Here is a 53178-nt window from a genome sequence, read left to right on the forward strand (position 1 = left end):
CAATAACAGAGGGACAGAGGTGGTTAGCTGAACGTTGGGAAAAACTGATAGTTTTATCGACGTAAGAAGCAGAAAAATTAGCTAAATTAACAGGATGTACTCTCAGAAAATTTCAAGAGAGATAGGCTTTTAGTGGCTTGGGAACAGGCTTTATCAATCTATTCATAATAAATATTGGCAGAAGATTAAAGATTAGTTATTGTCACTAACTCTTTTGATTAGAAAAAGATAAACTTGAGAATTTTCATTCAAATTTATTGACTCAAAATCCGCTGTACTTAATTTAAATGAATCAACCCTACCCGTTGGGGGACGGCTGCTGACGCATCTGTAATAATTTAAGAGTCACTCCCCTTGCATGACTGTCTCTCCTGATATGTAGCCTATACTCAACGGATTTAACCCCGTGTGCAACTATATTTTTACTCTTGATTTACAAGGCTTTCAGAAATCAGCAGAGATAAAGTATCCTCTGTAACCCCCGCAAATCCTGCGAGGGTTGTCGTGCCGATTCAGCGTCTTTCTGCCGGGGGTGCAGGAGGAGCCACATCGGTGGGAGGAGTTACCTGTAGGGGAACCGAACGAGTGTCGGGAGCTGCCACAGTGACGGGAACGGTAATCGGTTCAGCTGCTGCGGGGGCCGTATTTTCAGGACGAGGAGCAGCGGCGCTGGTAGGAGCGACGGTAGTACGCCGACGACTAGAACGGCGTTGGCTCGGTTCGCTAGTATTAGAACGAACGATAGTTTGCTCGCGACTTACCCGAACCCGTCGCCGTCTGCGGATGGGTCCTTCGCTGGGGGAACCCTCATCGCTGCTGGCTAAACGATTATTAATAGTTTGGGTAAAGTAGGTACGTCGGGGTTTAATTGGTTCCGCTTTTAATGTCACTGGACGTTTGCCTAAATTCGGTTCTGGGAAACCTTGATAGGGAATATCCTTAATTGCTCCTAACATAAATTGTCGCCACATCCAAGCGGACATGGTACTGGCTCCATTGGTGGGTTTATTATTGTCATTACCGAGCCAAATTCCCGTGACTAATTGGGGAATATAACCGACGAACCAAAGGTCGCGAGCCTTGTCAGAAGTGCCGGTTTTTCCTGCCACCGGACGACCAATTTGTGCGGGGGTTCCCGTTCCCGAATTAACCACATCCTCTAGCATCCAAGTCATCGTCGCTGCCGTGTTTTGATTGAGAGCAGTTTTCGGTTTAAAATTGGCTTGATAAATTACTTTACCATTGCGATCGAGTACCTGATTAATACCGTAAACTGGTTGATGCACACCATTATTAGCAAAGGTTCCGTAGGCGCTGGTCAATTCTAAAAGATTGACTTCCGAAGCACCCAAAGCCAAAGAATAAGTGGGTAAAAGTTTCGACTGGATACCCATATCTTGAGCTAATTTAATCACCGGATTCCAACCCACAGCCACTAACACCTGAACTGCCACCACATTCAGGGAAGAAGTCAAAGCATCGCGCATGGACACCTGGCGGCCGCTATACTTATCGCCGTAGTTTTCCGGTTTATAACCATCCACCACATACTGGGCATCTTTATAACTAGAATAGGGGGATTTCCCCGCCGCAATCGCCGCCGCATAGACAAAAGGTTTAAAAGTAGATCCCGGCTGACGTTTTGCCTGTGTCACCCGATTGAATTGATTCTTCTCGTGGTCAATTCCTCCAACCATAGCCTTAATTTGTCCATTTTTGGGGTCAATTGCCACTAAAGCCGCCTGTTGGAAGTTCTGCCACTGGCCATAACGAGAAACCGCTCTTTCTACCACTTCCTCCGCTTCGCTTTGCCAACGAGGATTAAGGGTAGTTTTTACCACCAATCCCCCCGCTTCTAGGGTTTTAGCGGGAACCAGTTGCGGCAGTTCTTTTTCCACATAATCGGTAAAATAGGCCGCTTGCCGTTGCAGACGTTTTAGGGGACTGGTTTTAAGGCCTAGGGGAGATGCGATCGCCAGTTTTGCCTGAGCAGCAGTAATAAATCCCACCTCGGACATAGTTTTGAGGACGATATTACGCCGTTCTAGGGCAGATTTAGGGTTTTCGAGGGGAGAATAGAGACTAGGAGCGGGAACAATCCCGGCAAGGGTGGCAGCTTCGGCTAGAGTTAATTTATCGACGGGTTTACTGAAATATAACCAAGCGGCATCGGCCAGACCGTAGGCCCCGGAACCGAGATAAACTAGGTGAAAATAACGCTCTAAAATCTGGTCTTTTGTATATTTATCTTCTATTTTCTGAGCGATACGCATTTCGCGTAATTTGCGATCAAAACTCCTTTCTTGGGATAAAAAGACAATCCGGGCCAATTGCTGGGTGATGGTGCTGCCTCCCTCTACCACTCCCCCGGCTCTCAGGTTAGAAAAGAGAGCGCGAGCAATACCCTGGCCATCCACTCCCCCGTGTTCGCGAAAACGGCGGTCTTCACTAGCGATAAAGGCCTCCTGTACCAGTGGGGGAACTTGAGCAATTTTCACGGTTTCGTAGGTACTAGGGCCATTTTGCTTGAGGATTTCCCCATTAGCGGCTTGAATAGTTATGGTGCCTGGACGAGCATAGGTTTGTATATCGGCGATATTTTGCGGTAGAGAGGTTTCAAGGCGATAAATGCCCCAACCTACCCCCAAAATGCCCCCAGTTACGCCTAATCCCAATCCCAAGTACAACCCAAAGCGGGGATGTTGTCGCCATTGCGGTAGGGGGGAATTGTCGATCAGGGTGGTAAATTTGTTTTTTACGGGTTTAAATGTCTCTAGAGCCTTGCTACTGGTTCGGGAGACTAAATTAACCTTTTTTTCTTCAGAAGTGGCTTCTACTGGCTTTTCCTCGGCAACGGGCGCAGATTTGGAGTCGATAGGATCGACTTTAGTGGGTTGCTGGGAATTTTCTAATTTATTAGCAAGATTATGAAAAAATTGACTAAGTTTTTGTTTGTATTTCATGTTAGTTGAGCGGGTGAGGGTGAGTAATCAGTGAACAGTAATCAGTAATCAGTAATCAGTGAACTGAAAACTCAAATCTGGACTCTTCTCGACTTTGTGTGATAATTTTTGCTTATGGAATCGTGAAATGCTTATCGGGCAAGACTTTTAGTGCTATTTTGACGTTCGGCGATGCTCAGTCGAGCGGCGGAAGAAACTATCAGTATAGACCTCGTTTCCACACAGTGAACTGAAAACTCAAATCTGATCACTGATAACTGATAACTGATAACTGATAACTGAAAAGCTGACTCTTTAAAGATCGCTAAATTGTCGCCACCATTGCTGGAGAGGATAATAGACGAGGGGAGTCCAGAGACTACTAAGCAGAGCAGAAGTGAGGGCAATGCGTTGATAATCCATCCAAAGATCAGCGAGATTTTTGCCTCCTTGTAGATAGTATTGAAAAGCGATCGCACCATCGGCGATTAAAGTCATAACAAAGACAATTAAGACCACGGCGATCAATTCTTCTTTAACATAACGTTGTCGGTGTAAACAGGAAGTGAGGAAGCCGATCAGACCAAAAACCATGATATGGGAAGGATAATTAGAGGTAAGACTATCTTGAATAGCACCGAGCGCTAATCCGGCCACCACACTATCGAGACAAGAGCGATTGAGACTCCAACTAACCAACCAAATCAGTAACCAATTGGGAGCGATGCCTAAAATCTCCATACCGGGCAGCCGCATTAAGGAAAGAAAGGTACAGAGAAGCATCGAAGCGATAGTGACTAAAATATTCAGGATAAAACGAGAACGGGCTGATAAACGGCTTAATTTCAGCATAATTCCCCCTCTCACTGCTGGGGTTGCGGGTGAACGAACACCCATTCGAGATTGTCCACGGTGGCGGTAAATTCAATTTTGGCGGTGGGGGCGGGATTTTCCTGTAAATTAAGGGAAATTATGCGACCGATGGGCAAACCCGGCGAAAAAAGACTACTAAAAGCCGAAGTTGTCACCACATCTCCCGGTTTGACATCGGGAGCTTTTTCAAAAAAGCGCAGGGTGGCGACTTGGGAATTCTGACCTTGAATTAAACCCATGGCCCGACTACGATTCACCGTTGCTCCGATGCGACTTTGGGAATTACTGACCAATAAAACTTTGCTGGTGTGGGGGGTAACTTCCGTAATCCGTCCCACTAAACCACCAATTCCCGTCACCGAAGCACCCACTGGCACACCATCGGTGCTACCCCGACCAATAATTACCTGTTGCCACCAATCATCAGCGCTGCGGCCAATAATTGGGGCAGAAATCAGGGGTTTTTTCTGGGTTTGATAATAACCAAGCTGTTTTTTTAATTGTTGATTTTGATATTCGACTTCACTTAAACGATTTTGTAATTCTCGCACCCGTTGATCGGCCAGAAGTTGCTCTTGCAGATTAGTTTCCTCTCCCTGAAAAGGGCGGGTTAATAAACCATACAATTCTAAAATCGCCCCACTTTGATAGGTGCGAATGTACCAAGCTACCCCCAAAGCGGCAGCGAGCAGAAAAAGTCGCCATCCCTGCTGTGTCCATTTTCGTCGTGCTGAATACATGAGCGATTTAAAACCTCTTGGCTGTGTAGAGTGAGAATCCGTCCATTTTTCCGCTAACCGATCCTAGTGACCTTTAGACATTGCGAGTTGTTTCATTAACGATCCGCTCAAAGAGTTTCTGATTTTTTAACACTTCTCCCGTGCCTTTGACAACACAGAGCTTGGGCTCTTCAGCGACATGGGTAACGATACCGGTTTCGTGACTGACTAGGCGATCGAGTCCCCGTAATAAAGCACCTCCTCCCGCTAACATGATCCCGCGATCGATAATATCGGCCGCTAATTCGGGGGGAGTTTTTTCTAGGGTACGTTTGATCGCATCAACGATCACGGAAAGTGGCTCATCCATACTTTCCCGCACTTCTTCCGCTTTGATGGTCACGGTGCGGGGTAAACCGGACATAAGATGCAATCCCCGCACTTCCAGAGGAGGAAATTCATCTTCGGGGGAGGGATAAGCGGAACCAAGGTGAATTTTAATATCTTCGGCTGTACGTTCCCCGATAATCAGGTTATGGACTTTTTTTAGATAAGCGATAATTGCTTCCGTGAGTTCATCCCCGGCCACACGGACGGATTCGCTGATCACGGTCCCATCGAGACTGAGAATCGCCACTTCCGTCGTGCCACCACCGATATCGATGATCATATTTCCCGTCGCTTCCGAGACGGGTAAACCGGCGCCCAAGGCCGCAGCAACCGGTTCATCAATTAACCCCACTTCTCGCGAGCCGGCATTTTTGGCCGCGTCCACCACCGCACGTCTTTCTACGCCGGTAATGCCACTGGGAACACCGATTACCATGCGGGGATTGCCAATCGTGCCATCGAGCGCTCCTTTGATGAATTCCGCTAACATGATCTCGCAACTGTAAAAATCGGCGATTACCCCATCGCGCAGGGGTCGCAGCGCGGTGACATGGCCCGGAGTGCGACCGAGCATTTTTTTGGCCTCCTCCCCGACAGCGACCAGGTTACGATCTTGATCGATCGCCACTACCGATGGCTCCTGTAAAACGATGCCTTTCCCTGACACATAAACGAGGGTGTTTGCTGTACCCAAGTCTATACCTATGTCCCTTGATAAGCCTAGTCTTCTAAAAAAACCCGCCACTTGTTTTCACTCCTGTTCTGATAACAACGTTGCTATAGCTAGACTTTCGATCGAATCGACTTGGATTTTATTACGTTTTGTTTCTCAAGTCTAGTTAATTATCGCTTCTTTCTCTCCAGATTGACGCAAATCCTGCCCCTAATTTTCTCCCTAGCCACCGGTCAAGGCTAAGGTTTCGGGCTAAAATGAACATACTATTGTACTAAATTGAGGATTTAAGACCATGAGTGTAAATCTGGTTCATTTGGTGGGACGAGCGGGGAGAGACCCAGAAACCAAGTATTTCGAGTCGGGTAAGGTTTTATGTACTTTAACTTTAGCGGTTAATCGTCGCTCGAAAAATAGCGATCAGCCGGATTGGTTCGATCTGGAAATTTGGGGTAAAACGGCGGAAGTGGCCGCTAATTATGTAAAAAAAGGCGGTTTAATCGGGATTAAAGGGTCTTTAAAAATGGATACCTGGAATGATAAAAATACGGGATTAGCTCGCTCTAAACCGGTGATTCTCGTCGATCAACTAGATTTACTCGGTTCTAAACGCGATAGTGAGGCTAATTCCGAGCGAGAATTTTAAAGCTTGAGCGGTATTATTTCCAGATTTTAGGTGTGTTAGCCTCTAGTAACACACCCTTATTTAGGGTTTGCGGCAAAAAGTTTTTCGTGGGGGTAGGGTGTGGGGTGTGGGGTGTAGGGTGTAGGGTTTTACCCATTTTCAGGTGGTAAATTACCTAATTTTCAGGGAAAAAGTCCCTGAATTTTCCCCCCAATCACTCCCATGGTCGGCACTTTTTGAGGGAAAAAAAGTCTAAAAACCTTGTTGGATAAGGTTTTTAGATTTATTCAGCAAACCCTATTTATTCTATAATTGACTGGAAAAATATTGCTGTAAATCCGGTAAAACTTGCCGATAAATGGCTGTATTTATCTCTATATCCCAGCCAAGAATAGAATTAAAAGGGATAATTTCCACCAGAGAATTACTATAGGCGATCGCTTGTAAAGTCCTGACAAATTCAGGAGTCCAGAGATTTTCTTGCAGGGAAATATTGTGTTTTTTTAACCAGCCGATCAAAGCCGAGCGCCCGATTCCGGGCAAAATATCAGCAGTCAGCAGGGGACTGTACCAGCAATTATCTTTCCATCCCCATAAATTACCCGTGCTAGTTTCTAACCAATTCCCGACTCGATCAACTAATATCGCTTCTTTTGCTCCTTTTTTTTGAGCAGTTTGTGACGCTAACCAAGGGGTTAAATAATTACCAGTTTTATGTTCTCCTAAAACGCGTTGCCAAGCGGGATTATCTATTACCCATCCAATAATTCCCCGCTCTTGTCTAAGGTTTAAATCTTCGGGGAGAAATCTGCCTTTAATCCACTCCCTGCCATCGGGAAAAATTGTAATTCTCAGGACAGGATACAATAGGGATAATTCTTCGGCTCCTTGGCGAATTCGCTGCCAATCGGGATCGGGCCATTGAAAAACTTGTAAACTAGAGTGCAGACGTTTGAGATGTTCTTGCCAATGGGTCAGGGGATGATCTAAGCTTTGTTGATAGACACGCAGGGTAGTAAATATTGTCGCTCCATAAAGCAGCCCAATATCATTAATATCCAGACTTATTCGCTCATTCTCGATTAATTCGCCATTATACCAATACATAAACAGTTATCAGTTATCAGTGATCAGTTATCAGTGATCAGTTATCAGTGATCAGTTATCAATTATCATATGTGAGTTTTCAGATGTGAGTTTTCAGTTCATTAGACATATCCAAAAATTATAACTCAATCAGAGCTTGCTTTGATGTTTTGTACTAATGAGTAGTTCTAGGCTGATATATATGTGTCATTGCTAATTCAATTTAACTGAAAAATCTGGGGACATTAAAATCAGTTATCAGTTATCAGTTATCAGTTATCAGTTATCAGATGTGAGTTTTCAGTTCATTAGACATATCCAAAAATTATAACTCAATTAGAGCTTGCTTTGCTGCTCTGTACTAATGAGTAGTTCGATGTTGAAATATATAAGTAGGTGGGTGTAATTAAATATAAGATGAACGTAGGTTGGGTTGAAGCATGAAACCCAACGCCCGATTATGTTACGCTACCGCTAACCCATCCTACAAATAATTGTGCCTCCCTACTTATCTGTCGTTGCTAATTCAATTTAACCGAAAAAATATGGGGACATTAAAATCATTTTCATTTGGGTAATTTGCTTGTATAGACAAAATTTTATTCTTGAGATAATATTAGATATAAGTCCAGTGATAACTGTTTACTGATAACTGTTTACTGATAACTGATAACTGACCTAGCTTATGAACCGTCAAAAATTTACTTGGGGATATTCTAGTTATAAATTGCGTCAGAGAGAAAATTTTAAAGAATTTCTGTGTTTACTGGGATTATTAATAGCGGCCTTAATTATTTATCTAGTGGGATTAGGTAATTTACCCTTGCGGGATTGGGATGAAGCGACCATTGCTCAGGTGGCCAAGGAAATTAGCCAAACCCCACTGGAACAATTGCGCTGGTTATTTCCCAGTCTTTGGGGTGATCCCTACCTGAATAAACCGCCATTGATTCATAGTTTAATTGGTCTAACCTACCATTTCTGGGGCATCAATGAGGCCAATACTAGACTAATTCCCGCTTTTTTTACAGCTTTATCGGTGCCGCTTCTTTATCTTCTCGGTCGAGAAATTTTTCCGGCTCGTTTGCCAGCTTTACTATCGGCCTTGATCTATTTAACTTTTTTGCCGGTGGTGCGCCATGGCCGTTTAGCCATGTTGGATGGAGCGGTATTGTGTTTTGAAATGCTGATGTTTGTTTGTTTACTGCGCTCACGGCGCGATTTACGCTGGTCTCTGGGGGCGGGGTTAGGATTTGCCCTCCTTTGTCTGACTAAGGGGATTATGGGGCTATTATTGGCGGGTATCGGCTTGATTTTTCTGCTCTGGGATACTCCTCGGTTATTAACTTCTGCCTATTTTTGGTCGGGTTGGTTATTGGGAGCAACTCCCGCTTTTGCCTGGTATAGCGCCCAATTTTGGCACTACGAGCGGGAGTTTCTCGATTCCCTTTTTGTTCAACAGTTAAAGCGAGTTAGTGACGATCTGGACAATCATCGCGGCCCGTTTTGGTATTATCTGCTGGAAATTCTTAAATATAGTTGGCCCTGGTTAATTTTCTCGGTTTGGGGTTTACGTTTAGCCCGTCAGGAATATCTCTACAGTTGGGCGAAGTTACTGTTAGTTTGGACGGGTGTTTATCTGCTGGTGGTTTCGGTAATGGCGACTAAGTTACCTTGGTATATTCTGCCGATCTATCCGGCCTTGGCTTTAGCGGCCGGTTATGCCTTGGCGCAGCTGGGTAATCTTCCCATCGATCGCCCCTATAATCCGATCTGGTCAATTATTTTGGGTATTATCGGCCTTGGGGCGGGTTTATTAGCTTTAATGGCCTATTTTCCTGGTAATTTTGCCCCGATCGAACCTGTCCATCCTTTGATTCTGTTAACCTTATTGTCACTTTCCCTGACCATGGTGACAACGGCGATTTTGTTAGCCCGGCGCTCGGAACAATTCATCGTGGTTTTACTCTGGGGAATGTTGGTTTCTTTGTTTATTTTTGTCAATTCTCCCCTGTGGATATGGGAATTAAATGAGAATTTTCCCGTCAAACCGGTGGCGAGTTTAGTGCAGAAATATGTGCCAGCCGATCGCCCTGTTTATATTGCTTTTGCCTACGAGCGCCCCTCGTTAAATTTTTATAGTGGTCGTCGGGTTTTTCCCCTTGCTGCCGAAGAATTAATCAATCACTGGCAAAGTCACAAGCAACCTTACCTAATTATCGATCGTCAAACCAAAGAAGCTACTGATTTAGAAGGATTAAAGGCGATCAGATCCACGGATTCCGGTTGGTTTTTGGTGACGAAGTAGTAGTGAGGTTAATTGTTAATTGGGTGCAGATCACATTGGCAAAAATACCGACAATCAGCAATTATCAGTGACTCCCGACTGCTAACCCCAGGAAAAAGTTTTTCAGCAGCTCCTAGTTAATTTTAGAGGCCAAGTTCCGAAAAACCAGAAAAAAGCGGGGTAATTTGCAACTACCCCACTAATATTATCAAGGAATTACGATTACTTATAAGCGTCCATACCCTCACAGGAACAAACCAGATTTCTGTCCCCGTAGGCATTATCAACCCGTCCCACTACCGGCCAGAATTTATAATCTTGTAGCCAAGAAAGCGGGTAAGCTGCCTGTTGACGGGAATAGGGACGATTCCAATCATCAGCAGTTAAAACTGCGGCTGTGTGGGGGGCATTTTTTAAGGGATTATCGTGGATATCCATGCTACCATTAGCGATCGCTTGTACTTCTTGATAGATAGTTAACAAAGCTTCACAAAAACGGTCTAATTCCCCCAAAGATTCGCTTTCCGTGGGTTCCACCATCATTGTACCCGCCACGGGCCAAGAAACCGTCGGTGCGTGGAAACCGAAATCCATCAAGCGTTTTGCCACATCTTCCACCTCGATGCCGGCCTGTTTTTTCAGGGGACGTAAATCAATCACGCACTCGTGGGCAACCGTTCCCGCGCTACCCTTAAATAAAACCGGATAGGCCGACTCCAGACGAAAAGCCATATAATTAGCGTTCAAAATTGCCACTTCTGTCGCTTTTTTCAAGCCTGCTGCCCCCATCATAGCGATATACATCCAAGAAATCACCAAAATGCTGGCACTACCCCAAGGCGCGGCCGAAATTGCGCCAATCGAGTCCTGATGCTTACCGTTAGCGGTTTCTGGGGATAATTTCGCCAAAACCAGGGAAACATCGGGCAGAAAAGGCACTAAATGGGATTTTACTCCGATTGGTCCCATACCCGGTCCGCCACCACCGTGGGGAATACAGAAAGTTTTATGAAGATTCAAGTGACAGACATCAGCACCAAAATCCGCCGGACGACATAAACCCACCTGAGCATTCATATTCGCACCATCCATATAGACTTGACCACCGTATTGATGAATCAAGGCGCAAATTTCGCTAATTCCCTGTTCAAAAACGCCGTGAGTGGAAGGATACGTTACCATCAAAGCCGCTAGATTATCCTGATGCTTCTGGGCCTTAGTTTTCAGGTCATCAATATCAATATTGCCCCGAGAATCGCAATTAACCGCCACTACTTTCATACCACACATAACGGCGCTGGCAGGATTAGTCCCGTGAGCGGACTCAGGAATTAAGCAAATCTGACGATGACCTTGACCGCGACTTTCATGGTAGGCTCGGATCACCTGTAAACCGGCATACTCTCCCTGGGAACCGGCGTTCGGTTGTAGAGAAATGCCATCAAACCCGGTAATTTCCCCTAACCAAGTCTCTAACTGTTGAAAGAGCAGTTGATAGCCTTCTGCTTGGTCAATCGGGGCAAAAGGGTGTAATTTGCCGAATTCTGCCCAAGTTACCGGAATCATCTCCGCTACGGCATTGAGTTTCATCGTACAGGAACCGAGGGGAATCATGGAAGTATTTAAGGCTAAATCCTTTGTTTCCAGACGGTGCAGATATCTGAGTAATTCCGTTTCCGAGTGGTAACGATTGAACACCGGTTCGGTAAGATAGGCACTGGTACGGGTTAAATTAGCGGGTAATTCTAGACTAATTTTCTCGACTAATTCCGCCGCGGTAAAGGGTAATTCCTCGGTGGGGGCAAAAATTTGCCATAAATCCCACACATCCCTGAGACTGGTGGTTTCATCGAGACTAATTCCTAGATTATTCTCATCAAAATAACGCAGATTAATCTTATGGGTTTTTGCCTTGGCGAAGATATCCTTAACTCCCGTGGATACCGTAACTTTGAGCGTATCGAAGTACGGTTCTTTCCCCACTTGATAACCCAACTTTTTTAAACCATTTGCCAATAAAGCGGTTAATTTCTGCACTCTTTGGGCGATTTTCTTGATTCCTTCCGGTCCGTGATAGACCGCGTACATGGAAGCAATCACCGCTAGTAACACCTGTGCGGTACAAATATTACTGGTGGCTTTATCCCGGCGGATATGTTGTTCCCTGGTTTGCAAAGCTAAACGCAGTGCGGGTTTACCCTGACTATCCTTCGATACCCCGACAATGCGCCCCGGAATGCTGCGTTTATAGGCATCTTTGGTGGCAAAATAAGCGGCATGGGGACCCCCATAACCCAAGGGAACCCCAAAGCGTTGACTGCTACCCACGGCAATATCAGCCCCCAATTCGCCGGGGGGAGTCAACAGGGCTAAACTGAGAATATCGGCGGCAACGGTGACTAAAGCCCCATTTTCCTGCGCTTTGGCGATAAATTCCCGATAGTCATAAATTACGCCATCGGTGGCTGGATATTGTAATAATGCGCCAAAAATCGGCGTTTGAAAGTCAAAGAGACGATGATCATCGATAATAATGTCAATACCTAAAGGAATCGCTCTGGTTTTAACAACTTCGATCGTTTGGGGATGGCAACTACTAGAGATAAAGAAAGCATTGGCTTTAGTTTTACACAGTCCATAACTCATACTCATCGCTTCCGCAGCTGCTGTTCCTTCATCGAGGAGGGAAGCGTTAGCAATTTCCAGACCGGTTAAGCTAGTGATGAGAGTTTGGAAGTTTAGGAGAGCTTCTAAGCGTCCTTGGGCGATTTCCGCTTGATAGGGAGTATAGGCGGTGTACCAACCCGGATTTTCTAAGATGTTGCGGAGAATTACCGGCGGGGTGATACAGTCATGGTAGCCCATGCCGATAAAGGAGCGAAATACCTGATTTTTGGAGGCAATAGCTTTTAATTGGGCAAGAGCGGCGTATTCACTCAAGGCAGGTGCTAGATTAAGGCTTTTTTGTAAACGAATTGCTGCGGGGACAGTTTTAGCGATTAATTCCTCAACGGTAGCAACACCCAAAACCGCCAGCATTTTCTCGATTTCCGTCTCCGTCGGCCCAATATGACGGTTAACAAAGCTATCGGTGCAGTCTAGCAGGTCTAGCAGGTCAGCAGGAGCGAATTCCTCGGTTTTCTCGGCCGTAATTGACCTATTTAGCATATTAATCTCGGTTTCAACAATTACAAAAGTGCTGCGTTTCATCGCTAGGGGTGATTTTAACGCAACTTGTAAAATTTTTGTAATATTTCAAGTCATCAGCTAGATAAGCTGCCTGCGCCTTTAAATTGCTTGTTGAAATGAGGCAAGAGGCAAAGCACAAGGCAAATCCGCACCCCGTCAAGAAAAACTACGGGTTTCAACCTAAGTAGGGAGGCACAATTATTTGTAGGATGGGTTAGCGGTAGCGTAAACTATGCGGGCGTTGGGTTTCATGCTTCAACCCAACCTACGTTCTAGACGCGGTTTAGTGATAATTCTTTGACAATAGAGTTGAATTCCCTGTAACTTGGCTAGGGAGAATTTGGGTTTAATTGCAAGGATCAGTAAAGACATAAAACTCATCCGCAGCAAGCGATAAACAAGGATAGTTAAAGTCGTATGTTTTTCGAGACTGAGAAGATAGCTGTAGATATTATGAGTTAGTCTTAGATAACCATAGCGACGGGTGATAGAAGATGGTTCATGAATGATTTTAATCTGATTGGTAACAACGACTAAATAGCCTTGATTTGCGTATCTTCGGGAAAAATCAAAGTCTTCGTAGTAGAGAAAGTAATCGGGATCAAAATGGGGACAAGTGGAAAAATTAGAGAAGTTAATTAATAAACTGCATCCCGTCACCCAGTCGGGAATAAGATAGGGTTTATCTCCATAGTCTAAGGATTCCTCTACTACGTTAATTGTGCCGATTTTGGCATTGAATTTTCCCCAACCAAACCAGATTTTACCATCCGGTTCGTAAATTTCTGTACCAGCGATGGCAACTTCGGGATATTGCTGAAAAAATTTGCTTGCTTTCTCCAGAGAGTCCGGTAATAAGTAAGCATCGGGATTAACTAACCAAACAATAGCTTCTCTATCTTGTTGATAAATCCAATCAAGTCCTAGATTACATCCTTTCCCAAATCCTAAATTTTCCCCCGCTTCAATAATCTTGACTCTTTGCGCTGCTAAAGATTGGATATTTTTATCTTCAGTGGAATTGTTAACAATGATGAGAGTAGCAGATAAGTTATCGTTGAGGGAAGCGATTAAACGCTTAATTAATTCCGCGCAATTGTAGTTAACCGTCAATAGATAAATCATTACAGATAAAATGTAGGAGTCACTGGTAATTAACAATGGTTAGAGAATAGCTTTTCCGTGAGAATTACTTTTTCTGGAGACGACAGAGATTAAAGTTTTCGATTTTGGTGGGAAAGGGTTGACAACTTTGGAAGTCAATAACGAGATTTTCCTTGGCTAAATCCTCCACTATATCAGGGGATTTTTTATTAAAGTCTGTCTGGAGAATGTAGAGAGATTCTGGGGGAGTATTAGCAATAAATGTCTCGGCATTTTTTCGCATTAAAGTTCCCTCACTGACTCCAGTATTGCCTTTGAGTCTTACAAAACGAGTCGAAGCGGGAAAATAAGGAACGATAAAAGATGTTCCTTCATCTCCCCAGATAACAATCGTGGAATTTTCGTAGGGTTTTAATGCTTGACTATCGATACCAAAATAACTATCTGACCATCCCATTCTCCACCAATCCATCGGTTTAACCATAGTGACAATTAAGGAAAATATTAGCAAATTTATGATTAATAATGGTTTTCTGCGAGGATAAAGATAGGCAATAATCAAAATAATTAAAGTGGGAGTGATTAATTCTAATGGCATCAGATAACGATAGATAGAAAATCCCACTAACCAAATAGAGTAAGCAGTCAGAGAAAAAGGCAGTAAAAACCCTAAAACTGCACCATGAGTTAAGTCAGGTTCAGAGGATAGATTGCGCTTAGAAATAGCACGAAAAATAATTACTACTATTAGTAAAATTATCAATAAATAGGTGATGGCTAATCGGCTATCTTGGAAAGGAACCTCAGAGACAAGAGTTTGTCTCTGGATAAAATAAACAGGATAAAACAACCATTGCCAGATATCTTTAGGTAAATATTGTATCCCTTTAAAATTGTAGTCGGTTTCAATATAAGGAGATTGAAAGATTTTATTATAGAAGGGAAAAAGAGGATTAGCAAACTTTGTCCACATTAGGATAATCCAATAACCAGCAGTGAGACTAACCCCCAGGGCCATTGAGAGAATTGATAGAATTAAATTGCGTAACTTTTCTGACCAAGAATTAGGTAAAAAATTAATGGCTACCAACAAGCTAATACTATATAAAGCATTAGTTAATTTTAATCCCGTTGCCAATCCTAATAAGAGTCCAGCTAAAAGAATATTTTTAGAGGGAATTGGCAGATTTTTCCCTAAACTACTAACTATAAAAAATAATCCTACCAGAACGAAAACACTGGTGGTATTATCACCAATACTGGTTCCTAACTCCGAGATATAGGCTGCCCCAAAAATACTGGTAATCGCTGCCGCTATGCTTAGAGTTATCTTGTATCTTTCGGAAACTTTATCGAGGGAATGATAGGTAATTAGGTGAACTAACCATTGATTTAACCCGTGAAATCCTCCCATTAAAAACCCGACGACAATTGGAGGCAGTTTCAGATAATAAATAGCGACAAAGAAGGGAACATCAATCAGGGGGTTAAAAAAAGTTTGTATCTGTGCGGGTAGGACATCATACTTAAACCTTCCTGTCAATAACATATAGGGATTATAGAAATGATAATTGCGTAAATCCCAACTAACATCTTGACCTAAGATAACCGAGATAATTCCTAAAGCAATAAAGTAGATAATTGCCCAAAATAAGGGATGAGAAAGTGGAAAAAGTTTCAGAGTTGTCATAATTAAAAGTTCAAGATTTATTTGTTTAGTTTTACTAGCTTAACTTGGCAATTTATAGTTAAGGATGAGACTAAGATTACCTAGTAACAATCCCCCCAAGACAATAAGCATGATTATTTTAACAAAATTAGTTAAAATTTTCGATTTTTTCTCGGTTAAATCATTCAAGAAAAATCCCCCTAAAATAATTGCCGTTCCGATAATAAAGTAATATCTACCGTAAGGGGAACTCAAAACCCAATCCTTAATATTTAAATTCACCGACCAAACGACAAGAAAACTAAAGATAGTGGCAGCAGTGATAAAATCAGAGTTTTTACGAAAATCGTCTAAGAATATACCAAGCACCAGAAAGAGAAATCCATAGTAAGGAATTACATACCAAGCATAGTAATGACTTTGAGCACCAGAAAAGGTGAGAAGAATTGTATAGATTAATATAGGAAAAATTACTAATCGTATTTTAGATATTTTCAAAGGAAATCTGGACACTAACAGGAGAGTGATCCAACTAAAAATTAACCAACCATCCTCAAAAAAAACTGTGGGTAAAACTAGATTTTTTAACATAGCAAAATCCGTAAAGCGATTTTTATGTTCTTGAACAGTAGTTAAAAACCAACTAAAATCATAAAACCAACCGTAAAGGTAATACAAACCAAAGGATAAAACTGCCGTCAGAGAAGCGATTAAGCTATCTCGCCAATTTTTTTGTAATAACAGTAAAGCGACTAGAGAAGCTAGAATATATAATCCTGTCACCTTAACTAAAGGTGCTAAACCCCCTAAAAATATAGCCAAATATAGATACTTTTTTTGAGACTTTTCACCGTACTGAAAGAATAAAAGTGCTACCGCTAAACTTAGACATAATAATAAATTTTCACTAACTGCTAAACGAGATAAAAAAACCGTATTGGGGTTAGTGGCAAAAATTAAAGAAGTTATAATCGCCACACTGGTATTAGTCAAACGTAAAGCTAATAAATAAAGTAAGAAAATAGAGAGAGTACCAAAAACTAAAGAAGGAATCCTAATTACTGTTAAACTACAGTCAAAAAATTCCTTTGCTCCCGATAAAATAGCCGTCATACCCACAATTAATCCAAACAAGGGAGGATGATCGAACCAAGGGGTAACAAAACGATAACGAACGGCAGTTTTTTCCCAAACTGTCACCAGAAAATCATCCGTGGGACTGAGGAAAGACCAACTGGTAGGAACTCCCTCTTGAATCAAACTCATGCCACTCCAAGCAAAAGCAAATTCATCTTGAGTCCAGTTATAGGGAGGCAAGGAATCGTACTGATAATATCTTAAGATAAAACCTAATCCAGTAATTAAAAAACCCAGAAATAGACGGTAATCAAACTTTTCAAAATGCTTAAATAGAAAATCTCGTTGCATCATTATTCTGAAATTAGCTCGCTATTTATTTTTTTGGGTGAACCCGTGCTATTGTATCACGGTTTGACGGTTAAATTTTTTAACAAACCCAGATCGATTAAACACCTGATTATCGAGATGATTTAACCTTGATAATTTCTCCTTCGTAAATTCTCAGGGGTATCAAATGGCAAACTCATCTTTATAGCCAACTCCAGACAAGGGACTCATTTCTGGCAGAAAAGTTCCCCAGTTTCTCCCTGCTAAACTACCACTTAAGAGATTGACATTACCATCAGCAATATGCTAAAAAACATTAGCTTGATAGCCGAGTAACAACAATTACCCCGTTAAAAATCCCGATATTTTCCCCTAAAGCAAACATCTTGTCCTTGGTTGTAAACATGATTCGTCAGTTAAATTATTCTAGAGTTTGGTTGTTATTAATCCTTATTTTTGCCCTTTTCCTACGTCTAAATGCCGCTTTCTCTTATCCTAATATTCTCTGGCCGGATGAAATTTTTCAGACCTTAGAACAGGGTCATCGACTAGCTTTTGGCCATGGGATGATACCTTGGGAGTTTCGGGACGGGATTCGTTCTTGGTTATTTCCGGGCATTCTTGGCGGGATTATGAAGCTAACTGCTGGTTTTTCCGAGGGCTCCAGTGGCTATCTGGCCAGCGTCAAGATTTTCCTCAGTTTACTATCTTTAATCCCCGTTTGGATCGGATTCTCGATCGCCTACGAAAGCATCGGTTTGGCCGGCGCTATCCTAACCGGCGGTATTTGTGCGATTTGGTTTGAATTTATTTATTTTGCCCCGAAAGCCTTCACCGAAGTTATTGCCGCTTATTCCCTGCTGGTGGGCGTTTATTTAGGATGTTACGGCAAAAATCCCCCCTCTCGTCAGCGACTGTATTGGACGGGGTTTTTCTACGGATTGACCACCTATCTTCGATTTCATTTACTGCCGGCCATCGCCATCGCCCTCATTTATCAAGTTAGACAAAAAAACTTTCCACAATTACTGCCCCTTGCCCTCGGTTTTATCGGTCCGGTTTTGCTGGGGGGTGCTTTAGACGCTTTCACTTTGTCCACCCCCTTCCAATCGATTTGGAAACTGATCTGGATTAATATTTTTGAAGGAAAATTTAATAGTTTTGGCGTATCCCCCTGGCAGCAATATTTTACTTGGTTAGCCCTCAATTGGTCTTGGTGGCTGTTTCCGATCCTCTTCTTCTCTGTAATCGCTGCTCGTCGTCACTGGATTCTCGCCCTTCTAGCCCTAGTTATTATCCTCTCTCACAGCTTTTTAGGTCACAAAGAATATCGTTTTATTTTCCCCGCCTTACCACTAATTATTATTCTCGCTGGTTTGGGGACTGCCACTCTCGTCTCACGTTTATCGTTAATGCGAGGTTCCCTCGCCGGCAAAACTATCGTTATTTTTAGTAGTTTACTTCTTTGGGCTTTTCTCTCTTGGTTGTTGGCGGGGCGTTTTAATACGGACCAGACTTTTAATTTCGGACCGCCTTGGCAAAAACCGGGCTATACTCACTGGCAAACCCACGGCGGACAATTACAAGCCTATCAGTATTTAAGTAGCGAGAAAAAACTGTGCGGTTTAGGAGTAAAAGGATTGGCGTGGCAGTACACGGGGGGATACGCCTACTTACACCAAGATGTACCGATTTATTTCCTTAAAGATAACCAAAATTTCGAGGAACTACAACCTTATTTTAATTATCTATTATTTAACCAAGACACTGCCGCGGTCGGAGATTATCAACGGGAGAAATGCTTTAACGGAACTTGCGTTTACAGGCGCTCGAACTCTTGTCAAGTTAACCCGAATTATCATATCAATCAGTATCTCAAAGAAGCTGGCGAGTAGGATAATATATCCTTAGGCAAACTTGCTAAATTTGTCAAAAATAAGTCTAAAAAGCAGAGAAAAAAATTTAATTATGTAAGCGGGATAACTTCGATCATGAAAAAAGTTAAAATCTTGCCAATTTACCTAAGTTTTCTAATTTTAATCTATATAATTTCTGTCATGACGGTCAACCTCTCCTCTTTCCCCGGATTGCACGGAGATGAGGCTTGGTTTGGACTGAATGCCAGGGAAATCCTCCACCACGGAACTCGATCGCTCCACGGACTAAACACCTATACTAGCTCTTTCTATAGCTGGTTAATTTCCCTAACATTTCGCTTGCTAGGCATCAAAGTTTTTTCCCTGCGATTACTGGGGGTTTTCCTTAACCTATTAGGTTTTATTATCGTCGTTTATAGCCTGAATAAATATGTGGATCAAAAGACGAGTATTCTTTTCTTATTTTTACTACTATCTTGTTCTTCTTTACTGCTTTTTCCTAGAATAGCCTGGGAAGTATTCGCTTTACAAGTATTCTTTCTTTCCCTTAAATTTAAGCTTCTTCTCAAGTACTTTAAAAATCATGAATTTACTGGACTCGATATCTTTCTTTTCCTTTTCATAACTTTCCTGGGAGTTATCAATCATTTTATCTTTATCTTTGAATCCCTCGGTTTAACTGTGGCGGCTCTAAGTCTGCACCTACGTTATTTTAATAAAACCACGATCCAGCTTTTCTATTTATCTTTTTTATCCCTGACAGTCGTTTCTATAATTTATGTAACTAAACCTTTAATTAGTGATGAAATTTTTCAAGCATATCGATATATTTTATTGATAATTAGCCTAGCAGTTCTCGCTCTTTTTAGTAAAGTTTTTATCAGAACGCAGCAACAAATTAGCCAGATTTTATCCTTGCCACCACGGTTTAAGCAAATATTTTCTTGGTTAGCTGGTGTTTTTCTCCTACTGCTATCAATATTTTTATTGAGAAACTTCCTGACTATTCATTCCCAAAGTTTTCTTGGCACTATCTCAGGAATTATCGTCATCGAAAGACTCTCCTCCACCCTGTTAACTGTCTTAGAAAAACAATGGTTAGAAATTACTTGGATAGCTCTCATAAGTATTTTTATCCTGCGGGGGTTACAGAAGCTAATCAATAATAACAGTACTAATAACTTACAAACGGAGGTATTTTTCTATTTATATCCCCTATTCTGTTTATTGTTTGTTTCCCTAGCACCGGGTAACTCCGATCGCTATTATATTATTCCGGGTTATCTTTTTCTGATTGCTTTTCCCCTAGTCGTCCGCAGTCAATATATTACCTATCAAGTTCGTTACCTATACCTATCACTAATTATTTTATTAGGATTCACCTTTACCCTGCAGCAAACTCTCCTCTGGATAAATATTTTAGCCACCGAAAACAAATCACCACGATTGATCCGTTATGGAAACTTTCAAGATTTATCCTATCACTTTTTAAAACAAGATCAACTCTTAAAATTCCTGCAAGAAAGACAAATTTGTCAAATAAATCAAATCGATAGAAATACGGTTTACTTTATCTATGCTTCCTTAGACTTTCATTTTCTTGAACGGCAGCTTTCCTGTCATAATCCCACCACTGTTTTGATTGAATACTGTCCCCATTGTCGAGATTTTCCCAAATATTTTAAAATTATCGAAACTAATCATTAGTCCCCGGTATAATTAGAGGAGTCAGAAGGTCAATTGTTCTCTAAGGAAGTTACCCAGAATCTATAATTATTCAAAATCAATTATCAGCAAAAATTCTCAGCTTAATATTCATAAAAGCCAATAATAAGCTGACTTTAAACCTCAATTTTTTTTGGTAAATATATTGACAAATGATTCCGATCAATGGTATGATAAGAGTAGTTTTGGTAAAAATATCGAACAGCCAGACACCCCCTAGACTAACTTAGTAAAATTAATTCCCCCCTATTGATAGATGAAAATCAAGAAATATCTTAAGTTCTGGAAATATCCTCGCTTAGTTGATGAACGAGAGACTTTAATTGAAGAACGAGATTCCCTCAAAGATCATCTGAAGAGTTTGAATCAAGAAAAACAAGAAATGATTCGGGAAAAAAACGCTCTTTATGAAAGATTAGGTCAGTTATCTTTAACCATTCCCGAACTGCAAGAAATTAGTCCCAAACTTCTCGATATTAGCGTGATCAAAAATAAGGCCCGCCAGTTTCGAGTCCAATTAGATGCCGAAAAAGAAAAACTCGCTCCCGACAATTTTGGCTGGTATCCTTACAACACTTTAACCTGCTTCGAGATTCTCGAATTACTATTAACGGGTAAAAACCGTTTTCTACTGGAATTAATCTCGGACAAACCGATTGTTGATATTGGTTGTGCCGATGGCGATCTGGCGTTTTTTCTGGAATCTTTGGGCTGCAAAGTGCAGGTAATGGACTACGCTCCTACTAACTTTAATCTTATGCAAGGAGTTAAACTGCTCAAAACTGCTCTTTCTTCCTCTGTGGAGATTCATGATGTTAACTTAGATTCCCAGTTTCTCCTTCCCGAAAAAAGCTATAGTTTAGTCATCTTCTTAGGAATTTTATACCATCTCAAAAATCCCTACTATGCCCTCGAAACCCTAGCGAAATCTGCCAATTATTGCCTAATTAGCACCCGCATCACTAAGTTTAATGCGGTGAGTAATGCCGCTCATCGAGTCGATCTTTCCCCGATTCCTCTAGCCTATTTACTCGATGAACTAGAAGCAAATAATGATTCTACTAACTATTGGATCTTTTCTAATGCCGGGTTACGCCGAATTTTACAGCGAACTGGCTGGGAAATTTGCGATTATATAACAGTAGGTAATACCGAAAACTCCGATCCCGCCAGTCGTGACGGCGATGAAAGAGCCTATTGTTTAGTAAAAAGTCGTTTCTATCAAGATTAGAAATGCCTAAATATCAGACCAGTCTCCTAAAAATATGAACTATCGCCCTAATCCCCTCTTAAACCGACGTAGTTTGCTGAAATTAGCAGCCCTAGCCGGAGGAAGTGCCGGACTAGCTACCCTTCTCTCCCCTCGGATCAGTTACTCTGCCGACGAAAACCAAGCTAGTGCCAAGAGTATAGAGGCAATAGAGGAATTTTTGCGGCAAATTCGCCCAGTAGATTCGCAAAATCTCCAGTGGACAGAATATAGCTTTGAAACAGTTACCGTTGATCGTCGAGGGCAAATTATCGATCGCCGTCAGGGTAGCGCTCGCTCCTGGCGCGAACCCCTAGGCAACGGCAGCGAACTAGAAATGGTGGCTATTCCGGGGGGCAGTTTTCTACGAGGCTCGAAAAATGAGGAAAAAGGCGATCATACTAGCAGTGAAAAACCAGAAAATTCCCTGACGACGGCGGCCTTTTTTCTGAGCAAATACCCGATCACCCAAGCACAATGGCGAGCGATCGCCCAACTGCCCAAAATTAATCTCGAACTCAACCCGGCGCCCTCCTTTTTCCAAGGGGATAACTTACCCGTTGAGAGAGTCTCCTGGTACGAGGCGATCGAATTTTGTCAACGACTCTCCCGATCCACCGGCAAAGATTACCGACTAGCGAGTGAATCACGCTGGGAATACGCCTGTCGCGCCGGTACAACCACCCCCTTTTACTGCGGGGAAACCCTCACCAGCGAGCGGGCCAATTACTTTGCCGTCTATGATCCCTACGCCGAAGAACCCAGCAGCGCCTATCTGGCCAGGACTACCCCGGTGGGCAGTTTCGCCCCCAATAATTTCGGTCTCTACGATATGCACGGCAACGTGGGCGAATGGTGCGCCGATAGCTGGCACCGCAATTACGAGGGAACCCCGCCCCTGGATGGTAGTGCTTGGTTAGACAGGGATAATCGCTTGCAGCCCCGTTATCGTTCCGCCCGTTTAGTGCGAGGGGGCAGTTGGGGCGATGAAGCTAGGCACCTACGCAGTGCCAATCGCACCTTTTGCCTTCCCGATCAACACCACAGTGTCTTGGGTTTACGAGTCATGGCCGATAGTACCGGTTAATCAATGCTTGTGTCCGCCCAAGAGACGACAAAGGTATGGTTCAATAGGGTAGATTGCCAAAAGGCCAAAAGTATTCAGAATCTTCTGCCGTTGTCAGTGCGTCTATAGCTAAATCAACCGCGAGTGAGGTCAAATTTTTCATGAAGGTACAGCAGTCTCATCTTTTCTTAACTCCCCCCACAGGAGATCTACAGGTACCTTTATCTCCTCCTCCCCCGGACGACGGCAACTTAGAAGAAGAAAAAAATTATCCTCTCAGCCTGTCCCTAGTCATTCCCACCTACAATGAACGGCAAAATATTGTTCAATTAGTCAACATTCTCAGTCAAATACTTGACGAAGCCCTTGCCCATGATTACGAACTGATCGTTGTCGATGATAATAGTCCCGATCGCACTTGGGAAGTCGCCGCATCTTTAATCCCTGAATATCCCCAGCTGCGAGTGCTGCGCCGGGAGGGAGAAAAAGGCCTATCCTCGGCAGTGGTGAGGGGGTGGCAAGTGGCACGGGGCGACATACTTGGGGTCATCGATGCCGATTTACAGCACCCCCCGGAAGTGTTATTAAAATTATTCGAACAAACCAGAGCCGGAGCCGATCTCGCCGTGGCTAGTCGCCATGTGGAAGGGGGTGGAGTCAGCGAATGGAGTCTGACTCGACGCTTCCTCTCCCGGGGGGCGCAGCTGTTGGGATTAGTCATTCTGCCTAATGTGGTGGGACGGGTATCAGATCCGATGAGTGGCTATTTCATGGTTAATCGACAAGCGATCGCGGGCCCGATCTTAAACCCGATGGGCTATAAAATTCTCCTCGAAGTTATCGGCCGCGGCAATATCGACCGGATCGCCGAAGTGGGTTACGTTTTCCAAGAGCGTCAAGACGGCGAAAGCAAAGTCACCTGGCAACAATACATCGAATATATCCTGCACCTGCTGAAATTGCGTTCCCGCGGTCGTTTCGGTCGTCTGAAAAGACGTTGGCAATTCCCCCTCGCTCGCTTTCTTCGCTTTAGTTTAGTCGGGTTTAGTGGCGTATTTGTCGATATGGCTATCTTTTATCTCCTCAGCGATCCCACTACCCTCGCTTGGGGAGTAACTCGCAGTAAGATTATCGCCGCCGAGGTAGCTATTATTAATAATTTTCTCTGGAATGATCGCTGGACTTTTGGCGATTTGTCCACTGGCCAAAATCAGTGGCAGCAGCGTCTGAAACGTTTTCTTAAATTTAATCTTATTTGTTTGGCCGGTTTGATCCTCAACGTGCTGCTCTTGAACTTTTTCTTCAATGTCTTACATATTAATCGCTATATTGCTAACTTAATAGCGATCGCTATAGTTACCGTTTGGAACTTCTGGATGAATTTAAAACTCAGTTGGCGTGTGACGGATGTTAAACCGGAAAAGTCCGGCAAGCCATAGGAAAGCCTGGGAAAACTTGCCCTCTCAAGGAGGGGATGGAATGGCTTAATCAAAATGCCGATGACTTTGCTTGGGGAAAGGCCGCCGACCCCGATTATTAGATGGGTTTATCCCGATACGATTACTTCCAAGCTTTCCCCCATTGTCCCACTGTTCACGCCGTCCAACGCCAGGACACCCCCCTAACCATCATTAAACATTGTCGTCAGCCATGATCGAAATGACTGCTATTCCGCCGATTTCCCTGCAAAACTACCGTATCGCCGCGATTATTCCCTGTCACAACGAACAACTAACGATCGCTAAAGTTGTCTCCCAATTCCAAACTTTTTTGCCAGAAGCGGCAATTTATGTCTATAACAACCGCTCTAGCGATGATACCGTGACCGAGGCCCTCAAAGCGGGGGCGATCGTGCGTCAGGAAATCCAACCGGGAAAAGGCAATGTTGTCCGGCGGATGTTTGCCGATATCGAGGCCGATATCTATATTCTCATCGATGGTGATGATACCTACGAAATTGCGGCAGTACGACGCTTAATTGAACGAATGTTGGGGGAACAATTGGATATGGTGGTCGGTGCGCGTCGGGAAGCGGCAAAATCCTCCCAGGCTTATCGTCCCGGTCATCGCGCTGGTAATCTATTTTTAACAGGATTGGTGAAATTTCTGTTTGGAGCGCGTTTAATCGATATGCTCTCCGGTTATCGCGTCTTTTCTCGTCGTTTCGTCAAATCTTTTCCCGCTTTGTCCAATGGTTTCGAGATTGAAACCGAGTTAACTATCCACGCTTTAGAATTAAAAATTCCCTTCGCCGAAGAACCAACCCTCTACGGGGAACGTCCCGAAGGTTCCCAAAGTAAGTTAAAAACCTTTCAAGATGGCTGGCGAGTATTGGGAACCGCTATCCTACTTTTTAAAGAAATTCGTCCTTTTCTCTTTTTTAGCCTTGTCTCGCTAATTTTGGCGGTTATTTCCCTCCTCTTAGCGATCCCCGTCCTGTTTGAATACCTCGAAACCGGCTTAGTACCACGTTTTCCCACCGCTATTTTATCGGCCTCGATCATGCTTTTAGCCTTTTTAAGTTTGACCTGTGGCATGATCCTCGATTCCGTCTCCCGGGGACGAAAAGAGATGAAACGAATGGCCTATCTAGCTAACAGTTGGCTGAAAGGTTAGGGAAAAAGTTCGCTAAACATACAGGTCTAGGTCACATCTGGGGTTAAACCGTCTCTAACCGTTGCAGCACGGAGGAGGGTTTTTTGTCAATAAATTCCGCCGGCGAAATTTGATATTTAATCAGATTGGCTAATTCCTGTAGTTGGCTGATGGCTTCTGCACCTTCGAGTTTCATTAACTCTCGATCATCGCGCATTTCTGTCCAGGTGATGCCGTAATCGGACACGAGAAACCGAATTAGATGGGTTTCACCCAATCCCACCATAAAAGATGCGCTGTTCATTTGACCGCCACAGGTGTAGCAAGATGCTAGATAACCTTGATTTTCTAGTGCGATCGCTAAGGCCTGTAAATCCATGACCAAGTCTTTGACTAGTTGGCGATGCTGTTCTGCAAGTCGTTTAAACACAATGTTCCTCCTGACAACACTGATCAAGTATAAAACCTTAACACTTTTTTAAGATTCTTTTTTGAGAAAATAAGGTAGATGAACCAGGTTTTTTTACGGATGTTAAGTAACAAAATGTAAAGAACCCGATACCTAGAGTAGCGTGAATTCCTGATATCGCCAAGTATGTGTAAGTACAAAGATACCAGTTTATCCGTCTTTCCACCCCCTCGATCCCAACTATTCCCATCATGCCTATTTTTAAAGTTTAAGATCCGGTTTCGACAAAAAAGTTCGCAAATCTAGGTTGACAATTACATAAACCTATGCTTCTATGCCGGATGCGGAGGGGTGTGGGGTGTGACCCCCCCAACCCCCCCGACATCGGGGGGGCAGGTGGGGTGTGGGGTGTGGGGTGTAGGGTGTAGGGTGTGGGGTGTAGGGTGTGGGGTGTGGGGTGTAGGGTGTAGGGTGTTTTCTCAGTGAACTGATAACTGATAACTGATAACTGATAACTGATAACTGATCACTGATCACTGATCACTGATTGCTGATAAGATTGTTACGAAAATATAAACACGAAATTCTATAGTTAGCCATGACCCAAAACGGAAGCTCGAAGTCGATCGTTGTCTCTCCCTCGATCCTATCGGCGGATTTTAGTAAATTAGGAGCCGATATCGAGGCTGTGGATAAGGCAGGAGCCGATTGGATTCACGTTGATGTGATGGATGGTCGTTTTGTCCCGAATATCACCATTGGACCCCTGATTGTCTCCGCTATTCGTCCCTATACGAAAAAACCTTTAGATGTGCATTTAATGATCGTGGAACCGGAAAAATATGTGGCTGACTTTGCGAAAGCAGGTGCTGACATTATTTCTGTTCACGCTGAACATAATGCTTCTCCCCACCTCCATCGTACTCTTTGCCAAATTCGCGAACTCGGTAAACAAGCGGGTGTGGTATTAAATCCCTCCACTCCCTTAGATTTAATCGAATATGTGCTGCATTTATGCGATTTAGTCCTAATTATGAGCGTTAACCCCGGTTTTGGTGGCCAGAGTTTTATCCCGGAAGTTGTCCCCAAAATCCTTCAATTACGCCAAATGTGCGATGAAAAAGGCTTGGATCCCTGGATTGAAGTGGATGGCGGCTTAAAACCGGCTAATACTTGGCAAGTTCTCGAAGCGGGTGCTAATGCGATCGTAGCAGGTTCGGCGGTATTTAATGCCCCTGATTACGCAGCAGCGATCGAAGGTATCCGTAACAGCAAACGTCCCCAACCTCAATTAGCCACCGTTTAATTGCCGCAGGGGTGGGTTAGCTGTTGATTAATTAGGGTCTGCTGAAAAAGTTTTTTGTGGGGACAGGGTGTGACCCCCCCTGCCCCCCCGACATCGGGGGGGTGTGGGGTGTAGGTTTTTACTGATTCCCATCTGGTCAATTACCTAATTTTCAGAGAAAAAGTCCCGTAATTTTCCCACGATCACTCCCATAACTGGTACTTTTTGATTGACAAAAAGTCTAAAAGTCTTACCCAACAAGGTTTTTAGATTTATTCAGCCAGCCTTAATTATCTTAGTATTGGCACTAACCCACTCTGCTGATTTGTTCTAAAACCTGCTGCCATAAACCCGAATTAGAGACGGCTAAAACTTCGCTAGAATCAGCTTGTAGGGGATTACCAGACCAATCGCTAATTATTCCGCCCGCACCTTCAATAATCGGGATTAAAGCACAAAAATCGTAGTATTTCAGGTCTGATTCTAGGATTACCATCGGCATGGCAGTGCAGCCAGTGGCTAACATCATATAGTTATAACAATCACCCCCAAAAGCGGTACGTTTACAGACGGTTTGCATCTGACGAGCGATCGCTTGTTGTCGTTCTGTGATAAACATTAAGGGAGTGGTGGAGGCTAAACAAGCATTTTTTAAGGCAAGTTCTTGATCTTGACAGTAGGGATTAACAATCATCTGGTTATTATAAAGACTCCCTTTTCCCTTCACTCCTAACCAGCGATCGCCTAAAATCGGTTGATCGACAATTCCTAAAATCGGTTGATTTTCTGCCACTAGGCCGATTAAAGTCCCAAAAATCGGTAATCCTTTGACAAAAGAGGATGTGCCATCGATCGGATCTAACACCCAATAACGACCACTTTGGGAGGGAATATTGGCTCCTTCTTCCCTAATAACCCCATCTTCAGGCAATTCTCGCCGAATAATCGCCACCATCGCCTCCTCAGCTTCTTGATCGGCGATTGTTACTATTGAGGAAACTTGATCGAGTTTGGTTTCGGTTTCTAGATGAGGCTGCCGAAAATAGCGCCGGATAATCTCTCCAGACGCGTCCGCTAATTGATGAGCTAGTTGGATAGTGCGATCGATATTCATCAATAAAAGTTATCCATACAGGAAAACAATAATGTTTATTTATGGCAAAGGGGAAGTGGAGGATTTAGCGGAAATTTCCTTATCACCCTAAATCCCTATTGCCTCTTGGATAGTGCGATCGATATTCATCAATAAAAGTTATCGATACAGGAAAACAATAATGTTTATTTATGGCAAAGGGGAAGTGGGGAGATGGGGGATTTAGCGGAAATTTCCTTATCACCCTAAATACCCTATTGCTGCGTCGAACCTAGAACTATCAATGGGTAACAGCTTGATTTTGACTCCATAATTAAATTAGTCAACGATCGACTCAATCTCAAGACGAGAAAAAATTAATCTATTAGGAGTTTAGCTGATGACGGCTTTTACGGAAAATGACCTAAAAAGGTTAGAAGATTTGATTATCAATGGACAAAAAGCGATCGAAACTCGTTTAACCTCTTTGGAGAGTGGACAAAAAGCGATCGAAACTCGTTTAACCTCTCTGGAGAGTGGACAAAAAGCGATCGAAACTCGTTTAACCTCTTTGGAGAATGGACAAAAAGCGATCGAGAATAGCATCGGAGAGATCAAAAGAGAAATTCAAGTCCTAGAGATAGGACAGACGGAAATTAAGGGAGAAATCAGGACTTTAGACGCAAAAATCACGGGTTTAAATGAAAGAGTGCAACTCATCGAGGCATCCGTGGGAAAAATTCCCGATTTAGCCGAAAAAATTGGGGAAGTAAAAAACTGGAAACAGATCGGTATATCGATTGTGACTGCTTTTGTGGGTGGGGTAATTGGTTGGTTGATTCGGGGAAAATAAAACTAAGGAATGTAACATAGTATTAAGCATTTGTATATTTTTATTAATTTTTATGGAACAGACAGCTTTAAATCTGATCGCGATTACCGTTTTTTCGATCACTCTTTCCGTATTTGTCACCCCTTTGCTGTCTATTTCGCCTTTTGTCCCCGCTTTAGCTACTTTTAGCCTCTTGGGATTAGTTACCGTTGATACTCTCACCTTTAATAACCGGGGCGTGACTTTACTACTGGATGCTCTTTCTCCCAGTAAACACCGTCAAAGAGTTATTCACCACGAAGCCGGACATTTTCTCACCGCTTATATTTTAGGCATTCCGATCGCCAGTTATAGTTTGACCGCCTGGGAAGCCTTTCGTCAAGGCCAGGAGGGAGTCGGCGGTGTTCAATTTGACATAGCAGATTTAGAGCAAAAAGTCAAGAACTTTACTGATTTTCCCGCTTTTTTAGAGCGAATTTCTACGGTGTGGATGGCGGGAATTGCTGCCGAAACCTTAGTTTATGGTAAAGCAGCAGGGGGAGAAAGCGATCGATTTTATCTGCAATCGGCCTTAAAATTAGCGGGGGTTCCTGAGAATAATTATGCCCAAAAAGAGCGTTGGAGTTTATTACAGGCAAAAACTCTTTTAGAAAAACAACAGACTGCCTACCAAGCTTTAGTGATAGCTATGGAAAAAAGGGCAAGTGTGGAAGAATGCTGTCGGGTGATTAGTGAAAGTTTAGTATAACGGGAAAAGTAATCAGGGATGAATTTGATGATTTCCCCGTTAAATTTTTATGAATAATCAGAGCATTCAGTCCGATCAGCGATTAGCTTTAATTGTGCGCGGAGCAGTACAAGGAGTCGGTTTTCGTCCTTTTGTTTATCGATTAGCAACGGAATTAAACCTAACGGGTTGGGTGAATAATACAGCAGCGGGAGTTTTTATTGAAGTTGAGGGCAATCGAGAAAAACTAGAAACTTTTTTGACTCGATTATCTTTAGAAAAACCACCTCGATCGCTAATTGAAAATATTGAGACTCAATGGTTAAATTCTATCGGTTATCAAAACTTTAGCATACGTCATAGCAGCGGCGGTGAAAAAAATACAATTGTTCTGCCCGATTTAGCCACTTGTCCCGATTGTTTAGCCGATATTTTTGACCCCAATAATCGTCGTTATCGCTATCCTTTTACTAACTGCACTAACTGCGGTCCTCGCTACAGTATTATCGAGAGTTTACCCTATGATCGCAGTGCCACAACCATGAGGGGTTTTAATCAGTGTCCCGAATGTCAAAGGGAATACGAAAACCCTCTAGATCGCCGTTTTCATGCCCAACCGAATGCCTGTCCTCGTTGCGGACCCCAAATTAGTCTTTTAGACAGTCAAGGCTCTGTATTAGCGGAAAAAGATCAAGCTTTAATCGCCACTGCTAGAGCAATTGAACAGGGAAAAATTATGGCGATCAAAGGATTAGGAGGATTTCACCTGGTTGTCGATGCAAGAAATACGGAAGCAGTGCAAAAATTGCGACAACGTAAACAGCGACCGGATAAGCCTTTTGCCGTGATGTATCCTAATCTTGAGTTAGTGAAAAAGCATGGTTATGTCTCTTCTTTAGAATCGCAATTATTGCAGTCTTCTGCTGCGGCAATCGTCCTGATCAAACAGCGAAAAAATTATCTTTCTGCTGGCGTTTCTCCGGATAATCCCTATCTAGGAGTCATGTTACCCTATACTCCCCTACACCATCTTTTATTAGCAGAATTAGGCTTTCCTATTGTAGCAACCAGTGGTAATCTAGCCGATGAACCTATCTGTATTGAGGAAAAAGAAGCTTTAAAAAAATTAGGAACAATTGCCGATTTATTTCTAGTTCATAATCGTCCCATAGTTCGACCGGTGGATGACTCTATTATCAGGGAAATGGCAGGAAAAGCGATGATTTTGCGGCGAGCGCGGGGATATGCTCCCTTTCCCATTAAAGTTAATGATGGAGATTTTCCCCCGATTTTGGCTGTGGGAAGTTATTTTAAAAATACCGTGGCTATCTACCAAAAAAATCAAGTTTTTATCAGTCAACATATCGGCGATTTAGATACGGTTAAGGCTGTCAATCATTTTGAAAATATCCTCGATAGTTTAAAAAAATTATACGAGTTTGCACCCGAAGTTATTGCCTGTGATGCTCATCCTGAATATCTAGCGACCAAGTACGCTTATAGCTTAAATTTGCCCGTTATTCCCATTCAACACCATTACGCTCACGTTTTATCCTGCATGGCAGAACATCAGCTACGACCTCCGGTTTTAGGGGTTGCTTGGGATGGAACAGGATACGGTTTAGACGGCACAATTTGGGGGGGAGAGTTTATCCATATTGCTGCCGATTCTTGGCAGCGAGTCGCCCATTTTAAACCCTGGCTATTACCGGGAGGAGAAAAAGCGGTTAAAGAACCCAGACGAGTGGCTTTAGGATTACTAGAAGTTATGGAAAATACTGATAGGATAAAATCAGCTTTTAGTGAACAGGAATGGTCTATTTTTAGGCAAATGTTAACCAAAAAAATTAATTGTCCTTTAACTTCTAGTGTCGGGCGTTTGTTTGATGGTGTGGCGGCGATTCTAGGTTTATGTTATCAATTAAGTTTTGAGGGACAGGCAGCAATGCAGTTAGAATTTGCCCTTGAGGGCATTAAAACGGAGGAATATTATAATTTTTCTTTATCAGCTGACTCACCCATAGTTATTGATTGGAATCAGCTAATTTTAGGAGTTGTTGAGGATTTAGAAAAACAAGTACAAATCGGCATAATTGCCGCTAAATTTCATAATAGTTTAAGTGAGATTATTGTAGAAATTGCTCAGAAAATAGGCAGAGAAAAAATTCTCCTGACGGGAGGCTGTTTTCAAAATCGTTATCTGACGGAAAGAACAATTAATCGCCTACAAGCTTCGGGATTTCAACCCTACTGGCAGCAAACTGTTCCCACTAATGATGGTGGTATTAGCCTTGGTCAAATTATCGGTGCTTTTTCTCAACTTAAACAGTTCTAGATAGGACAAAATTAACTTCTTGGTTAGGACAGGCAAGAGGTAGTTATAAACCACAGAGACACAAAGAACACAGAGAGCCGATTTTTTTCTAGACTGTTGGGATTGTCGAAAATTGAGATTTTAGCTTAAACGATGCCACTCAACGATTTTATTGCCTACTTTCAAAATAATTGCTTGACCTAAACCCAGTTCTTGTGTCACATTAACTAGATGGGCGAAATTTTGACGAGTGATTGCTAGTCCCTGCAAACAGGCTAGAAAATCGAGACAGAGAACCGTAGAAAATTCCCAAGTTTGTCGGTAAACACGGCAATTATCGGGTAAAAAAGCCACAAGAGCGCGAAAATGAGTCAAAGCGGCTTTCTCAAAATTGGCGCTAGTGCAGTCAAAAGACGAGTGCTGATAGCTCATAAAAACTTTGCCTGATAGGGAGAGAGCAGGGTTTTCCTCAGACTAGCACCTCGCTTCTGGGGATCACCTTCCCTTTAGAATTTCTCAATAGACTGGCAAATCCCCCCAGAGGAGTATTGTTACCCGCGAACAAATTGCCAGAAGCTAGGTTTCTTCCCAGAGATAGTGTACTTTAGATATTGATGTCCTTCCGGCTGGCAAGATAACCTATAAATTTTCCCACTCGTCCCCAGCGATAAAAGGCTGTATTTAGTTAAAAATCAAGTGTTGACTTTGATGCCAAACTTGCCTAGTAAAAAATGATCACAGCCTCAAGTTGCCGCTTAACTACTTGACTAATTAACTGATAACTGGTAACTAAAATTATGAATAATGCAATTGTCAAACCGAGAGATGTACAAGTAGCACCGATCGCCGTCGATACTTTTGTCTTTCGTTCCCGCACTTGGGACCGGTTAAAATTCGAGATCGAATACGGATTACAAAAGGGAACCACTGCCAATAGTTATCTAATTAAAAGTGAAAAGGTCGCTCTTTTTGATCCACCAGGCGAATCATTCTCGGCTATATTTTTAGAGGCTTTAACTAAAAGAATCGATCCGAAAACTATTGATTATATTATCCTCGGTCATGTTAACCCCAATCGTGCCGTCACCCTCAAGGCACTTTTAGAAATCGCTCCTCAAGTCACTTTTGTTTGTTCCAATCCGGGGGCAATTTCCCTGAAAAAAATTCTCGAAACCGAAGCATTAAATCTGTTCGTTGTCAAGGGGGAAGAAATATTAAATTTAGGAGCAAATCATCAATTAGAATTTATCCCCACTCCTAACCCCCGATTTCCCGATCAACTCTGTACCTACGACAGTAAAACCGATATTCTCTACACCGATAAATTGTTCGGAGCGCACGTTTGTGGCGACCAAATTTTTGATGAGGGTTGGAGCGTTTATAACGAAGATCGGCGTTATTATTTTGATTGTCTCATGGCTCCCTATGCCAGCCAAATTAGCAACGCTTTGGAGAAATTAGCCGCTAAATCGCCCTTATTTTATGCTGTTGGTCACGGTCCTCTGGTGCGTTACGCGATGCACGAATTGACCCTTTCCTATCAACAATGGTTAGCAGTACAAAAGTATCAAGAGTTGACAATCGCCCTGATTTATGCCAGTGCCTACGGCAACACCACCACCCTCGCTCAAGCGATCGCCATGGGGATCACGAAAGCGGGAGTAGCAGTCACGGCGATTAATGCCGAGTTCGCTGAACCGGACGAGATCAAAACGGCGATCGAAAAAAGTGTCGGTTTTATCTTTGGTTCCCCCACTTTGGGAGGACACGCACCGACTCCCATCCAAACCGCCTTGGGGATTACCCTAGCAAATGGCGATAAAAGCAAGCTGGTGGGAGTTTTTGGCTCCTACGGTTGGAGTGGGGAAGCGGTCGATCTTTTAGAAGGTAAATTCCGGGATGGCGGTTATCGCTTCGGTTTTGAGCCAATTCGGGTTAAATTTAAACCCACGGAGGCAATTTTAAAGACCTGTGAGGAAGCAGGAACCGATTTCGCTCAAGCAGTCAAAAAAGCTCGCAAAAGCAGACAACCGAAAACTAATGTTAACCAATCCCAAAGCGATCGGCGATCGCAGGCTTTGGGCCGTTTGGTGGGTTCTCTCTGTATCGTCACCTGCGAATTGGGAGAATTGCGCGGCGCCATGTTAGCCTCTTGGGTATCGCAAGCGACGTTCACACCCCCCGGATTGACTATTGCCGTGGCGAAAGAACGAGCGATCGAGTCTCTGCTTTATAGCGGTACGCCTTTTGTCCTTAATATCCTCCAAGAAGGTGAACATTTGGCTTTAATGAAGCATTTTCTTAAACCTTTTTCCCCCGGAGAAGATCGTTTTGCTAATATCGAAACCACTAAAGCTGAGAACGGTGGGCCGATTCTGGCCGAAGCGCTCGCTTATCTGGAATGTCGGGTAGAACAACGAATGGAGTGCGGTGATCATTGGCTGCTTTATGCGATCGCAGAAAAAGGCAAGGTTTTACACCAGGGTTTAACCGCCATCCATCATCGCAAATCCGGCAGTTATTATTAACTCATGGTGACGGTCAAGGGATCGCAAAAAACAAGGGTTTCAGCTGATCCCGAAAGTGAACAATACTCTCCCCTATCCTTCTGCTACTGTTTGTAAAACAAGATCAATAAATTTCTGGCTGTAGTATATGCCTTGTTGTTGCATCGTTTCTATGTAAGGTTTGACTGCAGCGATCTTTCCCAACTGTTTTGCTTTAATTAAAATACCGATCGAACCTGTAATTGGAATATTGAGAGATTTACACACCTGACGAGCAGCTAATTCATCGATAAGCACTAAAGAGGCTTTTTGTTCTAGTGCAAGGACGATGACTTCTGATTCTCCTCGATCTAGAGTCGGTAATAGTAAGGAAACCTGCTGTTGAGAGGCGATTTCTCGGACAGAAATCCACTGTTCTCGTAATAGATCGATCGAGCCAGTTTTGTCTTGATCGTAAGTGCTGATTTCAAGAGCTACTGCCTTAGGAATAACGATGCTTTTAACTATTTCTTGTAAAAGACCGAGTTGACCAATTCGCGCAAAAGCGATGAGGGGAGTAGCGTTACTTACAATCATCAGGCTCCAGTTTTTCTATTCCCTTTAATTCAACCGCTAACGCCGATTCGTCATAATCGAACAATACAATCCCTTTTTTAGACAAAATATCCATAAATTCTAGGCGATTAATTCTCGCTAATTCCGCCGCTTTTCCTAAAGAAAGTCGCTTTTCTTGAAAATAATAAATAGCGGCCAGAAGTTTAATTTCTTGACCGAGTTCATCAATTCCTATTTTTAAAGCGGCAAGAACATCGGGAGAAAATTCTAGATTTAATATTTCATTTTTCATTCTAAGTACCTAGTTAAAAATAAAGTTAACTTTAGAGACAAGGGAACTCCGGAACAGGGAACAGAAGGGTTTCTGACTTTTTTTAAGATGTCTCTTAATTATTACAGCTTACAGCGTTTCTCATAAAGATGAAGTATAATTTGATTTGGCATCGTCTCCTGACTCCTGATTGAGGTGATTAAACCGCACAGTGCGCTATTATAGCAGCGGGCAGAAGGCAGAAGGAAAATCCTTGCCAGAACTGAATTTTAGCGATTTAGGTTGTCCTAACCAACTCGTTCTCTGCTATAAGTCTTATTAAGGGGGTGTTAGACCGATGCAGGTGAGATAGTGGCAGCAATTCTCATTTTGAAACGATTTTGCCTTGTTTCAGCGATCTAGAGATTCGTTAAGAATTTTAACCCCTCTAGGTGCAAGGGTTTTAATGTCATGAAACCTTAAAATGAGAATTGCTGATAATACCTCCCATCGACTCTACCCACTTTATATCCATTTTGTCCTTAATATCCGGCAAGAAGGACAACATATAGCTTTAATGAAGCATTTTCTCAAACGTTTTACTCCAGGAGAAGATCGTTTCGCTAATATCGAAACCACTAAAGCTGAGAACGGTGGGCCGATTTTGGCCGAAGCGCTCGCTTATCTGGAATGTCGGGTGGGACAACGAATGGAGTGCGGTGATCATTGGTTGATTTATGCGATCGCAGAAAAAGGCAAGGTTTTACACCAAGGTTTAACCGCCATCCATCATCGCAAATCCGGCAGTTATTATTAATTTGTTGTTATGATCATTTCAGGGGGTGTGTTAAGGCAAAATAACGCACCCTGATTTATCAGAAAATAAATTCTTATGAAAAGCATTGTTTTAATTGTTGGCTTTGAAACCTTTAACACCAATTTATATCGGCAATCGGCCCAGTTAGCTAGTTCTAAATGTCCCGATTTAGAAGTAAAAGTATTCAGCGATAAATCCTTGACTAGCGAACCGGAAATAGTCGAGCAAGCTTTAGCCACTGCCGACGTTTTTTTTGCTAGTTTGATCTTCGATTACGATCAAGTTACTTGGCTGCGGCAACGAGCGGCACAGATTCCGATTCGCTTAGTTTTTGAGTCTGCTTTAGAGTTAATGAGTTTAACCCGTTTGGGAGAATTTGCCATCGGGGATAAACCAAAAGGAATGCCAAAACCAATTCAATTTATCTTGAGTAAATTTTCCAGTGGCAAGGAAGAAGATAAGTTAGCCGGTTATCTCAGTTTCCTCAAAACTGGACCGAAACTGCTGAAATTTATTCCCGCTAAAAAAGTTCAAGATCTGCGTAATTGGTTAATTATTTACGGTTATTGGAATGCGGGAGGAACGGAAAATGTTGCCGCTATGTGTTGGGTAATTGCCCAAAAATATCTAGGATTAAAAGTACAGGAAATACCCGAAGTTATCGAAACTCCCAATAAGGGACTATTACACCCCGATTATCAGGGTTATTTTCTCACTCCCCAAGAATATTTAGCTTGGTATAAAAAAAATAAATCCCTTGATAAACCAGTGGTTGCCCTGCTGCTTTATCGGAAGCACGTTATCAGTAAACTACCCTATATTAATCAATTAATCCGTCATTTTGAAACGGCTAATTTAATTCCCCTACCCGTGTTTATTAACGGAGTGGAAGGTCATACAATTGTTCGGGATTGGTTAACCACAGACTACGAAATTCAGCAAAGAAAAAAAGGAATCATTGAAACTCCTTCTTTAAGTGAAGATGCGGTGACAGTAGATGCAATTGTCTCGACGATTGGCTTTCCTTTGGTGGGGGGTCCTGCGGGTTCTATGGAAGCAGGAAGACAGGTAGAAGTGGCTAAACGAATTCTGTCGGCTAAAAATATTCCTTATCTTATCGCTGCCCCTTTATTGATTCAAGATATTTATTCTTGGACAAGACAGGGAATCGGTGGTTTACAGAGTGTGGTTCTATACGCTTTACCGGAATTAGATGGGGCAATTGATACAATTCCTCTGGGGGGATTAGTGGGGGAAACTATCTATTTAATCCCCGAAAGATTACAGCGTTTAACTGGACGTTTGAATAGTTGGATTAAGTTACATAAAACCCCTCCGCAAGAACGCAAAATAGCCATCATTCTCTATGGATTTCCCCCGGGTTATGGTGCAGTTGGTACGGCAGCTTTGTTAAATGTTCCCCGGAGTTTGGTTAAGTTTTTACAAGCTTTAGAAGCGCAGGGTTATAATCTGGGAACGATTCCCGAAGACGGGGAAGAAATTATTCAAAAAGTTAAGTTTGCCGATGATGAAAATCTCTGTAAACAAAATCGTTTATCGATAGAAACTTTAGAAAATTGGCTAGGTTATCTGTTAACTTCTCGCATTGAAAAACACTGGAAATCTCTGAAAGATGCGGGGATAAAAACCATTGGCGACCATTATCATTTAGGGGGAATTGAGTTAGGTAATATCTGGATTGGAGTCCAGCCACCTTTAGGAATTGCTGGGGATCCGATGCGGTTAATGTTTGAAAAAGATTTAACTCCTCACCCTCAGTATGCAGCCTTTTATCAGTGGTTACAAAAAGATTTTAAGACCGATGCGCTCGTTCATTTTGGTATGCACGGAACCGTCGAATGGCTGCCCGGTTCACCCCTAGGAAATACTGGTTATTCTTGGTCAGATATTTTATTAGGAGATTTACCGAATTTATATATTTATGCCGCTAATAATCCCTCGGAATCTATCCTAGCCAAACGTCGCGGCTATGGGGTGTTAATTTCCCATAATGTGCCTCCCTACGGACGAGCGGGATTATATAAAGAATTGATGATTTTACGAGATTTGATTGCAGAGTTTCGAGAAAATCCTGAGAAAAATTACGCTTTAAGAGATAGTATCCTCCAAAAGATTATTGATACAGGTATCTCTAAAGATTGTCCTTTTCTGGAAGCAGAAAAACAGGGAATAGAATTCACTTTAGAAAATGCCAAATTATTTAGCCGCTATGCACTAACCGATTATTTTGTCAAGGTGTATAATTACCTACAAATCGTCGAACAAAGACTATTTTCTTCGGGTTTACACACCCTAGGAACTGCTCCTAATCAGGAAGAATTAAAAGGTTATCTTGATGCTTATTTCACCGATTTATCTGAGCGAGAATTTCAGCAAATTATCGCTGACGAAGCAACCAATGAAAAGGTTAAAGAAGGCATTGCTATTAAAAATTTATTAGGACAAAATAGCGAAGAATTAACTAATCTTTTGCGGGGATTAAATGGGGAATATGTACCACCAGCGCCAGGGGGTGATTTACTCCGGGATGGTGCGGGAGTTTTGCCCACAGGACGCAATATACACGCTTTAGACCCCTACCGGATGCCTTCCCCAGCAGCCTACACCCGCGGACGAGAAATCGCCAAAAAACTCCTAGAACAAAACCTAACCGAAAAAGGAAAATATCCCGAAACCGTAGCGGGTTTACTCTGGGGATTAGATGTGATTAAAACTAAGGGTGAATCCTTGGGTATTCTCTTAGAATTAGTCGGTGCGGAACCGGTAAAAGAGGGGACAGGAAGAATTGTCAGGTATGAATTAAAACCTCTAGGGGAAATTGGACACCCGCGCATCGATATTCTGGCTAATTTATCGGGAATTTTTCGGGATACTTTTATCAATATTATCGAGTTATTGGATGATTTAATGCAGCGGGCAGCCGAGATAGAAGAATCGGAAAATGATAATTATATCCGTAAGCACTATTTAGCCTTAAAAAGTCAAGGAATTGACAATGCCAGCGCTCGTTTATTTTCCAATCCTGCCGGGGATTTTGGCTCTTTAGTTAATGACCAAGTAGTGGAGGGAAATTGGGACAATGACAACGAATTAGCGAAAACTTGGGAAAAGCGTAATGTTTTTAGTTATGGTCGTCAAGATAAGGGACAAGCGCGACCAGAAGTGCTACAACAGTTATTAAAAACCAGTGAAAGTATTATCCAAGAAATTGACTCGGTAGAATACGGTTTAACCGATATTCAGGAATACTACGGCAATACAGGAGGATTAAAATTAGCCGCAGAAAAACAAAGCGGTAAACGGGTGATGACGAGTTTTGTTGAGAGTTTTTCCAATGATACAACTCCCCGCAAATTAGAGGAGGTTTTGCGCTTAGAATACCGCAGTAAATTACTCAATCCTAAATGGGCTAATGCCATGGTTAATCAAGGTTCCGGTGGGGCCTACGAAATCTCCCAAAGAATGACCGCTTTAATTGGTTGGGGCGGTACGGCTAATTTTAGTGACGATTGGGTGTATGATCAGGCAGCCGATACCTACGCTTTTGATGCAGAAATGGCGGAAAAATTGCGTCAAGCTAATCCCGAAGCTTTCCGTAATATTGTCGGTAGAATGTTAGAAGCACAGGGTCGCGGTTTTTGGCAAGCAGACCCCGACAAATTAGAGAAATTACAGGAATTATATCAATTGACCGATGAAAAATTAGAAGGGGTTACTTAGGTTTTTTAGGCTGCATCTCATTTTTGTCAATCTACCAAGTTGGGATTTTTACGGGGACACTCTCGGCTAAAATCGGTCATTACTTCCGATTTTACCACTCAATCCAAGCCTTTGGGGGGTTCTACCCCCCAAACCCCCCGCGCATTAGTTTTTCGGTGGGATGCTTACACGCAGCCGCTGACCCATCTGTAATAATTTAAGAGTCACTGATAATTGCTGATTGTCGGTATTTCTGCAAATGTGAGATGCACCCGGGTTTTCATCGCAACAGGGAATCCTGATGATAATCTGATTTCCCTCCTGTTTTACTCAGCAGACGGATATTTTCAATCAGGATTGATTTTTCTAACGCTTTGGCCATATCGTATAAAGTCAAGGCTGCCACAGATACCGCCGTTAAAGCCTCCATTTCTACACCGGTTTCCGATTTTGTCACCACTTCTGCCCGAATTTCGTAACCGGGTAACTCTGCTTTCGGGATAATCTGAACATTGATTTTTTGCAGGGGTAAGGGATGGCAAAGGGGAATTAAGGAGGAAGTTTGTTTGGCCGCCATAATTCCCGCTAGTCTGGCCGTCCCTAAAACGTCACCTTTAGGCGCATTTCCCTGTTCTATGGCTTCAAAAGTCGTTTTTAGCATTCTCACTTGTCCTAGGGCGATAGCAGTGCGTTTAGTGGGCATTTTCTCCGATACATCCACCATCCGGGCCTCGCCTTGGCTGTCGAGATGAGATAATTTTTCTTTACCCTCTTGCGTCATTGAATGAACCTGTGCTATAGTAGTTTACTGTTGAGAAAAACAAGGGCTTGTAGCTTAGTGGATTAGAGCGTGTGGCTACGGACCACAAGGTCGGGAGTTCGAGTCTCTCCAAGCCCGTTACATACAATGGCATATACTACAGGAATTAGGGACCTATGGTTCCTAATTTCTTTGGTTTTTTGCCCCATCTTCCCACTTTCCTATACTTTTTAAACAGGATTTAGTATCATCAGCCAGTTTTGCTGGAGTATTTTTTACCCTCAAACAGTGAAAGAAACTAAACTTTTAGGATTGTATAATATGAATTCTCCTGCACCTGTGCCGACACCCTTTCAAGTTGCTTTAGAGCGTTACCAGAATGCTCTAAATTATTTAGATACTTCTCATAATAAATCTCTGAAAAAAGCAGAGGCTTTAGAAATTATTGCCGCCAGAGATGCTCTTAATAAACAAATGGAAGCTGAGGCGGAAATTTCGGTTGATATGTCGTCAAACTTAATCGAACAAGATAATAGATTAAAACAGAAAAGTTACAAAATTACTCAAGTTCTTGACTTAGCTGAATATCGGGAGACTTTACCTATTTCTGCTCAAGCTTGGTGGTGGCATTTAGAAAGTAGGGAATCTCTGCATCCTTGCAATCGCTTTGATTGGCTATTGAGAATCGGTAAACTGGTTTTATTAGGGGTTAATTTTACATTAATCGGAACGATTGCTACTCGGTTTCTTAGTGGTGGTTCAGGTTTGCCAGAAATAGGGGGTGTTATTTTTTCGACTTTCATTTCTTTATTACAAACTGAAAATGCTCTCACACGGACGCGCCAGAAGGGTTTTGTTAAGTTAATGAAATTTCTTAGGATTGCTGAACATTGGTATGAAGAAATACAGTTTTCTGTAACAGTAATAGTCTTTGCTTTTCTCTTGGGAATTTATCTAAATTTCTCTTGGTTTTCTGAGTTTTATAAGCAAGAAGGCAACCGTTTACAATCTCCTCCGCCAGCAAGTCAAGAATTTCCTAATTTAGCTTCAGCCGAAGAGAAGTATTTAAAAGCGATTGAGTTAGATCCAGATAATCTAGATGCTCATTATAAGTTAGCAACACTTTATGAAGAGTTACAGGATTTGACTAATGGGAAGAAACACTATTTAATCGCGGCAAAAGGTGGTTTTATAGATGCTTATAATAATCTCGCTTATTGGTATCTGCGCGATAATAAGAATGCAGAAGCAGTAGAGTTACTGGAAAAAGCCAAGAGATTATTAGCAGAAAAAGATGAAAAACTAGACCAATTTACTGAAGAGGAGAAACGCAATTTAGCAGTACAAAAATATAGTATTTATAAAAATCTAGGCTGGGCCAGATTTAAGCAAAATCGCAGTGAAGATGCAGTTCCTAATCTTTTAGTTGCTATTGGTATCGCTGAAAATCCAGCTTATCAGAAATTTATCCGCAATCCCGGTGCTGCTTTTTGTATTTATGCTCAACTTTTAGAAAAACAAGACAAGAAATTGTCTCAGGAAAATTGGCGTAAATGTCTTAAATTAGCCGAAGGGAGGATAATTAATACAGAGGAAGAACAATGGTTATATGAAGCGAGGAAAAAATTAAAGTGAAGTAAAGTTTAGTGACTATTCTCTGAGTAATGCGCTAAATCCTTCTTGCTGAAAATGCTTATCAAAGGTTAAGATTTCATTGATTTCCAGTTGTCTCATAATCTGCATGGAAGCACAATCAGTTAAGCTGTAACCTTTATCTAAGCGTCTTTGATAAAAATCAAAAGCCTGCTGAAATTGTTCACTGGTTTGGGGAATGATTTCTATACTAGAATCGTTTTTCAAATCGTTGGTTAAGTTAATAGCAGATTGGCGTAGATAATCTCCTCTTCCTGACAATGCGTTAAGTAATTCTGTCAAAATCATTTCGCTAGTAATTCCTGTAAATTTTCCTAGTCTTACTGTCATTAGTGTGGCAAGTTCATGGAGATTGTCTCTATAATCAGCGAGTGCTTGCAAATAGGATGTATCTAAGAAAATTTTTCTCATTCTTCCTCATCTTCTCTTGGTGCGCCGTACATATAGTGTTCAAAATTACGCGCAAAGTCTGTAGGTAAGTGTTTTCGCCATTCTGACTGGGGAACAAGTGCGCCAATTTCTGCAATTCTTTGCCAAAAAGGTTTTTTGCGGAATTCGGGATCAGCTTGAAGTTGAGCGAATTTTGCTTGTAATTCAGCTATTGTCGGAAGTTCCTCTATTGTCGGAATTTCTTCTGTGCGAGTGGGATTGTTTGGGGGATTCATAATCATTTAGTGGGATTGGTTTACTACATATATTATAACTTTGAATTGACGTTAGTTCTGTGTTTGTTATTTTTCCTCATCTTCTCTCGGTGCGCCGTACATATAATGTTCAAAATTACGCGCAAAGTCTGTAGGTAAGTGTTTTCGCCATTCTGATTGGGGAACAACTTTACCAATCTCAACAATTCTTTGCCAAAAAGGTTTTTTGCGAAATTCTGGGTCATTTTCTAGTGCATCCCATTTAGCATCGAGTTCTTCCATTGATAACTCAGGCTCTTCGGATGTGTTAGAGGTTGAATAATTGTTTAAGTTAGTCATGATTAAAGGTTCCTTAGTGATAATAGGTTACTTTTATTATAGCATTTTCAAGTTGGAGCGAGGTACGGAGATTATCGAGGGGAATTAACCACAGAGACACAAAGAACACAGAGATTATTCACCGATGTTATAATTTATAATGATGATGGCAAGAGAGCCGAATGTTTAACTGAAAGCTTGACATTATTTTATGTACAGACTATATTATAGTTATGGAATAGAATATTATATTTGATCCAGATTTTAGGTTCTGGTTTTATCAACAAGAACAGGGACTTCAAAATGAAATATTTGCTGTTTTAACTGTATTGATGAAACTTGGACCAGCACTGGGGAGACCACGAGTTGATACCATTGAAGGAGCTTCTTTTAAGAATATGAAAGAGCTTCGTATTCAGTATAAAGGTGAACCTTGGCGTGTTTTATTTGCCTTTGATCCTCATCGACAAGCAATTTTACTTGTTGGGGGGAACAAGTCAGGTAACAAAAGATGGTACAAAGAAAATATTCCTATAGCAGATCAACGTTATCAAAAATATCTGGAAAAACTTAAGGAAGAAAAGTCATGAAAGAATATACCAACTTCTCGGAAGAATTTAATAAACTTTGTGGAGAACGACAAGCAATTATTAAAGCAAGAGCTTCCCAAATTTATCTGGAGGAACTTACGCTTAAGTATTTGCAGGAAAAACTAGGTTTATCTTTATCAGAATTGGCAAAGTATCTTGAAGTACAGCAATCAATAGTACCTAAACTTAAACAAGAGCAAAATCTAGAGCTAAATACACTGCGCGAAGTAGTTAACGCCTTAGGTGGAACTGTCGAAATTATTGTCAAAATTCCCAACAAAGAACCTATAATTATTGGTGACTATTCAGAAACGAAGTGTAATTAACCACAGAGACACAGAGGACAGGGAGATTATTTGCCAATGTTATAATTTGTACTCAATAATAAAGGTGTTCGCTTTTGGAACACAATATTTAAGATGGAATTAACGGGAAGACTCCATGAACGCTATAAAGCAAAAATCTTAAATTGGTAAAAGTCTAATCCGAAAAATACGATCTGTTACTGACACAATTGCTCCCGTCTTTAATGCTTTTGTACAATCTCGTAAAACTATAGTTAAACGCTGATTAATTAGATTGTAGTTTTCATTGCCTAAACGGAATAGGATGACACTTGGTAAATTATCACCACTAATAGCGAGAAGTTGAGAAAAATCTAGATCGACAGTTAAAATTATCCGCTTTTCTCTTTTTGCTTTGGCAAGAATTTCCTGATCAGATAAAGTTTGTAAGCCTTCATCTCGAAGATGAACGACATCATAACCTTGTTCTCTTAACCATGAGACTGTACGCAGAGAAATCCCCATATCGGCTAGAAACTCTATCTCCATTGCTCGATTAATTCAAAATGATGAACTTGTTCTCTGGCTAACCAAGAAGCATATAATAAACATTGGTGAATATCTTCTCTTTCTAGGTCAGGGTATTCCTCTAAGATTTCCTCTATCGGCTTTTCGTTAGCAAGTAGATTAAGAATTAAAGAAACAGGAATACGCATTCCTCGAATACAGGCTTGACCTGCCATAATTTTGGAGTTAAAAGTAATTCGGTCTAATTGTTTTAAGGTCATATAGTTTCCAGAAATATGAAGATGATACCTGTGGTAATTTTATTATAGCTAATTCTATAGTTGCGAGCGGAAGTGGGAAATTACTCCTTCAGTCAGGGTGCAAAGCTTGTCTCCAACCCCATAGGGAAGATTAGAGAATGGTGAGGTTTTAAGTTGTAGTAGTATAGTATAACAAGTTAGACGAGAAAACGGGTTTTTTCAAAAAACCCGTTTTCTGAAATCAATAGTTTGAAAAAAACCGGTTTCTGAAATCTTAAAACTGAGAGCCATGATTTTACCTAATCCAGACATATCATCCACACCGCTCGATGTATTTATTTCTTACTCTCACCGGGATGAGAAACTGCGGGAAACTTTGGGACTTCACCTCGCGTCATTACAAAGACAGGGAGTGATTAAATCATGGCACGATCGCAAAATTAGTGCTGGAACAGAGTGGAAACAAGCCATTGATGAAAATCTCAATTCAGCCGAGATTATTCTGTTGTTGATTAGTGAAAACTTTATCGCTTCTGACTACTGTTATGATCTTGAAATGGAACGGGCGATCGCACGCCATGATGCGGGGGAGGCGCGGGTGATTCCGATTATTTTGAAGCCGGTGGATTGGAGTGGTGCGCCTTTTGGTAAGTTGCAAGCTTTGCCAAAAAATGCCAAGCCTGTGACGACTTGGAGTAATCGGGGTGAGGCGTTTTTAAATATTGCTAAGGGGATTCGCCACGCGGCAATGGAAATGGCGACAGTGTTAACTGATAAACAGCCTACTGTCTTGCCAGAGCCGCAACAATCCGCAAAAGCCACTGAGATGCCAACGCAATCGGAACCCCTCAAGCCAACAGTTACTCCAGACAAGATACAACAGGAAATTAGCTTGGAATCTCCAGAAGGACAAGTTAGCATTGACTCTCGCTTTTATATTACTTCCCCTTACGAAGAACGGTGCTATGAGGAAATTCAAAAGCCTGGCTCCCTGATTCGGATTAAATCGCCCCACAATATGGGCAAATCGTCCCTGATGGCGAAGGTACTTGCCCAAGCATCTCAACTAGGCTATCGTGCGGTAACGATCGATCTGGAACAGACCAATCAAAAGTTCTTTGACGATCTCGACAAGTTCATGCAGTGGTTTTGTGCGTCGGTGGGTAAACCACTAGGAGTAAGGGTCAAGATTGAAGAGTATTGGGATGATATTTTTGGAGCGAACGATAACAGTACGGATTATTTTGAGAAGTATTTATTAGAGGGGGACGATCGCCCGTTAGTGTTGGCGATCGATAACTTTGATCGCATCTTTAAATACGCAGATATCGAGACGGATTTATGCGGATTATTGCGCGGCTGGCATGAAAGTTCCAAGATTAAAAAACTGTGGCAGAAATTGCGGCTGATCATCGTCCATTCTCAAGAGTCCTATGCCCAACGGGATATCAATCAATCGCCTTTTAATGTGGGGTTGCCCATCGAATTGGGAGAGTTTACGCCTGAACAGGTACAGGAGTTGGTAGCACGGCACGGATTAACTTGGACAGAGGGGGAACTCGAACAATTTATGGGGTTAATTGGAGGGCATCCCTACATGGTGCGCTCGGCACTCTATCACATTGCAGCGGGGGATCTTTCTTTGGCGGAATTTTTGCGGACGGCTCCCACAGAAGCGGGAATTTACAGCGATTATCTGCGGGGACATCTGAAGACTTTGGAAGATTATCCTGAACTGGGGGCAGCCATGAAATTGGTTATTACTTCTGAAGTGCCGGTGCGTTTGCGGTCTGAGGAGTCGTTTAAACTGGATAGTATGGGATTAGTGGTGCGGGTTGATAATAATGTGAAACCTCGCTGTGATCTTTATCGTCGGTATTTTTGCGATCGCTTGGGAGGAAATTAAATAAAAACACTTTACAGTCTATTGTCTATTTATCTAGTCGTTTATGCTAACTTAGTCCATTATGCCCGCTCTCGATCTGTATCATAATGCTGCGAAGCAAGCCCTGATTAAAGATGGGTGGACGATCACGCACGATCCGTTTCATCTCCGTTGGGGTCGAAAAGATATGTACGTCGATTTGGGGGCTAAAAAGCTAATATTAGCAGAGCGATTGGAGCAAAAAATTGCTGTAGAAGTTAAAAGCTTTCTGGGGGAATCAGAATTACAAGCCTGTCGTGATGCGATTGGACAGTTTGCGATCTATCGGGCTGTTTTGCGTCGTTCTTATCCTGATTATAAACTATATTTGGCGATTAGAGATGTGATTTATAATTCATTTTTTGAAGAGCCAATCGGACAAATTTTAATCGAAGATGAAAATCTCAAGTTTATTGTTTTTGATGCTGAAAAGGAGGTCATTTCGCAATGGAAAAATTAGATCAGTATCGTCATATTATTAAATCGGTTTTGATTCCTTATACTGAAATCCCTTATTCTCACGGCGAATTGATTTGTAAGCCGATTTTTGATGAAGTTCGAGATAGCTATCTTTTGATGACGCTCGGATGGGATCGCAAAACTCGCGTGCATGGCTGTTTAATTCATTTGGATATTATCAACGAGAAAATCTGGGTACAACGAGATGAAACCGAAGACGGAGTAACCCATGAGCTAGTGGCGGCGGGTGTTCCCCGGCAGGATATTGTCCTCGCTTTTCATCCGGCGGATGTACGCGGTTACACGGGCTACGCGATCGCCTAACCTCTTAGAAAACGGGTTTCTTAAAGAAATCCGTTTTCTGGGACATATTTTTAGCAACTTGGTATCAGATGACAAACCCAACTCCCTCGACTTCTTTTAACTACCAAGTAGGCGGGAGCTTACCTGCCGAATATCGTGGGTATGTAGAGCGACAGGCCGATCGCGAATTGTACGATCGCCTGAAATCAGGAGAATATTGTTTTGTCTTTAACTCGCGGCAGATGGGCAAGTCTAGTTTGCGGGTGCGGGTGATGCAGAAGTTAGCGGCAGAGGGGGTGGCTTGTGCGGTCATTGACCCGCAAACCCGGGGAACCAGTTTGAGCGAGGATCAGTGGTATGCCGGAACCATAAAACGCTTGATCGATGATTTGCATTTACAAGAGAAAATCGATTTTTCGAGTTGGTGGAAGGATCTGGCGGCTCAGTCGATTTCGGCGGTCGAACGCTTTACTTATTTTATCGATCGCGTATTGCTGGCAGAACTCTCGCAAGATGTCGTCATTTTTGTCGAAGAAATTGATAACCTGCTCAGTCTCAAGTTTGATACCGATGGTTTTTTCATTCTGATTCGCTCTTTCTTTGAGCGGCGGGCGGAAGATCTGCGTTATCGGCGGCTGACTTTTGCGTTTTTAGGGGTGGCAACACCTTCCGATCTGATTGTCAGTAAGCATAGTTTGGCGTTTAATATCGGTCGGGCGGTGGAGATGAGTGGCTTTCAACTCCAGGAAGCTCAACCGTTGATGCAGGGTTTGGTGGGCAAGGTGGACGATCCGCAGGCGGTGCTGCAAGCGGTGTTGTATTGGACGGGGGGACAGCCGTTTTTGACGCAGCGGGTCTTGAATTTGGTAGTGCAGGAGGCAGATTTGCGCCTATCGCCCCCAGATTTGGTGGCGCAGGTGGTGACGAGCCAGCTTATCGATAATTGGGAGGCGCAGGACGTGCCGCCGCATTTGAAAACGATTCGAGACAGGATTTTACGCAGTGACGAACGGCTACGGGGGCGACTGCTAGGGATTTATCAGCAAGTTTTGGATGCTGAACCCCCCCCTCTCTCATCCAGAAAGGAAGGGGGGATCATTGCCGATGAGAGCTACGAGCAACTGCAACTGCGGCTGACGGGTTTGGTGGTGAAGCGAGAGGGCAGGTTGAAAGTCTATAACCCCATCTACGCGCAGGTGTTTAATGGGCAGTGGGTGGCTCGCGCTTTGGCGGATTTGCGTCCGGGGTTTTATGGGGAGGCGTTTAAGGCTTGGCAGGAGGCACAAGAAGAGCAGAAAGAGTCGTTTTTGTTGCGGGGACAGGCGTTGCGGGAGGCGGAGACTTGGGCAAAAGGAAAGCGCTTGAGTAAAGAAGATGAACGCTTTTTAGATGATAGCCAGGATGTCGAAAAACGGGATATGGAAAGGCGGTTGGCGGCGGAAACGGAAGCGAATCAGATTTTGACGGCGGCGAGGGAACAGGCGGAAACAGAATTAGAAACAGCGAACCAAGCATTATTAGAAACAAGGGAGGAATCCGACAAAATCATCAAAAAAGCCAATCGACGGAATAAGCTTAGTTTGTTGGGGGCATTGGGAGCTATTGCCATTGCTGCTATTGCCGTTCCTATTTCGATAAAGGCGGTAGATGATTTGAAAATAGCATGGCAGGATGTACAAGAAGCGGAGGGAGAAAAAAAACAACTTGAACAAGATAAAGACCAACTTAATAAGGATAAAATCAGTCTCAATCGCAGTTTAGAGCAAACTAAAACTAACAAAAAGCAGGCAGACATAAACGCACAAAAAGCAAAACAGTTACAGCTAGAAGCAGAACAGAAATTGAAACAAGTTAATCAAAATTTAGTTGCAGAAAAGAAGCACCTAAAGCAAGTTACTGAAATAGCTCAAGTCACTATCAAAGCAAAAGAACAACAGGTTCAAGAAGTTGAGAAACAATTTACAGAAGCGACCAAAAACACACAAGATGCCCGAAACGAGTCCAAAATAGCAAGGGAAGAGAAACAGCAAGCACAGACTCAACTATTAGAAGCACAGACTCAACTATCAGAAGCACAGACTCAACTCAATTCAGTGCTTGCTTCACTTAATGGAGTCAGAAATCAAGTCGGAGTAAGTGAAGCTGAACCTCTTTTACAACAGTCTTTAGCTATCAGGAAACAACAGTTAGGAGACAACCATCCTGATGTCGCTCAAAGTCTCAACAACCTAGCAGAACTTTACCTATCACAAGGAAGATACAGTGAAGCTGAACCTCTTTTACAACAGTCTTTAGCTATCAGGAAACAACAGTTAGGAGACAACCATCCTGATGTCGCTCAAAGTCTCAACAACCTAGCAGAACTTTACCTATCACAAGGAAGATACAGTGAAGCTGAACCTCTTTTACAACAGTCTTTAGCTATCAGGAAACAACAGTTAGGAGACAACCATCCTGATGTCGCTCAAAGTCTCAACAACCTAGCAGAACTTTACCTATCACAAGGAAGATACAGTGAATCTAAACCTCTTTTACAACAGTCTTTAGCTATCAGGAAACAACAGTTAGGAGACAACCATCCTGATGTCGCTCAAAGTCTCAACAACCTAGCAGAACTTTACCTATCCCAAGGAAGATACAGTGAAGCTGAACCCCTCTACAAACAAGCCTTAACTATCAGGAAACAACAATTAGGAGACAACCATCCCGATACCGCACAAAGTCTCAACAATTTGGCTGGACTTTACTGGTCTCAAGATGATATTCCTCAAGCAATTAATTATCTCAACCAAGGACTTGCAGTAGAAGAATACAACCTCTCAAAAAACCTGAATATTGGAGATGACAAGCAAAAACAAGATTATATGGCAAAGGTTTTAGGGACGACTAATTCGGTGATTTCCCTCAATCTTCAAGCTGCACCGAATAACCCAGAAGCAACCCGTCTTGCATTGAAAACTATCTTAGAACGCAAAGGACGAATTTTAGATGTTGCAACCAATAGCTTACAAATTCTCCGACAACGTACTGATGACCTCGAAAGTCAACAATTATTAACTCAACTGATTGAAGTTCGGACTCAACTATCTAATCTGACTTTTAAAAAGCCTGATGATATCCCCTCACCAGAAATTTACCGTCAACAACTTAACGAAGTTACCGCAAAAGCAAAAGAAATAGAGGATAAAATCGGTCGTCGTAGTGCCAGATTTAGTAGCCTATCCCAACCCATTACCCTCGAAGGTATTCAAAAGTTAATTCCTGCCAATGCTGCTTTAGTTGAAATAGTCCGCTATCGACCTTTTAATCCTAAAGCGCCTGAAAATAAACGCTATGGCAATCCTCGTTATGCTGTTTATATTCTCTATCCCAATGGTGACATCAAAGCCAAGGATTTAGGGGAAGCTAAACCGATTGACGACAAATTAATTTACTTCCGTGACAATCTTGCAGACGCACAAACTCCTCTCCCTCAACTACAAAAATCAGCGCGTAAACTTGATGAGACATTGATGCAGCCTATCCGTCAATTATTAGGCAATACTAAAACAATTCTGCTTTCTCCTGACGCTGCACTTAATTTAATTCCTTTTGAAGCTTTAGTGGATAAAAATAATCAATACTTAGTGGAAAATTATCATATTACTTACCTCACTTCTGGACGGGATTTACTGCGCCTTAAAGATAAATTTGCCAGTCAACAATCTCCGCTTATTGTAGCTGCTCCTTTCTACAATAAAGCAGGAAAAAAAAGCACTATCACTCGTTCCATCTACCTGTCTGAGTTTACTTTTTCCGGTCTTCCGGGTACAGAGGAAGAAGCTAAAGCGATTAAAAATATCTTACCTCAAGCCACTGTTTTAACTGGTTCTCAAGCCACAGAAAACGCCGTCAAGCAAGTGAAAAAACCGAATATTCTCCACATCGCTACTCATGGTTTTTTTATTAAACCAGAAAGGAATGTTATTGAGAATCCTTTATTGCGTTCTGGGTTAGTTTTAGCAGGAGTTACAATCGGTCAAAGTGCAGGAGATGATGGGGTTCTCACGGCTTTGGAAATTACTGCACTCAATCTAGTGGGAACCAAATTAGTTGTCCTTTCTGCTTGCGATACGGGGAAAGGAGATATTAAAATCGGTCAAGGAGTTTATGGATTGCGCCGCGCTTTAGTTATTGCAGGAAGTGAAAGCCAATTAATTAGCCTTTCGAAAGTATCTGATGATGCAACTAAAGATTTAATGGTGGCCTATTATGGACGCTTACAAAAAGGAGAAGGACGCAGTGAAGCTTTACGGCAAATTCAACTAGGAATGCTCAAGAGTGAAAACTATCAACATCCCTTCTACTGGGCAAGTTTTATTATTTCTGGTGATTGGACTCCGATGGAATTTAGTTCATCCCCATAATAAATCAACATAAAATAGAAAAAATAAGTTAGTATCAATAAAATTAACAGTCAAGAAATAGTTCATAGTTGCGCTTCAGCGCACCGGATTATGACTAAAGTTCAACAACGAACCTAATTAAAGCCAAACCTCAAGTGATTCAACCCATGAATAAATTTCTCAAAATCTTTACCCCCATTTCCCTGATATTAATTACGGTAGGATTTCCGGCGGCGACTTTTAGCAACACTGTTGGAGTTAACACGATTTTTCAGGTAAAAGGGAAAGTTACCGTTAAAAAACCACAATGGAAAAAACCCCTTCCTGCTTCTGTCGGACTTACCCTCAGTTTTGATGATAAGTTAGAAGTGGCAGCTAACGCTTCCGTTAAGGTTTATTGTAGTAATCTCAAGCAGTGGACGGTTAAAACAGGAAAGTATATTGTTTCTAGTGGCTGTCCTCGGGGAAATCCTGTGATTTCACTTCCCAATAGTAATAATACAACCCTCCGTCCAACAGGAAATAAAGAGAAAGTTTTAGCAAAATTACCTTACCTAATTACTCCTCGTCAAACGAATATTATTACCAATCGTCCTTCACTGCGGTGGAATGCTGTTCCGGGTGCAACTAATTATACTATCAAAATAGATGGGGTTAATTGGGAAACGCAGACAAATAAAACTCAAATAGTCTATCCTGGTGAACCTCCTCTGGAAGCAGGAAAGCGATATCGAGTAACCATAGAAGCTGATAATGGTGCGTCTTCTAGACGTGATGATGAAAACGTCGGGTTTACAGTATTAGATGAACAGAAGAAGAAAACGGTTTTAGATGCTGTTAAAGCTGTTCAACAGCAGCAATTATCCCCAGAGGAAGCAGGGTTAGTTTTAGCGCATCTTTATCGAGGTTATGGGTTGTATGGGGATGCGGTTGAGGTATTAGTGGGACTTAAACGCTAAATAAAGATCAAATCGAGTATAATCGTTAAAGAATAAGCACTTTACGTTGAAAGAGCAGCGATGAAAGAGACAACCCCAGCCGCGATGCCCCCATGCTTTGACCGATGGTGTCGGCGGTTTGACAATTGCTTCAAAAACGAAGCGCAAAAAAACGGCTTCAGACAATAT

The 53178-nt window shown here is 42.3% G+C and carries 41 protein-coding genes, 1 tRNA gene and 3 pseudogenes; 25 read left to right on the plus strand and 20 right to left on the minus strand.

Annotation, left to right across the window (positions count from 1 at the left end; all coding sequences use genetic code 11):
• Positions 1-512 precede the first annotated feature (512 nt).
• From H6F92_RS19070 to H6F92_RS19085, 4 genes are all read right to left on the minus strand, one after another.
• Entirely contained in the window at positions 513-2963 is a 2451-nt protein-coding gene (locus H6F92_RS19070; RefSeq protein ID WP_190359097.1) for a transglycosylase domain-containing protein, read from the minus strand.
• A 294-nt stretch (positions 2964-3257) separates the two neighbouring features.
• On the minus strand, positions 3258-3839 hold the full coding sequence (mreD, locus tag H6F92_RS19075; protein ID WP_190359098.1) for a rod shape-determining protein MreD: 582 nt from the start codon (positions 3837-3839) through the stop codon (positions 3258-3260).
• On the minus strand, positions 3806-4555 hold the full coding sequence (gene mreC / locus H6F92_RS19080) for a rod shape-determining protein MreC (RefSeq protein WP_190359099.1): 750 nt from the start codon (positions 4553-4555) through the stop codon (positions 3806-3808). Before mreC ends, mreD begins: the two co-directional genes overlap by 34 nt.
• Positions 4556-4628: 73 nt before the next feature.
• On the minus strand, positions 4629-5669 hold the full coding sequence (locus H6F92_RS19085) for a rod shape-determining protein (RefSeq protein WP_190359100.1): 1041 nt from the start codon (positions 5667-5669) through the stop codon (positions 4629-4631).
• 223 nt (positions 5670-5892) lie between these two features.
• On the opposite strand from H6F92_RS19085, the gene H6F92_RS19090 reads away from it, so the two are divergent.
• Positions 5893-6243, plus strand: a complete 351-nt coding sequence (locus tag H6F92_RS19090) for a single-stranded DNA-binding protein (protein ID WP_002731888.1) — start codon at positions 5893-5895, stop codon at positions 6241-6243.
• A gap of 285 nt (positions 6244-6528) precedes the next feature.
• Here H6F92_RS19090 and H6F92_RS19095 read toward each other — a convergent pair whose 3' ends face one another.
• Complete coding sequence (locus tag H6F92_RS19095; RefSeq protein ID WP_190359101.1) at positions 6529-7329, minus strand: aminotransferase class IV; 801 nt, start codon at positions 7327-7329, stop codon at positions 6529-6531.
• A gap of 664 nt (positions 7330-7993) precedes the next feature.
• On the opposite strand from H6F92_RS19095, the gene H6F92_RS19100 reads away from it, so the two are divergent.
• Entirely contained in the window at positions 7994-9616 is a 1623-nt protein-coding gene (locus tag H6F92_RS19100; RefSeq protein ID WP_190359102.1) for an ArnT family glycosyltransferase, read from the plus strand.
• A gap of 201 nt (positions 9617-9817) precedes the next feature.
• Here the strand turns inward: H6F92_RS19100 and gcvP are convergent, their stop codons facing one another.
• From gcvP to H6F92_RS19120, 4 genes are all read right to left on the minus strand, one after another.
• Positions 9818-12805: an aminomethyl-transferring glycine dehydrogenase gene (gene gcvP, locus H6F92_RS19105; protein ID WP_190359103.1), complete on the minus strand. Its 2988-nt coding sequence runs from the start codon at positions 12803-12805 to the stop codon at positions 9818-9820.
• Between the two features lie 234 nt (positions 12806-13039).
• Positions 13040-13909, minus strand: coding sequence for a glycosyltransferase (locus H6F92_RS19110; protein ID WP_190359104.1), 870 nt, complete (start codon positions 13907-13909; stop codon positions 13040-13042).
• A gap of 64 nt (positions 13910-13973) precedes the next feature.
• Positions 13974-15578: a glycosyltransferase 87 family protein gene (locus H6F92_RS19115; RefSeq protein WP_190359105.1), complete on the minus strand. Its 1605-nt coding sequence runs from the start codon at positions 15576-15578 to the stop codon at positions 13974-13976.
• A gap of 39 nt (positions 15579-15617) precedes the next feature.
• Positions 15618-16988: an ArnT family glycosyltransferase gene (locus tag H6F92_RS19120; RefSeq protein ID WP_190359106.1), complete on the minus strand. Its 1371-nt coding sequence runs from the start codon at positions 16986-16988 to the stop codon at positions 15618-15620.
• A 380-nt stretch (positions 16989-17368) separates the two neighbouring features.
• Between H6F92_RS19120 and H6F92_RS19125 the strand changes: the two genes are divergently transcribed.
• The 7 genes and pseudogenes from H6F92_RS19125 (at position 17369) to H6F92_RS19150 (ending at position 25497) form a co-directional block, all read left to right on the plus strand.
• Complete coding sequence (locus H6F92_RS19125; RefSeq protein ID WP_190359107.1) at positions 17369-18859, plus strand: glycosyltransferase family protein; 1491 nt, start codon at positions 17369-17371, stop codon at positions 18857-18859.
• A gap of 96 nt (positions 18860-18955) precedes the next feature.
• Positions 18956-20548, plus strand: a complete 1593-nt coding sequence (locus H6F92_RS19130) for a hypothetical protein (RefSeq protein ID WP_190359125.1) — start codon at positions 18956-18958, stop codon at positions 20546-20548.
• A 274-nt stretch (positions 20549-20822) separates the two neighbouring features.
• The gene (locus tag H6F92_RS19135) at positions 20823-21797 is read left to right on the plus strand and encodes a methyltransferase domain-containing protein (protein WP_190359108.1); all 975 of its coding nucleotides are present in this window, start codon (positions 20823-20825) and stop codon (positions 21795-21797) included.
• 34 nt (positions 21798-21831) lie between these two features.
• A complete protein-coding gene (locus H6F92_RS19140) occupies positions 21832-22902 on the plus strand; it encodes a formylglycine-generating enzyme family protein (RefSeq protein ID WP_190359109.1) in 1071 nt (356 codons plus the stop codon).
• 140 nt (positions 22903-23042) lie between these two features.
• The gene (locus H6F92_RS19145) at positions 23043-24320 is read left to right on the plus strand and encodes a glycosyltransferase (protein WP_190359110.1); all 1278 of its coding nucleotides are present in this window, start codon (positions 23043-23045) and stop codon (positions 24318-24320) included.
• A gap of 23 nt (positions 24321-24343) precedes the next feature.
• Positions 24344-24535, plus strand: a pseudogene (locus H6F92_RS27100) (hypothetical protein); the annotation flags it as partial.
• Positions 24532-25497: a glycosyltransferase family 2 protein gene (locus H6F92_RS19150; protein ID WP_190359111.1), complete on the plus strand. Its 966-nt coding sequence runs from the start codon at positions 24532-24534 to the stop codon at positions 25495-25497. The pseudogene H6F92_RS27100 and the gene H6F92_RS19150, both read left to right, overlap by 4 nt.
• A gap of 43 nt (positions 25498-25540) precedes the next feature.
• Here H6F92_RS19150 and H6F92_RS19155 read toward each other — a convergent pair whose 3' ends face one another.
• A complete protein-coding gene (locus H6F92_RS19155) occupies positions 25541-25906 on the minus strand; it encodes a DUF1815 family protein (RefSeq protein WP_002801757.1) in 366 nt (121 codons plus the stop codon).
• 577 nt (positions 25907-26483) lie between these two features.
• Between H6F92_RS19155 and rpe the strand changes: the two genes are divergently transcribed.
• Positions 26484-27191 carry a ribulose-phosphate 3-epimerase gene (gene rpe, locus H6F92_RS19160; protein WP_190359112.1) on the plus strand — a complete coding sequence of 236 codons (708 nt, stop codon included), beginning with the start codon at positions 26484-26486 and terminating at the stop codon, positions 27189-27191.
• A gap of 286 nt (positions 27192-27477) precedes the next feature.
• Here rpe and hisN read toward each other — a convergent pair whose 3' ends face one another.
• Entirely contained in the window at positions 27478-28284 is an 807-nt protein-coding gene (gene hisN, locus H6F92_RS19165) for a histidinol-phosphatase (protein ID WP_190359113.1), read from the minus strand.
• A 358-nt stretch (positions 28285-28642) separates the two neighbouring features.
• Here hisN and H6F92_RS19170 point away from each other — a divergent pair, with 358 nt between their 5' ends.
• The 3 genes from H6F92_RS19170 to hypF are packed head-to-tail and all read left to right on the plus strand — an operon-like array spanning position 28643 to position 32136.
• Entirely contained in the window at positions 28643-29095 is a 453-nt protein-coding gene (locus tag H6F92_RS19170; protein ID WP_190359114.1) for a coiled-coil domain-containing protein, read from the plus strand.
• Positions 29096-29147: 52 nt separating this feature from the next.
• A complete protein-coding gene (locus tag H6F92_RS19175; protein WP_190359115.1) occupies positions 29148-29822 on the plus strand; it encodes an ATP-dependent Zn protease in 675 nt (224 codons plus the stop codon).
• A gap of 49 nt (positions 29823-29871) precedes the next feature.
• Positions 29872-32136, plus strand: coding sequence for a carbamoyltransferase HypF (hypF, locus tag H6F92_RS19180; RefSeq protein WP_190359116.1), 2265 nt, complete (start codon positions 29872-29874; stop codon positions 32134-32136).
• A 120-nt stretch (positions 32137-32256) separates the two neighbouring features.
• Here hypF and H6F92_RS19185 read toward each other — a convergent pair whose 3' ends face one another.
• Positions 32257-32547 carry a hypothetical protein gene (locus tag H6F92_RS19185; RefSeq protein WP_190359117.1) on the minus strand — a complete coding sequence of 97 codons (291 nt, stop codon included), beginning with the start codon at positions 32545-32547 and terminating at the stop codon, positions 32257-32259.
• A 365-nt stretch (positions 32548-32912) separates the two neighbouring features.
• On the opposite strand from H6F92_RS19185, the gene H6F92_RS19190 reads away from it, so the two are divergent.
• Entirely contained in the window at positions 32913-34643 is a 1731-nt protein-coding gene (locus H6F92_RS19190) for a diflavin flavoprotein (RefSeq protein WP_190359118.1), read from the plus strand.
• 72 nt (positions 34644-34715) lie between these two features.
• On the opposite strand, the gene H6F92_RS19195 is transcribed toward H6F92_RS19190, so the two are convergent.
• Together H6F92_RS19195 and H6F92_RS19200 are read right to left on the minus strand one after the other, a co-directional pair.
• Positions 34716-35198: a PIN domain-containing protein gene (locus H6F92_RS19195; protein WP_002766976.1), complete on the minus strand. Its 483-nt coding sequence runs from the start codon at positions 35196-35198 to the stop codon at positions 34716-34718.
• Complete coding sequence (locus H6F92_RS19200; RefSeq protein WP_002754799.1) at positions 35185-35469, minus strand: UPF0175 family protein; 285 nt, start codon at positions 35467-35469, stop codon at positions 35185-35187. The genes H6F92_RS19195 and H6F92_RS19200 overlap by 14 nt, the downstream gene beginning before the upstream one ends.
• A 493-nt stretch (positions 35470-35962) precedes the next feature.
• On the opposite strand from H6F92_RS19200, the pseudogene H6F92_RS19205 reads away from it, so the two are divergent.
• A pseudogene (locus tag H6F92_RS19205) lies at positions 35963-36244 on the plus strand (flavin reductase family protein); the annotation flags it as partial.
• Positions 36245-36319: 75 nt separating this feature from the next.
• Complete coding sequence (gene bchH / locus H6F92_RS19210; RefSeq protein WP_190359120.1) at positions 36320-39985, plus strand: magnesium chelatase subunit H; 3666 nt, start codon at positions 36320-36322, stop codon at positions 39983-39985.
• A 259-nt stretch (positions 39986-40244) separates the two neighbouring features.
• On the opposite strand, the gene moaC is transcribed toward bchH, so the two are convergent.
• Positions 40245-40745 carry a cyclic pyranopterin monophosphate synthase MoaC gene (gene moaC / locus H6F92_RS19215; protein ID WP_108936523.1) on the minus strand — a complete coding sequence of 167 codons (501 nt, stop codon included), beginning with the start codon at positions 40743-40745 and terminating at the stop codon, positions 40245-40247.
• Between the two features lie 43 nt (positions 40746-40788).
• On the opposite strand from moaC, the gene H6F92_RS19220 reads away from it, so the two are divergent.
• Positions 40789-40862: transfer RNA gene (locus H6F92_RS19220), tRNA-Arg, on the plus strand.
• A gap of 183 nt (positions 40863-41045) precedes the next feature.
• On the plus strand, positions 41046-42359 hold the full coding sequence (locus tag H6F92_RS19225; RefSeq protein ID WP_190359124.1) for a tetratricopeptide repeat protein: 1314 nt from the start codon (positions 41046-41048) through the stop codon (positions 42357-42359).
• Between the two features lie 15 nt (positions 42360-42374).
• Here the strand turns inward: H6F92_RS19225 and H6F92_RS19230 are convergent, their stop codons facing one another.
• From H6F92_RS19230 to H6F92_RS19240, 3 genes are read right to left on the minus strand one after another with little or no spacing between them, the layout of a single operon-like run.
• A complete protein-coding gene (locus tag H6F92_RS19230) occupies positions 42375-42788 on the minus strand; it encodes a type II toxin-antitoxin system VapC family toxin (RefSeq protein WP_002766983.1) in 414 nt (137 codons plus the stop codon).
• Complete coding sequence (locus H6F92_RS19235; RefSeq protein WP_002766985.1) at positions 42785-43048, minus strand: hypothetical protein; 264 nt, start codon at positions 43046-43048, stop codon at positions 42785-42787. The genes H6F92_RS19230 and H6F92_RS19235 overlap by 4 nt, the downstream gene beginning before the upstream one ends.
• 60 nt (positions 43049-43108) lie before the next feature.
• Positions 43109-43360 carry a hypothetical protein gene (locus tag H6F92_RS19240; RefSeq protein ID WP_190359121.1) on the minus strand — a complete coding sequence of 84 codons (252 nt, stop codon included), beginning with the start codon at positions 43358-43360 and terminating at the stop codon, positions 43109-43111.
• 227 nt (positions 43361-43587) lie between these two features.
• Between H6F92_RS19240 and H6F92_RS19245 the strand changes: the two genes are divergently transcribed.
• Both H6F92_RS19245 and H6F92_RS19250 read left to right on the plus strand, forming a co-directional pair.
• Positions 43588-43929: a type II toxin-antitoxin system RelE/ParE family toxin gene (locus tag H6F92_RS19245; protein WP_258012284.1), complete on the plus strand. Its 342-nt coding sequence runs from the start codon at positions 43588-43590 to the stop codon at positions 43927-43929.
• Positions 43926-44255 carry a helix-turn-helix transcriptional regulator gene (locus H6F92_RS19250; RefSeq protein ID WP_125731189.1) on the plus strand — a complete coding sequence of 110 codons (330 nt, stop codon included), beginning with the start codon at positions 43926-43928 and terminating at the stop codon, positions 44253-44255. Before H6F92_RS19245 ends, H6F92_RS19250 begins: the two co-directional genes overlap by 4 nt.
• 138 nt (positions 44256-44393) lie before the next feature.
• Here H6F92_RS19250 and H6F92_RS19255 read toward each other — a convergent pair whose 3' ends face one another.
• Both H6F92_RS19255 and H6F92_RS19260 read right to left on the minus strand, forming a co-directional pair.
• A complete protein-coding gene (locus H6F92_RS19255) occupies positions 44394-44762 on the minus strand; it encodes a DUF5615 family PIN-like protein (RefSeq protein WP_002766989.1) in 369 nt (122 codons plus the stop codon).
• Positions 44753-45001: a DUF433 domain-containing protein gene (locus H6F92_RS19260; RefSeq protein ID WP_002743172.1), complete on the minus strand. Its 249-nt coding sequence runs from the start codon at positions 44999-45001 to the stop codon at positions 44753-44755. Before H6F92_RS19260 ends, H6F92_RS19255 begins: the two co-directional genes overlap by 10 nt.
• A 268-nt stretch (positions 45002-45269) precedes the next feature.
• Between H6F92_RS19260 and H6F92_RS19265 the strand changes: the two genes are divergently transcribed.
• From H6F92_RS19265 to H6F92_RS19285, 5 genes and pseudogenes are all read left to right on the plus strand, one after another.
• A complete protein-coding gene (locus H6F92_RS19265) occupies positions 45270-46886 on the plus strand; it encodes an AAA-like domain-containing protein (protein ID WP_190359122.1) in 1617 nt (538 codons plus the stop codon).
• A 61-nt stretch (positions 46887-46947) separates the two neighbouring features.
• On the plus strand, positions 46948-47364 hold the full coding sequence (locus tag H6F92_RS19270) for an element excision factor XisH family protein (RefSeq protein WP_185240762.1): 417 nt from the start codon (positions 46948-46950) through the stop codon (positions 47362-47364).
• Entirely contained in the window at positions 47352-47687 is a 336-nt protein-coding gene (locus tag H6F92_RS19275) for a XisI protein (RefSeq protein ID WP_012268273.1), read from the plus strand. The genes H6F92_RS19270 and H6F92_RS19275 overlap by 13 nt, the downstream gene beginning before the upstream one ends.
• Positions 47688-47755: 68 nt before the next feature.
• Entirely contained in the window at positions 47756-52072 is a 4317-nt protein-coding gene (locus H6F92_RS19280) for a tetratricopeptide repeat protein (RefSeq protein ID WP_190359123.1), read from the plus strand.
• 146 nt (positions 52073-52218) lie between these two features.
• Positions 52219-53001: pseudogene (locus H6F92_RS19285) on the plus strand (tetratricopeptide repeat protein); the annotation flags it as partial.
• Between the last annotated feature and the right edge of the window lie 177 nt (positions 53002-53178).

The sequence above is a fragment of the Microcystis wesenbergii FACHB-1317 genome (assembly GCF_014696875.1).
GTDB lineage: Bacteria > Cyanobacteriota > Cyanobacteriia > Cyanobacteriales > Microcystaceae > Microcystis > Microcystis wesenbergii_A.

What these genes read in the sequence shown, in the direction of transcription:
- H6F92_RS19070 (WP_190359097.1), bottom strand. Translation starts at nt 2,963, where the DNA reads ATGAAATACAAACAAAAACTTAGTCAATTTTTTCATAATCTTGCTAAT.
- mreD (WP_190359098.1), bottom strand. Translation starts at nt 3,839, where the DNA reads ATGGGTGTTCGTTCACCCGCAACCCCAGCAGTGAGAGGGGGAATTATG.
- mreC (WP_190359099.1), bottom strand. Translation starts at nt 4,555, where the DNA reads ATGTATTCAGCACGACGAAAATGGACACAGCAGGGATGGCGACTTTTT.
- H6F92_RS19090 (WP_002731888.1), top strand. Translation starts at nt 5,893, where the DNA reads ATGAGTGTAAATCTGGTTCATTTGGTGGGACGAGCGGGGAGAGACCCA.
- H6F92_RS19095 (WP_190359101.1), bottom strand. Translation starts at nt 7,329, where the DNA reads ATGTATTGGTATAATGGCGAATTAATCGAGAATGAGCGAATAAGTCTG.
- H6F92_RS19100 (WP_190359102.1), top strand. Translation starts at nt 7,994, where the DNA reads ATGAACCGTCAAAAATTTACTTGGGGATATTCTAGTTATAAATTGCGT.
- gcvP (WP_190359103.1), bottom strand. Translation starts at nt 12,805, where the DNA reads ATGAAACGCAGCACTTTTGTAATTGTTGAAACCGAGATTAATATGCTA.
- H6F92_RS19110 (WP_190359104.1), bottom strand. Translation starts at nt 13,909, where the DNA reads ATGATTTATCTATTGACGGTTAACTACAATTGCGCGGAATTAATTAAG.
- H6F92_RS19115 (WP_190359105.1), bottom strand. Translation starts at nt 15,578, where the DNA reads ATGACAACTCTGAAACTTTTTCCACTTTCTCATCCCTTATTTTGGGCA.
- H6F92_RS19120 (WP_190359106.1), bottom strand. Translation starts at nt 16,988, where the DNA reads ATGATGCAACGAGATTTTCTATTTAAGCATTTTGAAAAGTTTGATTAC.
- H6F92_RS19125 (WP_190359107.1), top strand. Translation starts at nt 17,369, where the DNA reads ATGATTCGTCAGTTAAATTATTCTAGAGTTTGGTTGTTATTAATCCTT.
- H6F92_RS19130 (WP_190359125.1), top strand. Translation starts at nt 18,956, where the DNA reads ATGAAAAAAGTTAAAATCTTGCCAATTTACCTAAGTTTTCTAATTTTA.
- H6F92_RS19135 (WP_190359108.1), top strand. Translation starts at nt 20,823, where the DNA reads ATGAAAATCAAGAAATATCTTAAGTTCTGGAAATATCCTCGCTTAGTT.
- H6F92_RS19140 (WP_190359109.1), top strand. Translation starts at nt 21,832, where the DNA reads ATGAACTATCGCCCTAATCCCCTCTTAAACCGACGTAGTTTGCTGAAA.
- H6F92_RS19145 (WP_190359110.1), top strand. Translation starts at nt 23,043, where the DNA reads ATGAAGGTACAGCAGTCTCATCTTTTCTTAACTCCCCCCACAGGAGAT.
- H6F92_RS19150 (WP_190359111.1), top strand. Translation starts at nt 24,532, where the DNA reads ATGATCGAAATGACTGCTATTCCGCCGATTTCCCTGCAAAACTACCGT.
- rpe (WP_190359112.1), top strand. Translation starts at nt 26,484, where the DNA reads ATGACCCAAAACGGAAGCTCGAAGTCGATCGTTGTCTCTCCCTCGATC.
- hisN (WP_190359113.1), bottom strand. Translation starts at nt 28,284, where the DNA reads ATGAATATCGATCGCACTATCCAACTAGCTCATCAATTAGCGGACGCG.
- H6F92_RS19170 (WP_190359114.1), top strand. Translation starts at nt 28,643, where the DNA reads ATGACGGCTTTTACGGAAAATGACCTAAAAAGGTTAGAAGATTTGATT.
- H6F92_RS19175 (WP_190359115.1), top strand. Translation starts at nt 29,148, where the DNA reads ATGGAACAGACAGCTTTAAATCTGATCGCGATTACCGTTTTTTCGATC.
- hypF (WP_190359116.1), top strand. Translation starts at nt 29,872, where the DNA reads ATGAATAATCAGAGCATTCAGTCCGATCAGCGATTAGCTTTAATTGTG.
- H6F92_RS19185 (WP_190359117.1), bottom strand. Translation starts at nt 32,547, where the DNA reads ATGAGCTATCAGCACTCGTCTTTTGACTGCACTAGCGCCAATTTTGAG.
- H6F92_RS19190 (WP_190359118.1), top strand. Translation starts at nt 32,913, where the DNA reads ATGAATAATGCAATTGTCAAACCGAGAGATGTACAAGTAGCACCGATC.
- H6F92_RS19195 (WP_002766976.1), bottom strand. Translation starts at nt 35,198, where the DNA reads ATGATTGTAAGTAACGCTACTCCCCTCATCGCTTTTGCGCGAATTGGT.
- H6F92_RS19200 (WP_002754799.1), bottom strand. Translation starts at nt 35,469, where the DNA reads ATGAAAAATGAAATATTAAATCTAGAATTTTCTCCCGATGTTCTTGCC.
- bchH (WP_190359120.1), top strand. Translation starts at nt 36,320, where the DNA reads ATGAAAAGCATTGTTTTAATTGTTGGCTTTGAAACCTTTAACACCAAT.
- moaC (WP_108936523.1), bottom strand. Translation starts at nt 40,745, where the DNA reads ATGACGCAAGAGGGTAAAGAAAAATTATCTCATCTCGACAGCCAAGGC.
- H6F92_RS19225 (WP_190359124.1), top strand. Translation starts at nt 41,046, where the DNA reads ATGAATTCTCCTGCACCTGTGCCGACACCCTTTCAAGTTGCTTTAGAG.
- H6F92_RS19230 (WP_002766983.1), bottom strand. Translation starts at nt 42,788, where the DNA reads ATGAGAAAAATTTTCTTAGATACATCCTATTTGCAAGCACTCGCTGAT.
- H6F92_RS19235 (WP_002766985.1), bottom strand. Translation starts at nt 43,048, where the DNA reads ATGATTATGAATCCCCCAAACAATCCCACTCGCACAGAAGAAATTCCG.
- H6F92_RS19240 (WP_190359121.1), bottom strand. Translation starts at nt 43,360, where the DNA reads ATGACTAACTTAAACAATTATTCAACCTCTAACACATCCGAAGAGCCT.
- H6F92_RS19250 (WP_125731189.1), top strand. Translation starts at nt 43,926, where the DNA reads ATGAAAGAATATACCAACTTCTCGGAAGAATTTAATAAACTTTGTGGA.
- H6F92_RS19255 (WP_002766989.1), bottom strand. Translation starts at nt 44,762, where the DNA reads ATGGAGATAGAGTTTCTAGCCGATATGGGGATTTCTCTGCGTACAGTC.
- H6F92_RS19260 (WP_002743172.1), bottom strand. Translation starts at nt 45,001, where the DNA reads ATGACCTTAAAACAATTAGACCGAATTACTTTTAACTCCAAAATTATG.
- H6F92_RS19265 (WP_190359122.1), top strand. Translation starts at nt 45,270, where the DNA reads ATGATTTTACCTAATCCAGACATATCATCCACACCGCTCGATGTATTT.
- H6F92_RS19270 (WP_185240762.1), top strand. Translation starts at nt 46,948, where the DNA reads ATGCCCGCTCTCGATCTGTATCATAATGCTGCGAAGCAAGCCCTGATT.
- H6F92_RS19275 (WP_012268273.1), top strand. Translation starts at nt 47,352, where the DNA reads ATGGAAAAATTAGATCAGTATCGTCATATTATTAAATCGGTTTTGATT.
- H6F92_RS19280 (WP_190359123.1), top strand. Translation starts at nt 47,756, where the DNA reads ATGACAAACCCAACTCCCTCGACTTCTTTTAACTACCAAGTAGGCGGG.